Here is a 47,390-nt window from a genome sequence, read left to right on the forward strand (position 1 = left end):
CTTTCGAACAGCACGCGCAGCGGCAGCTCAATGCCCAGTTCCAGTTCCACGCGGGCACTGGCCTGGGCGGCGAGCAGCGAATGCCCGCCCAATTCGAAGAAGTTGTCGCGCCGGCCGATCCGGGCAACGCCCAATACCTCGGCCCAGATCGCCGCCAGTTGCTGTTCGAGCTCGCCTTCGGGGGGGGCGAACGGACGCTGCCAGGTTTCGGCATCCGGCACCGGCAAGGCCTTGCGGTCGAGCTTGCCGTTACTGGTCAGCGGTAAGGCATCGAGCAACGACCAGTGCCTTGGCACCATGTAATCCGGCAGATCGACGCTGAGTGCGGCGCGCAGGGTGTCGCGCCAGGCGATCGGATCATTCGGAGTGAGTTCGGCGACGACGTAGGCGCACAGCTGCGGACCGCCGTCGTCGACGTGCACGCTGATCACTGCCTGACGCACGCCCGGCTGCGCCAGCACGGCCGCTTCGATCTCGCCCAGTTCGATACGGAACCCGCGGATCTTCACTTGCTGGTCGATCCGCCCCAGGTAGTCGATGCTGCCGTCGACACGTTGGCGCGCCAGGTCGCCACTGCGATACAGGCGTTGCGCCGCATCGAAGGGACTTGGCACGAAACGCTCGGCGGTCAGGCCGCTACGCCCGTGATAACCGCGCGCCAGGCCGACGCCGGCGATGTACAGCTCCCCCGCCACGCCCACTGGCACCGGTTGCAACTGGCTGTCGAGCAAGTACCAGCGCAGGTCGCGAATCGGCAGGCCGATCGGGCTTTGCGCCTTGCCATCGAGGTCGGCCAGGCGGATCGCGCGGTAGGTCACGTGCACCGTGGTTTCGGTGATGCCGTACATATTCACCAGCGTTGGTTGCTGGTCGCCGAAGCGTTCGAACCAGGGACGCAAGCTGGCCACTTCCAGTGCTTCGCCACCGAAGATCACCTGACGCAACGCCAAGGGGCGTGGGCTGGCGCAGGCGATCGGCAACAACTGGCGGAACGCGGTCGGGGTCTGGTTCAGCACCGTCACCCCTTCATCGCAGAGCAAACGGTGAAACGCCTGCGGTTCGCGGCTGATGTAGTACGGCACGATCACCAGGCGCCCACCGGTGCACAACGCGCCGAATAACTCCCACACCGAGAAATCGAAGGCGTAGGAGTGGAACAGGGTCCAGACATCGTCGGCGCCGAAATTGAATTCGCCAGCAGTGGCCGAGAGCAGGCGACCGACGTTGCCATGGCTGAGTAAGGCGCCTTTTGGGCGGCCTGTGGAGCCGGAGGTGTAGATCACGTAGGCCAGATTGTCCGGGGTCGCCAACGGCGCCAGGTTGTCGGCGCTGTAGGGGGCCAACTGCAATGCCGCCAGGTCCAGGACCTGCACGCCTTCGCGGACCGGCAAGCCGTCGATCAGGTGAGATTGGGTCAACAGCAGTTCAATGCCGCTGTCATCGATCATGTAGCTCAGGCGCTCGGCCGGGTATTGCGGGTCCAGCGGCACGTAGGCGCCACCGGCCTTGAGAATCGCCAGCAAGCCGACCACCAGCGGCATTGCCCGCTCGGTGGCAATACCGACCCGCACTTCGGGGCCGACACCCTGCTCGCGCAGTTTGCGAGCCAGGCGATTGGCCTCGGCGTTGAGCGCGGCGTAGCTCAGCTGCTCGCCTTCGCTGGTCAGTGCGATGGCGTCCGGGCGTTGCGCGGCCTGGGCTTCGAACAGCTGATGCAAGGTGGACGATTGCGCTTGTGCCTCGAAGGTCGGGTTCCAGTGCTGGATCAATTCGCCGTATTGCGGTGCTTGCAGCAGCGGCAGTTCGGCGACGCGCTGCTGTGGGTTTTCGACCACTGCGCGCAACAGGTTCAACCACTGTTCGGCGAAGCGCTGCATCGAGGCCTCGTCGTAGAGGTCAGTGGCGTAGCTCAGGCTGGCGTCCAGTTCATCGCCCTGCTCCTGGGTATCGAGCACCAGATCAAATTGCGCGGTATGCTGCTGCCAGTGCAGACGCTCGACCTGCAAATCGGCCACCGCGCGCTCGACACTGGCGCCCAGTTTTTGCTGATGGTTGTAGAGCACCTGGAACAACGGACTGTGATTGAGGCTGCGGTCCGGTTGCAGGGCATCGACCAGTTGCTCGAACGGCAAGTCCTGATGAGCCTGGGCGTCCAATGCCGTTTGCTTGACCTGTTGCAGCAACTTGCTGAACGGTTGTTGCCCGTCGATCTCGGCGCGCAGCACCTGGGTATTGATGAAGAAGCCGATCAGGCCTTCGGTTTCCAGGCGCGAACGCCCTGCACTTGGCACCCCGACACTGATGCTCGACTGACCGCTCTGGCGGTGCAGTACGGCTTGGAAACTCGCCAGCAACAGCATGAACAGCGTCACTTGTTGTTCATGCGCACGCTCGCGCAAACCGGCCAGCAACTGGCGATCGATGTTCAACATCAGGCTGGCACCGCGCTCGCTACGCCGTGCCGGACGGGTCAGTTCACTCGGCAACTCCAGCGGCGCCTGGCTACCCGCCAGTTGCTCGCACCACCACGCCAGTTGCCGCGCGCCCTCGCCGGCCTCCAGCCAGTCGCGTTGCCAACGGGCGTAGTCGCTGTAAGCCACCGGCAGTGCCGACAGGTTGGCCGCACGCCCTTCAACGGCAGCTTGGTATAGCTCGCTGAATTCATCGACCATCACCTGCATCGACCAGCCATCGGCGGCGATGTGATGCACGGTAAGCACCAGCACATGGTCTTCGGCGCTGACGTGCAGCAGCATACAGCGCCACAGCGGGCCGTTGCGCAGATCGAACGGCCGGGCGATTTCTGCGGCCACCGCAGTGTTGATTGCCGACTCATTGATTAGCTGTTCGCTGAACTGCAACGGCAGCTCGACATGCACGACTGGACGGGCCCGCTGACCATCCTGATCGAAGGTGGTGCGCAGGGTTTCGTGGCGAACCTGCAACCGGGCGAAGGTGTTGCGCAGGGCCTGGCGGTTCAGCGGGCCTTTGAGGCGCAGCGCCGCCGGAATGTTGTAGGCCGCGCTGTGCGGGTCCAGTTGCCAGAGAATCCACTGGCGTTGCTGGGCGTAGGACAGCAGGCGCGGCTGATCGTCCGATGCGCGTTGCAGCGGCGGTTGGCCGCTGAGGTTCGCTTGCGCAACGCGCTCGGCGAACTGCGCCAGATTCGCCGCCGAGAACAGGCTGCTCACCGACAGCTCGAGTTGCAGTTGCTGGCGTACACGGGAGATCACTTGCAGCACCAGCAACGAGTGGCCGCCGAGCTCGAAAAAGTTGTCGTCGCGCCCCACCTGCTCGACCTGCAACACCTCCTGCCAAATGTGCGCCAGTTGCGTTTGCAGCCCTGCGGCGGGCGCTGCGTAGGCACGTTGTGCATCGCCCGCTTCAACCCGTGGCAAGGCCTTGCGGTCGAGTTTGCCGTTGTTGTTGAGCGGCAGGCTGTTCAGCAGGACCATCTTGTTGGGCACCATGTAATCCGGCAATGAGCGTTGCAGGACGGCTTTGAGCCCTTGCAGGTATTGAGCCTGCGAAACCACCGCGCGGCTGGCGACGACGTAGGCCACCAATCGGCTGCCGTCCTGGGCGATGACGGCGGCTTCGCGCACCTCGTCCCGGGCCTGCAGGCAGGCTTCGATCTCGCCCATCTCGATGCGAAAACCGCGAATCTTCACTTGGTGGTCGATACGCCCGACGTATTCCAGGTCGCCATTGGCGTTGTAGCGTGCCAGGTCGCCGCTGCGGTACAGCCGCGCGCCCGGTTCGCGGGCGAAGGGGTCCGGGAGGAAACGTTCGGCGGTCAGCGCCGGGTGGTCGAAATAGCTCTGCGCCAGGCAGGCCGGTGCGCCGATGCACAACTCGCCGACGCCATCGGCCGGCAGCAACTGACCGGCCGCATCCAGCACATACAGCGCCCGGCCGGCAATGGCGCGACCGATGGGGACGCCGACTGCATCGCTGGCATCCTCCAGGCGGCACTCATGCACGCTGGACACCACGGTCGCCTCGGTCGGCCCGTAGGTGTTGAGCAGGCGCACGTGGCTCAAACCCGCCTGATGCCACAGGCGCAGGCCTTCCACCGACATGGCTTCGCCACCGACGTGCACCTGGCGCAAGTCGCCAAGGCTTGGCACTGCACCGCTGGCGCATTCGCGGGCCAGCAGGAACCAGTAAGCGGCCGGCAAGTCGGCCACTGTCACGCCCTGCTCGACGATTTGGGTGGCCAGGCGGCCAGCATCCCACAGCTCTTCGCCGCGCATGATCAACGTTGCGCCGACGCACAACGCCGGGAAGCACTGCTCGACGAAGCCGTCGAAGCTGAAGGTGGCGAATTGCAAGACGCGATCGGTGGGTGACAGTCTTGAGTAGTCGGCGGCGGTCTGGCAGAACTCGCGCAGGGCGGCGTGGGTGATGGCTACGCCTTTGGGTTGGCCGGTGGAGCCGGAGGTGTAGATGATGTAGGCGAGATCTTCGGCGGCAGGGAGGGCCTCTTCGCGAGCAAGCTTCGCTCCTACAGGGGTTGTGCTGTCTTCGAGGGTTAGGCGTTGTACGTTTGGCACATCTTCGAGCAGGCCGGATTCGTGGAGCAGCACGTCGAGGCGGCTGTCGTTGATCATGTAGGCCAGGCGTTCGGTTGGGTATTTCGGGTCGAGGGGCACGTAGGCCGCGCCGCTTTTCAATGCCGCCAGCAGGCTGACGATCAGTTGCGGACCGCGACGCACGGCCAGGCCGACACGCTTGCCGGGGCCGGCGCCGTTGTCGATCAGGCGCTGGGCCAGGTGGTTGGCTTGTGCATTGAGTTGGCCGTAGCTCAGGGTGTGGCCGTCCACCTGCAATGCCAGTGCACCGGGCGTGGCAGCGGCTCGCGCGGCGATCTGTTCGTGGGCCAGTAGCGTTGTGGATAACTCGACCGCAGGTGGCTGGCTGATCGTGAGCGTCGCGTTCTTTCCATCGACGTCCAGCAGTTCCAGCGCGCCCAAAGCCGCCTGCGGCGATGCCACCAATTGCATCAGCAGGTGCTGCAAATTGGCTGACAACTGTGCGATCTGCGTCGCGCTGAAACGCGCCGCGTCATAACTGAATTGCAGCCCCAGGCCTTCGCCCAATTCAATGCCCAGGGTCAACGGATAGTGGGTGCGCTCATGGTTGTGCAGGTTGGCGAACGACAACCCGGCCGGCGCGCCCTGTTTCAGCGCTTGGGCGACGGGGAAGTTTTCGAACACCAGCAGGCTGTCGAACAACGCAGCCCCCTGCTGCCCCGCCCAGCCCTGAATGTCGTACAGCGGCACATGCTCGAACTCGCGCATGGCCAGGTTCAGGCCTTGCAGTTCGCCCAGCCATTGGCTGACGGTCTGGTCCGGTTTCATCGCGCACACCAGCGGCAAGGTGTTGATGAACAAGCCCAGCTGTTGTTCGATCCCCGGCAACGGCGCCGAACGTCCGGCCACGGTGGCGCCGAACACCACGCAATCCTGGCCGGTGTAGCGTTGCAGCAACAGGCTCCAGGCCGCTTGCAGCAGGGTGTTGAGGGTGACTTTGTGCTGGCGGGCGAAGTCGGCCAGATGCTGGGTGGCGCGGCAGTCGAGTGTGAGGCGATGCTCTTCGCTGCCCGTCGCGTCTACCGGTGGACGCAAGGCTTCAGCCAGCAAGGTCGGCGCTTGCAGCGGTGCCAATGCGGCTTTCCAGAACTGCTCGCCGGCAGTTGCCGATTGCTGTTGCAACCAGCCCAGGTAGTCGCGGTATTGACCGGCTGGCACTGGCAGCGGCTGGCCGGCGGCGTAGTGCTGGATCACTTCGGCCAGCAACTGTGCGTTGCTCCAGCCGTCCATCAAGATGTGGTGGCTGGTGTAGATCAGGTGCCAGGCGTCAGCGCCGGTGCGCACCAGTTTCAGGCGAAACAACGGCGCCCTGCCCAGCTCGAAACCTTGCGCGCGCTCGGCGTCGGCCAGTGCGTCGGTGTCAGTGGCTTCAAGCACTTGGAGCGGCAACGCGACCTGTCGGGCAATCGCCTGATGTGCGGTATCGAGGCCTTGCCAGTGGAAGCTGCTGCGCAGACTGTCATGACGCTCGACCGCGGCTTGCCAGGCGCGGGTAAATCGCTCGGTGTCCAACCCGCCGATGTCCAGGCGCAACTGACTGATGTAGGCGCCGACCTGTGGCTCGTACAGGGTGTGGAACAGCATGCCCTGCTGCATCGGCGACAGCGGGTACAGGTCTTCAAGATTGGCAATGGCGAGCGGCAGCCCATCCAGTTGCGCCTGATCGATGCGCGCCAGCGGGAAGTCCGATGGCGTGGCTTGCGCGGCTTCAAGGGTGCAGCAATGTTCGATCAGCGCGATCAGTTCCTGCGCGTAAACATCGGCCAGTCGCTGGACGGTCGCAGTGTCGAACATCTCACGGCTGAAGCCCCAGCTCAGGGACAACTCGCCGCCGTAGACCTGACCTTCAACCACCAGCCAGTTGCCCAGTGGAGCCGACGGGTCCTGCGCGATGCCGTTGCCTTCGGTAGACGGGGTGAACAACGCCCCTGCTTCGAACTGACGGTCGAACTGCCCAAGATAGTTGAAGGTGATGCGCGGTGGCGGCAGCGCCGCCAGTTCGGCGCGTGCCTGTGCGCTGCCAAGGTAGCGCAGCGCGCCGTAGCCCAGCCCCTTGTCCGGGACGCTGCGCAGTTGTTCCTTGATGGTTTTGATCGACGCGCCGAGATCGGCAGCGGGTTTCAGGTTGACCGGGAACAGGCTGGTGAACCAACCCACGGTGCGCGTCAGGTCGACGTCATCGAACAGGTCTTCGCGGCCATGGCCTTCGAGCTGGATCAGCGCGCTGCCTTGCCCGCTCCAAAGGCAAACGGCGCGGGCCAGTGCGGTCAGCAACAGATCGTTGACCTGGGTGCGGTAAGCCGCCGGGGCCTGTTGCAGCAGCTTGCGGGTTTGCTCGCTATCGAGCTTGAGTTCGAGTTTATGTTCGAAGCGGTTTTCCAGCGCGCCGTTCGGGCGTTCGCATGGCAGGTCATCTGGCGCGTCTTGCAGTTGGTTCTGCCAGTGGCCGAGGCTGCGTTCAAAAACTGGCAGATGCGACTGCAAGCGCGTGCCCCAGCGCTGATACGAGCTGGTTTTTGCCAATGCGGCGCCGCCGTTATAGAAGTGCTGAAGGTCCTCCAGCAGCACGCGCCAGGACACACCGTCCACCGCCAGGTGGTGAACCACCAGCAGCAAACGCTGGCTGCCGTCGGTCATTTCGACCAGCAGTGCGCGCAGCAACGGGCCGTTTTGCAGGTCGAGACTGCGCTGGGCTTGGTCGCACAAGGTGCTGAGCTGCTCGACCGATTGTGCCTGGCGTTGCCACAGCACCGAGTCGGTGGTCGGCGCGGCATAGGCCTGCTGCCAACCGCTGTCAGTCTGCTGATAACGCAGGCGCAGGCTGTCGTGATGGGTCAGCAAATGTTCCAGGGCACGATCCAGCGCTTCGACGTTCAACGCCTCGCGCGGTACCAGCAACAGCGACTGGTTCCAGTGCTGACGCACAGCGATAGCCTGCTCAAAGAACCAGTGTTGCACCGGCGCCAATGCCACCGCACCGCTGGCCGGGCCCTGGTCGAACAGTTGTTGCTCGCCACTGCGCGCTGCCTGGGCCAGGCAGCGGATGGTCTGGTGCTGGAACAGGTCCTTGGGGTTGAGCACGATCCCGGCCTGGCGTGCACGACTGACCACCTGCATCGAGACGATGGAGTCGCCGCCCAGTTCGAAGAAGTTGTCTTCCAGGCCGACGTTGTCAATGGCCAGCACGTCCTGCCAGATCGCCGCGAGCGAAATTTCCAGGGCACTGCGTGGCGCGACGTGTTCGCGTTGTTGCTGGCTGCCGTCCACCGCCGGCAGCGCCTTGCGGTCGAGCTTGCCGTTGGGGGTCAGCGGCAGTTGCTTGAGGAACAGCAGGAACGCCGGGACCATGTAGTCCGGCAGGTGCTGACGCAATGCCGCTTTCAGGGATTCGCGCAGTAGCCCTTGCGCGTCGAGGTCGTCCAGCAACGCCGAGTCGCTGGGCACGATATAGGCCACCATCTGCTGTCCGTTGATACTGTCCTGGGCCAACACCGCCAGTTCGCGCACCGCGTCCTGTTGCAACAGTCGCGCTTCGATTTCACCCAGCTCGATCCGAAAGCCTCGGACCTTGACCTGATGGTCGATCCGGCCAACGTACTGCAGGGTGCCGTCGGCCTGATAACGGGTCAGGTCACCGCTGCGGTACAGGCGTTCGCCGCTGCTGGAAAACGGATTGGGCACGTACTTTTCAGCGGTCAGGCCTGGCCGTGCCAGGTACCCACGGGTGATGCCCGCACCACTGAGGTACAGCTCGGCGGATACGCCTTGCGGCACCGGTTGCAGATCCGCATCCAGCAGATAGCTGGCGGTGTGTTTGAGCGGGCGGCCGATGTTGGCCTGGCCAGCGGCCTCGCGGCGGGTCCAGGTGGAATAGGTGGTGTCTTCCGACGGACCGTACAGGTCAAAGACGTGCTCGACGCTCGGCTGCCGGTACAGCGCGTCCACCAGGCTTTGTTTCAACGGTTCACCGGCGAGGTTGATGATGCGCACGCTCGGCGGGATCTGCCCGTCGTGCTGCAACGCATTGATCGCCGACGGCACAGTGTTGATCAAGCGCACCTGATCCCGGGCCGGCAGCTGCAGCAACTCCAGGGCGTTGCGGGCAATGATCAGCGATCCGCCGTTGGCCAGGGTGACGAACAGTTCCCACACCGACAGGTCGAAGCACACCGAGGTCGAAGCCAGCACGCCTTGAATGTCGTCGCGGCTGTACACCGATTGCGACCAGTCGATCAGCGCCAACACGTTGCGATGGGCAATCGCCACGCCCTTGGGCTTGCCGGTGGAACCGGAGGTGTAGATCACGTAGGCCAGATTGTCCGGCATGACGCCGGTGACGGGGGCGCTGATGGGGTAAGCCGCCAACGAGAGGCTGTCCATCAGCAGTACTTGGGTATCGCTCGCCATGCTCAGGGTTTTGGCCACTTGCGCTTCGGTCAGCAGCACCAAAGCACGGCTGTCTTCAAGCATATAGGCGACGCGTTCGACGGGGTAATCCGGGTCCAGCGGCACGTAGGCACCACCGGCCTTGAGCACCGCCAGCAAGGCCACCAGCAGTTGCTCGGAACGCTGCATGGCCACGCCGACCCGCACTTCCGGGCCGACGCCGAGCTCGATCAGCTTATGTGCCAGGCGATTGGCTTGCTGGTCGAGTTCGCCATAAGTCAGCTGGCGGGTGGCGAAGGTCACGGCAAGCGCATCCGGGGTCGTAGCCGCTTGCTGTCCAATCAACTCATGAATACAAAGGTCCTGGGCGAAACTGCCGTCGGCCCGGTTCCAGTCATGGACGATGAGTTGGTATTCGGCTTGTTCCAGCAGCGGCAGATCGCTGATGCGCTGCCGTGTATCGCTGACCATGCCCTGTAACAGGTGCGTCCAATGTTGTGCCATGCGCGCGATGGTCGCGGCGTCGAACAGGTCGTTGGCGTAGGTCAGCGCGGCGTGCAGCTTGCCGCCCTTCTCAAAGGTGTCGAGCGTGAGATCGAACTGGGTGGTGCGCCCTTGCCACTCGATCGTTCCCAGCACCAGGCCGGACGCCGTGGTCACAGTGGAAATGTCCGCGACCTGCGGCTGGTGGTTGTACATCACCTGGAACAGTGGTGTGTGGCTGAGGCTGCGGGTCAGGTTCAGCGCTTCGACCAGGCGCTCGAACGGCAGGTCCTGGTGGGCCTGGGCGCCGAGTGCGGTTTGCTTGATGCGGCGCAACAGTTCGTCGACCCGGGTCTGGCCGTCCAGCTGCGTGCGCAGCACCTGGGTATTGACGAAGAAACCGATCAGCCCTTCGATCTCGGCGCGGTTGCGGTTGGCGATCGGTACGCCGACGCGGATGTCGGTCTGTCCGGTGTAGCGGTGCAGCAGCACGTTGAAGGCGCCGAGCAGCAGCATAAACAGAGTGATGTTGTGTTTCTGCGCAGTGGCCCGCAGTTGCTCGGCCAGCTGTCCGTCGACGGCGAACTCATAACGGCTGCCGCAATAACTGGGCATCGCCGGACGCGGGTGATCGGTGGGCAGTTCCAGCACTGGGTGCTCGTCGCCCAGTTGCGTCTGCCAGTAGTCGAGCTGACGCGCCTGTTCGCCCGCTTCCAGCCAGCGGCGCTGCCACAGGGCGTAGTCGCTGTACTGGATGGGCAACGGCGGCAGTTGCGGTGGCGTCCCTGCATCGAAAGCGTCGTAGCAGCGGATGAATTCGTCGATCAGCACGTTCATCGACCAACCGTCGGACACGATGTGGTGCAAGGTCAGCAGCAGGACGTGTTCCTGTTCGGCGAGCTTGAGCAAGGTGACGCGCAGCAACGGGCCACTGCCCAGGTCGAACGGCAGCACCGATTGGCGCTCGGCGGTTTCGGCCACGGCCTGCTCGCGCTCGGCGGCCGGCAAGGCACTGAAATCCACCTCTTCGATCAGCAGCGGCGCCGCGGCCGGCACTTGCAGCAGGCTGTCGTCGGCCTGCACGGCGAACACCGTGCGCAAGGTTTCGTGGCGCGCCACCAGGTTGGCGAATGCCTGTTGCAGCGCCAGCGGGTTCAGACGGCCAGTCAGGCGTACCGCACCTGGCAAGTTGTAGGTGCCGCTTTGCGGGTCCAGCTGCCAGAGAAACCACATACGTTGCTGGGCGTACGACAGCGCCTGGCGATCCTCGGCCGCAACGCCCGCAGGAATCGGAAACCGGGTGAAATCCACGCCCTCCTTGTGCAAGGCCGCAAGGAACATCTGGCGCTTTTCCAGGGGCAACCCGATAAACCGGCGAGCAAGTTTCAAGGAGTCTTCAGCATTCATTTCTCAGCATCCGGATCAGTAGGCAGGAAGCACAAAGGCACGTCGTCCCTATGAAACGAATGCAAACCGGAAAAATTAGCGAATGAGAACAACGATCAGGAAGGAAAACCATTGTGGGAGCGAGCCTGCTCGCGAATGCGTTCGATCATTCAACGTTGATGTTGGCTGACCCATCGTTTTCGCGGGCAGGCTCGCTCCCACACTGAATAGGGTGAAGTTTGAGATGGGGTTAGCCCACAGCGGCCATGGCACGCCGCCGATGATGAACCTCGAGCTGATCCTTGATCACCTTGAGCACCTTGGCTTCATGCTCATGGATAAAGAAATGCCCACCCGCCAGCATGTCCACGGAAAAGCTGCCGAGGGTTTCCTTGCGCCAGCCGAGCAACTGCCCGCTGGTGGCGTGGTCGGCCCTACCACCGAGTACGTGCACCGGGCAGTTGAGCAACGGCCGTTGCAGCGGCTCGAAGCGCCCGCACAATTGGAAGTCGGCACGCAGGATCGGCAGTGTCAGGCTCATCAGCTCCTGGTTGGCCAGCACTTCTTCGCGGGTGCCGTTGAGTGTGCGCAGTTGCTCGATCAATTCGGCATCGGTCTTGGGCTCGGCAAAGCCACGGTCGTAATCGGCGCGCAGGGTCGGCGCAGCCGTGCCCGAGGCAAATAGCGCCACCGGTTCAGGGCAGCCGAGCGAGCGAAATGCATGGGCCATTTCACACGCAAGCAACGCGCCCAGGCTATGGCCGAACAAGGCATACGGCGCACTGAGCGTGTCTTTATGTTCCTGCGCCAATTGCAGCGCCAGACGGCGCATGTCGGTGTGCAAGGGCTCATCGAAGCGCGCACCCCGCCCCGGCAGCTCCACCGGTTGCAGCTTGATCCACTCCGGCAGCTTGCGCCGCCAGCGGCTATAGACCATGGCGCTCGCGCCCGAATAGGGCAGGCACAGCAATGTCAGCGGGGTCACCGGGCTTTCCTCGAAAGTTGTCTGCTAAGAGAACGGACGAGCGCCCCGGGGAATTAGTCGGATGCCCCCCCTGTAGGAGCGAGCATGTTCGCGATGGACGCATGGGCGACACGGGCTGTCTGATGCCCCGCGTTATCGTTGACGTTCATCGCGAGCATGCTCGCTCCTACAGGTATTGCTATAGCATTGCACTGCTGAACCGCGGACGAAACCCCCGCCGCAATCGCCAGTCCCCCCCAACAATGCGCCGCCTCCGATCAGCGCCGACATCGGCAAGACCCGGCGCCAGCCAAACCGATCCACAGCCGCGACACCTGCAGCACACAGAATGCCGTGGCCAAGGCAAAAGTCGCCGCCACCGCCCCGGCCAGCACGAAAACCCTGCTGCCTGGGGCTTTGAACAGTTCGCGATAGGGATTGGCCATAGGGTCCGGCCTCGATAAGGGACTGCAAATTGTTGGGTAAATGTGAAGCCCCCTCACTGCTCCAGACTAATGAACTCTCCACCGCTCAAACCAGTCAGCTATTAAGGTCCTCGATGTAACCCGGAGCCACGCGCCAATGCCCGACCATCACCCCGAACGCCAAAGCCCCATCGACGCCCACGGCATCATCGGCGACATGCGCAGCGCCGCGCTGGTCAATGACAAGGGCAGCGTGGATTTTTTCTGCTGGCCGGAATTCGACAGCCCGTCTATTTTCTGTTCGCTGCTGGACACGCCCGAGGCCGGTATTTTCCAGCTGTCCCCGGACTTGCCGGATGCCCGCCGCGAGCAAATCTACCTGCCCGACACCAACGTGCTGCAAACCCGCTGGCTCAGTGATCAAGCCGTGGTGGAAATCACCGACCTGTTGCCCATCGGCGACACCGAAGACAACCTGCCCCTGCTGATGCGTCGGGTCCGGGTGGTCAGCGGCCAAGCGACGTTTCACCTGCACTGCGCCGTGCGCCACGACTACGCGCGAGCCCACACCCTCGCCCGCCTGGATCAACAGGACGTAATCTTCGAAGCCACCGATCAGCCGTCCCTGCGCCTGGCGGCGGATCAGCCATTGCGCATTGACGGGCAGGCAGCCGTCGCCGATTTCACCCTCAAGCAGGACCAGACCGCGGAGTTCCTGCTGGGTGCCGTTGACGATCCGCGCTTCAAGGAAGGGGCGACAACGCTATGCCTGGAACGCACGCTGAAGTTCTGGCGCGACTGGATCGGCCTCTCCAACTACCGCGGCCGCTGGCGGGAAATGGTCAACCGCTCGGCCCTGGCGATGAAGCTTTTGACCTCGCGCAAACACGGCGCGATCCTCGCCGCGGCGACCTTTGGCCTGCCAGAAACCCTCGGCGGAGTACGCAACTGGGATTACCGCTACACCTGGATCCGCGACGCATCCTTCACCGTCTATGCCTTCATGCGCCTGGGCTTCACCGAAGAGGCCAACGCCTATATGCGCTGGTTGCGCGGGCGGGTCAGCGACTGTCGCGGCAAACCGATGAAACTCAATATCCTGTATGGCATCGACGGCCGACAGGAACTGCCGGAAATCGAACTCTCGCACCTGTCCGGCCACGGCGGCGCCACTCCCGTGCGCATCGGCAACCTGGCGTATGCGCAGGTCCAGCTGGATATCTTCGGCGAACTGCTGGACGCGGTGTACCTGGTCAACAAATACGGCGAAGCCATTTCCCACGAAGGCTGGAAGCACACCGTGGAAGTCGTCGATCAGGTGTGCGAAACCTGGCAGCAGGAGGACGTCGGCATCTGGGAAATGCGCGGCGAACAGCACCACTTCCTACATTCGCGACTGATGTGCTGGGTCGCCCTGGACCGGGCGATCCGTCTCGCCTCGAAACGCTCGTTGCCCGCGCCGTTCGCCCGCTGGGACCAGACACGCCAGGATATCTACACAGACATCTGGCAAAACTTCTGGAACGACGAACGCGGGCACTTCGTGCAGCACATCGGCGGCACCGGTCTCGACGGTGCGATGCTGCTGATGCCGCTGGTGCGTTTCGTCAGCGCCAAGGACCCGCGCTGGCTCGCGACCCTTGAGGCCATCGAGAAAAACCTGGTGCGCGATGGCATGGTCTACCGCTACCACAATGACGACAAACACATCGACGGCCTGACCGGCACCGAAGGCGCATTCGCCGCCTGCTCATTCTGGTACGTCGAATGCCTGGCCCGCGCTGGCCAGGTGGAAAAGGCCCATCTGGAGTTCGAGCAACTATTGCGCTACGCCAACCCGCTGGGGCTGTACGCCGAAGAATTCGACAGCCGGGCACGGCACATGGGCAACACGCCACAGGCGCTGACGCACCTGGCGTTGATCAGCGCGGCATGTTTTCTGGATCGCAAGCTCAGCGGCGAGAAGGGTTTTTGGCAGCCTTGAATACTACCGGTAGGCGCCAGGCTGCCGGCAAAGGCGTCCTTGAAATTGCTTTCGCCGGCAAGCCTGGCTCCTACAGATCTGACGTCCGGCAACGGTTTTGTGTAGGCCGGCGTCCGACATTTTTTAAACAAAACACCCGGAAATACCTTGTTGCCAGGCGCTACAACCCCACCTAACATCCCCAATCAACGGGCACAGCGGAGCTGTCCAACAAAACCCGTATTCAAGGAAAAAGAATGTCCCAACGCATCCACCGCAGCATCGACCTCCCCCTTCGAACCGGCCTGAACCGCAACGAACTGTGGGAAGCCCACGACAAGGGCCTGATCAAATGCTGGGAAGTCGGCCGCCAGCGCGCCGCCCGCTTCCCCGACCTCGCCCATCAATGCCGTGCCGGCGAATTGCCGGTGCTGGGCTGGAAAGGTGGCGTCAATCGCAGCCTGAAGAAGCTGGAGAAATACGGTTCCCTCAAATACCTCGCCCAATGGCAGGGCTTGCGCGGGGAAGATCTGGATGTGGATCTTGGCGAAGAGCGCGTGCTGACCTGTTCACGCACGAAAATGGTCGTGACGTTTACACCGGATCGGACCAAGTATTTCAACCAAATGGCGGAAACGAATGAGTGATCAAGCTGACACTCAAGGCATTATTGGATCTGCTGCGGCACTGACCGAAAACCGCTCGCGATAAGCCTGCGGAGTCACCCCGATGGCCCGCAGAAAACTGCGGCGCAGGGTTTCTTCGCTGCCGAATCCGCATTGCACGGCCACCCGCTTGATGGGCACGCCGGTATCGCTGAGCAGGCGTCGTGCGGTTTCGACGCGGATCTGTTCGATGGCCCGGGCCGGGGTTTGGCCGGTGTCGGCGCGGTAGTGGCGCACGAAGCTGCGTTCGCTCATGCCGGCCTGGTTGGCCAGGGTTGGAATGCCCAGGTCCTTGCTGAGGTTTTCGCTGATCCAGGCATGAAGTTCGTCGAAGCGGTTACCTTCTTTCTGCAAAGACAAGGTCACGCTGAATTGCGACTGGCCGCCAGGGCGCTTGAGGAACACCACCAATTGTCGGGCGACGTCCAGGGCCATGGTCCGGCCAAGGTCGGCTTCGACCATCGCCAACGCCAGGTCGATACCGGCGGTGACGCCGGCCGAGGTCCAGACCGGGCCGTCATTGATAAAGATCGGATTGGGCTCGACCTGCAGGCGTGGGTGTTGTTGCGCCAACTGTTCGCAACGGGTCCAGTGGGTGACCACCCGCCGGCCATCGAGCCAGCCGCTGGCCGCCAGCAAAAACGCCCCGGTGCACACCGATGCCACTCGCCGGCACTTTGCCGCGTGTTCGCGCACCCAACTGACCAGTGAAGGGTCTTGTGCCGCCGCATAGACGCCCCAGCCGCCGGCGATGATCAAGGTGTCGCTGCCCTGCTCGGGCAAAGGCTCGGCCAGCAACGCCAGGCCTGCCGACGACATCACCGCCCCGCCGCCGCCAGTGATCACCGACGGCGCATAAGGGGGCGGCGAGCCTTGCTGGCGGGCGATGTCATTGGCGGACGCAAACACCTGCAACGGCCCGGTGACATCAAGCACTTGCACATTGGCGAAGGCGAGCACGTGAACGGTTTTTAACATGTTGGCGTAATTCGTGGGATTATTGGCGGATACGCCAAATCCTAGACCCCTACAGTAAAGGCGTCCACCCACTTCGGAGAAATACACCATGACCTTGCAGATCGGTTTTCTGTTGTTTCCACAGGTGCAGCAACTCGACCTTACCGGCCCGTACGACGTTCTGGCGTCGCTACCGGATGTGAAGGTGCATCTGATCTGGAAGGACCTGATGCCCATCACCGCCAGCACCGGACTGATGCTCAAACCGACCGTTACCTTTGACGACTGCCCGGCGCTGGATGTTATTTGCGTACCCGGTGGCAGCGGGGTCGGGCCGTTGATGGAGGATGAGCCAACCCTGGCGTTCATCAAGGCCCAGGCCGCCAACGCACGGTATGTGACGTCGGTTTGCACCGGGGCGCTGGTGCTCGGTGCGGCGGGGCTGCTCAAGGGCAAGCGCGCCACCACCCACTGGGCGTATCACGAGTTGCTGGCGCCACTGGGAGCGATTGCGGTGGCGGATCGGGTGGTGCGCGACGGCAATCTGCTGACCGGTGGCGGAATTACCGCGGGCATTGATTTTGCCCTGACCCTGGCGGCAGAGCTGTTCGATGAGGACACCGCGCAGCTGGTGCAACTTCAACTGGAATACGCACCTGCGCCGCCATTTCAGGCCGGTAGCCCGCAAACGGCACCCGCCAGCGTGCTGGAGGAAGCTCGTCAACGTGCCGCCGGCTCATTGAAACTGCGAGCGCAAATCACCAAGCGGGCGGCGGCGAAACTCGGCTGACAAGGAAATCCTGGCTGCGAGAACTGCGGTTCGAGCAGCCAGATTTTTCTGACGCCCATAAAAAAACCCGCCGAAGCGGGTTCTTCCAAGACCATTACAACTCCCTGTCGTCAGCATTCCTTGCCAATGGCCGATCATCCATGATCCTGAGAGCACTCCCTGTACCTCAGTGGATGGGGCCAGAATACGCATCGGATCCAATATGTAACAGACGACATAGTTGTAACCGCGTGTAAGACATTCGCTATAGCTGCACTGCCATCACTCACTCCCACGCTCGCGGGCCTTGGCATTTTCGGCGAGGAATTGTTCAAGTCGGCTCAATTGCTCTTCCCAGCCACGGCTGTCCATGTAATACGCCTCCTTCTGGCGTACGTCGGGAATGTGAGCGAAACCTGATTCGGAAACCTTGAGCAAGGTGCCGTCTTCATAATCCTGAAGTTCGAATTTGACCAGCGTGGTGGGCTCCTGGGAGTAGTCGATCCTGGGATTGACCGCGTAGGGGTGCCAGCGAAAGGAAAACAATTGCTGGGGCTCGACCCGCTCGACCAGCACGTTCCACAACACATGTTCATAACCGGGATACGTAACCTGCCCCTGCGTCCACTCGCCGGCGATGAACCGCCTGCCTTCGAGTGCAACGCCAAACCATTGACCGAACGCCTCGGCATCGACCAAGGCACGCCATACATGGGCGCGGGGCGACTTGAGCATGATTTTGCGTTCAAAACTATTGGGTACTGGTTTCATACGTCACCTCCTGTAATGAACAACAGTAGGCCTCTAAGACCACAAGTCCAGCCCGAAAGTTGTATCCATCCGCTGTCAGTTGTCGAAATCGTCGTCTTTGCATCGCTACACTGGCGCAAATTCCCCCGTCACAGCGAGCCTCCTCCATGTACTCACGCTTTCTTCTGGCACTTACACCTTTGCTGCTCACTCCCCTGGCCCAGGCCCTGGACTGCGATAACGCCAGCGACCAGGCCACGATGAACCAGTGTGCAGCGCAGCAGCATGCCGCGGCGGACAAGGAGTTGAATGCGCTTTACCAGCAGATCACCACACGTTTGAAGGGGAACCCCGACAGCAAGAAGCTGCTGGTGGGTGCACAGCGCTCGTGGATTGCGTTTCGCGATGCCGAGTGCAAGTTTTCGGCTTCCGGGGTGGAGGGTGGGAGTGTTTATCCGCTGATCTACAGCAATTGCGTGACCGAATTGACCAAGGCGCGGGTGGAGACGTTCAAGACTTACCTGAAGTGCCAGGAGGGGGATTTGGGGTGTCCGGTGCCGGGGGTTTGAATTTGCGGCGTTTTTGAGGGCCTCTTCGCGGGCAAGCCCGCTCCCACAGAGGATTTGTGAACGACACAAATCAAATGTGGGAGCGGGCTTGCTCGCGAAGGCGTCAGTGCAGGCGCCGCAATTACCGCACAAAAATCTGCGCCGTGGTGATCGCCATATCCCCACCCGGCAACTTGATCTTGCCCACCTGCTTCAAGCTGTCGGCATCGAAGATCGCCACATCGTTGAAGGTGCCGGCCAGATAGATCTTGCTGCCCTCCTTGTTGAAGGAAATGCAGTAGTAAGAGTGATCAAGCGTCGCCGCCTGGAGCATCTTCTTTTCCTTGATGTCGTACTTGGCCAAGCGGTTGAGCACGCCAAACATCAGGTTCGGATCCTTCGGTGAACGCATGCCGCTGAAGTAGATTTCCGTCAGGGGCCCGAAGTCGGTGGTTTCGGTCTTGCCGGTCTTCAGGTCGACACTGAACAAGCCGTACAGGTATTCGGCAGTGGCCGGGTCCTGCTTCTTGTCCTTGAATTTCGCCGCGGTGTAGAGCAGCGAGAAATCATGCCGGTAGGTTTGCTGGTTCCACACGTAGAGCACGTCGGGCGCACTGTAGTTCGGGCGTTTCCAGTGACGGCTGGGGATCAGCACGTCGAACTTGCCGGTTTGCACATTGACCTTGTAGACATCCGCACCGGCCACGTACAGCGTGCCGTCGTCACCGCTCTGCATGATGGTCAACTGCCGTGGCGCCGGGAAACTGCGCACCGGCTTGGCGTCCATGCCGGCGTCAGTCTTGTACACGTCGAGCCGGGGCTGCTGCACTTCGTAGCGATCGTTCATCATCAGCGTCGGGTTGGCGATGGTGTACAGCTCCTTGCCGTCATGGCTGACGGTGAAGGCGAACATCGATTTGGCTTTCTCCCCCGGTTTCTGGGTGATGCTGGCGTGGAACACCTGCTTGCAGCTGTCCAGCTCGACGCCATAGACATCCGCATAGTGATTGTTCAGCACGTAGGCGGTCTTGCGATCCGGCGACAGCTGCACGGTGCCGGGACCGAAGGCGTCCGGCATCTTGCAGGTCTTGTACAAGGTGTCGGTGGCCAGGTCGATCACGTGCAGGTTGTTCGGATAATTGGTGGTCAACATGTACTCATGACCGTCTTGCAGTGCGGTGTTTTCATCGGCCAGGACACTGAGCGCGCAGGTGCTCAGGAGGGCGAAAGCGGCCAGGCCGCAGGCGTTGATGCTGTGCATGCTGGAATCCTTCTTATTATCTGATCACTTGTCTTTCGGGAAGACAGTGCCGAGGTTGCGCCAGTTTTCGTTGGACGCCTGGGCATCCTTGTTCCAGTCCGGGTAGGTGCTCATCATGTCCGGCACCTGGGCCGGCCACCAGCACGGGTCGGAGCAGCCATACAGGTCGGCTTCCATCGGCTGGCACAGCGACGACACACCGCCAAACGCATCGATTTCCCAGCCCGGGTCGGTGGTCGACGCACAGCCCGCCACGGAGCTCATCGCCACCACTTCTTCAATGCGGTTTTCATCCGCCGCCTGATCCAGCTTCAACGCTTTGTTATTGATTGCCTTGAGATGTTTCATATCAGTGAGCCTTGCGCGGAGTGATGTAGCTGCTGATGAACGCAGGGTTGTGAGCCATGATCCGGGTGTAGACCTCGATGCCGAAGTCGACCCAGTCACGCATCAGTTCGCAGTAGTGATAAGTCGGGTGCGTCGGATCGCCGTAGCGGGCGTAGCTTTCGTGGTAGCAGCCGCCAGAGCACAGGTTGCGGATCTGGCAGTCTTCGCAGCCGGTATTGGTGCGGTCCAGGCGCTGGGACAGGAAGTCGTTGAGTTCCACCTGTTTCACACCGCTGTGCACGTTGCCGAAGGTCGGCAGGCTCGATCCGGTAAAGCGGTGGCACAGGTTCAGTTCGCCCTTGTGATCCACCGCCAGCATCTTCAGGCCCGCGCCGCATGGCAGGGCTTTCTTGTGGCCTTCGTGGATGTCGGTGATCAGTTGGTGCAGGTTGGAGAAACCGATGTTGCGGTGCTCCAGTGCCGCTTCCAGATAACGTCGACCGAGGCGTTTCATGCTGGCGAAGACTTCGATCAGCTCGTCGCTGGTGAGGTTGAAGCTGCTGATATCGCCCGACGTCACCGGGGCAAACCCGACTTCGGCAAACCCCAGTTCATTGAACAGGTGATCCCAGATGGTTTCGACGTCGGTGACGCCGGTGGTCAGGGTCACCCGCGCGCCCACCGGACGGCTGTTGTAGCGCGACAGCAGCATCTCGGCCTTGCGCCGTACCACGTCGTAGGTGCCCTGCCCGCCCACGGTGATGCGGTTGCGGTCGTGCACGGTTTTCGGCCCGTCGATGCTCACTGACAAGCCAAAGCGGTGGGCATTGAGGTAGTCCACGGTCTCTTCGGTGAGCAGCGTGGCGTTGGTGGTCATGACGAACTCGACGAACTTGCCGGCTTCGCGAAAACGTTTCTCGCAATAGTCGACCATGTACTCGATCAGCTTGCGGTTGCTCAGCGGTTCGCCGCCGAAGAACACCACGGTGAAACGTTCTTCATCCGGCGATTCGCGCAACAGCATTTCCACCGACGCGATGGCGGTCTCGACGTCCATTTTCTTGCCGGCCGACGGCTTGTCGAGATCTTCCTTGTAGCAGTAGGTGCAGCTCAGGTTGCAGCCGGTGTTGACGTTGAGTACCACGGTATTGATCGCCGTGCGCTCGACACGCTTGGTGGCGATGTCCGGGGTCAGCGGCGAGCCGTCGCTGACCAGTTCCAGGGCCATCAGCTCGCGCAGGGTCTCGGTGATCTCCTCGCCGTTGAAGCGCCCGTCCAGACGCTGGATCAGGTCGTCCGAGGAACAGCCCGGGCCGCGCAGGGTATCGATGATGGTGCCCGTCAGTTCATCGCTGGCGAACAGCGAACTGCTGGGGATGTGAAACAGCATGCGGTCGGCATCGACCTGCACTTCGTGCAGGTTACGTTCGACCAGATTCAAGATAGCGCCCATTGCAAACCTCCTGTGCAGACCCCGCTTGGCGGGGCGTGCGGTCATTCCGAAAAGTGTCTGAATCGCTGTCGATCAGCACCACTCAAGGAATGGGTGGATTGTTCCAGCGTTGCACGGTCACGATCATGTGGCCTTCGCCGGTCAGGGATTTCCCTGCGTCGTCGACGGCGGCGATCACCTTGAGGTTGCCGGCATTGTTGGTGGACATCTTGCGGGCCGGGTTCGGCCCGGCGTCGCCCGGGGTGAACACACCGGTGTCGGCCTGCATGGTGCCGGCGAACTTGACGTCTTCGTCTTCCTTGGCGCGGTCGTCGAAGGCTTCGACCTTCCACTGCGCCGGGAACACGCCGATGCGATACGGCTTGCCATCGGCGCCCTTGCCCCAGGCTTCGGCGTCGAAACGACCCTGGACTTTCGGCGTCGAACCACCGCCCTCACCGATCCTTGCCACCGAGAATTCAGGCACGACTTTGACTTCGGCGATCTTGCTGTATACCGACAGGCTCGGCCCTTTGAGCGTCCCGACGGTGACTGCGCGCAAGCCCGGCTGGGCATTGGTGGCAGCCTTGAGCTTGACCTTGATTCGCTCCGGACTCTGCTCCACGACCTCGAGCACTTCCACGCCTTTGCCGAAGTTCGGCTTGCCGCTCAGGCCGCTGCCGATCAGGGTGACTTCGCTTTCGCTGCCGGCCTTCACATAGCCCGGCTGCACCGCCAGCAATCGCTGGGAACCCTGCTTGGCCGCGACGAAGTCCAGGCCGCGCTCGTCGTGCTCGGCCTCGAACATCCGGCCCTGCATGGCGTTGCCTTGGGCGGCGAACACCTGGCGCATGGTCACGCCATCGATGCTGACGTTGCCGCGCCATTCGTAGCCGGTATAGAGAATCGCGCTGCCGTCGCCGTTGAACGGCGTGCCGTCGGCGTATTGGCCTTTGACGCTGACCTTGAAGGTATCACTGCCATCGGCGGTCACGCTCATCACACCGGCCAGTTCGCCTTTGCCCGGCAAGTGACCGCTGAAGCTCCAGTCACCCACCAGTGCTTCGGCTTTTGGCGCGGCGCTTTGCCATTTTTTCCAGGCCGGGTTGTCCAGCGGATAACGCTTGGCCAGCAGCGGCACCATCTCTTTGCGCGCCAGGTCGAACCAGTCGCGGTCGCGCGACAGTGCCTGGTACTCCAGGGACGGCCATTGGCCAAGGTGGAAGTTCACCAGGCGTTCCCACTCCTGGGCCGGACGCCGTTGCAGGGCCACCCGCGCACCGGAGTGGCAACGGCCGCACATCTGGCTGGTCTGGTCGTCGAACTGCTCGACCGTGTTGAGCCGGCGCTCCAGGGCATAACGCACGCCGTCGGTCTCGCTCGGCGCCAGGCCCTGGGTATCGGCCAGGTACTTGACCAGGGTGCGGCGATCTTCATCGCTGATCTGCAAACCGTGCATGGTCTGCATGCGCGCAATGCTCATCAGCCAGCCTTCCGGCGTCTTGCGCTGGTGGCTGATGCGGCTCAGGGCGTTATCGGCTTCGGGGGTATGACAGCCCTGACAGGTTTCCTTGAGGATGGTCTGGGCGTCGCGGGCTGCCAGGCTGTGAGGCGAATGCAGGGCCACGCAAGCTGCGATGGCCAGCAGACTGGCGCTCATGCCTGAACGGAGTTTTCTCTTCATCAACGTCGAACCTCGCACGGTGCTTTCTTATTTTTGTGGCTTATCGTTTTTTGGGTTTCTGCCGCCGGCGGCAAGCCGCTGACGGTGGCAGGAGAAACGTCTGCGATGAGCAATACACGGAGCGTGCCAGCTTGTGAATCGTGTTTTTTATCAATTGCTTAGGTTAAATACAGGGTGATTGACGACTGCTAAACCTGACGTCCCGCGTCTAATATCGCGACATCTGTTGCACTCTGAGACAAGCATAGGATCAAGATCAAAAGATCGCAGCCTGCGGCAGCTCCTACACGGGAATCGGCATACACCTGTAGGAGCTGCCGCAGGCTGCGATCTTTTGATCTTCGCATGTCTCACTGCGTCGCAATTTGCGACGTCAGCTCACCTCCTTTTCATTGGTCAATAACCCGCAAGCCCCACCAAATCGATGTTTCACCCAAATAAACACATCTGGCACAGCCATTGCGAAAGACCTCGCCACACGAACAAGACGAGGTTTCATCATGTCGCTTCCCAACCTGCTTCCCGCCACTTCGGCATTTATCCAGCGCGCCCCGCGCATGCTCATCGGTGGCGACTGGGTCGAGTCCGCCGACGGCCAGACCATGGCGCTGCACAACCCCGCCACCGGCGAAGTGCTGTGTGTGGTGCCACGGGCCACACCGGAAGACGTCGACCGCGCGGTCCTCGCCGCCCGCCAGGCGTTCGATGATTCGGCCTGGACCCGCACCCGCCCTCGGGAGCGGCAGAATCTGTTGTGGAAACTCGCCGACCTGATGCAGCGCGATGCCGAGCTCCTGGCGCAGCTGGAATGCCTGAACAACGGCAAAAGCGCGGCGGTGGCGCAAGTGATGGACGTGCAGCTGGCCATCGATTTCCTGCGTTACATGGCCGGTTGGGCAACCAAGATCGAAGGCACCACGGTCGACGTGTCGGCACCGCTGATGCCCAACGACCAGTTCCACAGTTTCATCCGCCGCGAAGCGGTGGGCGTTGTCGGCGCCATCGTCGCCTGGAACTTCCCGCTGTTGCTGGCCTGCTGGAAACTCGGCCCGGCCCTGGCCACCGGCTGCACCGTGGTGCTCAAACCCGCCGACGAAACCCCGCTCACCGCGCTGAAGCTCGCCGAGCTTGTGCTCGAGGCGGGTTACCCCGAGGGCGTGTTCAACGTGGTCACCGGCACCGGCATCACCGCAGGCTCCGCGCTGACTCACAATCCGCTGGTGGACAAGCTGACCTTCACCGGCTCCACCGCCGTGGGCAAGCAGATCGGCAAGATCGCCATGGATTCCATGACCCGGGTGACCCTGGAGCTGGGCGGTAAGTCGCCAACGATCGTGATGGCCGATGCCGACCTGAAAAGCGCCGCAGCCGGTGCCGCCAGCGCGATCTTCTTCAACCAGGGCCAGGTCTGCTGCGCAGGCTCGCGCCTGTATGTGCAGCGCAAGCATTTCGACAATGTGGTGGCGGACATCAGCGATATCGCCAACGCCATGAAACTGGGTAACGGCCTGGACCCGAGCGTGGAAATGGGGCCGTTGATCTCGGCACGGCAGCAGGCGCGGGTCTACGGCTACATAGAACAGGGCCGTGAAAGCGGCGCGACCATCGCCTGCGGTGGCGAGCAGTTCGGGCCGGGCTTTTTCGTCAAGCCGACGGTGATCGTCGACGTCGATCAAAAGCATTCGCTGGTGCAGGAGGAAATCTTCGGCCCGGTACTGGTGGCGATTCCCTTCGATGACGAAGCCGATGCCCTGCGCATGGCCAATGACAGCCCTTATGGGTTGGGCGCGAGCATCTGGTCCAATGACCTGGCGGCGGTGCACCGGATGATCCCACGGATCAAGTCCGGTTCAGTGTGGGTCAACTGCCACAGCGCCCTGGACCCGGCGCTGCCCTTTGGTGGCTACAAGATGTCGGGGGTCGGCCGCGAGATGGGGTATGCGGCGATCGAGCATTACACCGAGTTGAAGTCGGTGTTGATCAAGCTGTAATTGGCGGCGTCCTTGCGGACGCCATCGCGGGCAAGCCCGCTCCCACAGTGATTTGTGTGATGTCGTAGATTGCAGCTTCACCAAAAAACCCTGTGGGAGCGGGCTTGCCCGCGATAGGGCCCGCCCGAACAACCAGAGATCTCAGGGTTTGAAACCCTGGGCCAACAACCAACTCCTGATCATCCTGCCCTGCTCGACAGTCAATCCAGCCAGCGCTTGTTCGGCAGGCTCGGTTCGCAATCGCCGCACCAACGGCGCCAATTCAACCCCCTGCACATGCCAGATCCCCAACGGTTGATCCGCCGTGATCACCACCTCGGCCTCATCGACAAACCCTTCACGCAGCACCGGCGCCCGCTCGATTTTCAGCGCATTGAAATCAGCCTCTGCATGGGCTACCTCGGCATCCGGCCATTGCCGCCGCGCCTTCCAGAATGGCTGATTGAGCCAGCGTTGTTCATCGGCATAAAAATCCCGACCTATCCGCGCAAACCGCAGAAACAGCTGCTCCACCCGCTGTTGATGAAAACGCCGGGCCAGCGCCGCTCGCTCGGGCTTGCGCAACAAGGTGTTGATCACCGTCGGCGCCTGCAACGCCGAGGACAGGGATTGGAAGATGCCGTTGCCCGACAACGGGTCGACCGCCATCGCCGCATCGCCAACCCGAATCCAATTGTCGCCGCACACCTGCGGGCTGAGAATCGCCGTGCTGCTGCGGGCATGCAACTGCAAATCAACCTCGGGGTCGGCAGCGAAAAACGCCTGGGCGAACGACGATGCCTGGCGCCGCTGTCGACAGTACTCGAGCAACTGGGCCTTGCCCGGCAGAGCGGCGCTGGCCACATCCACCGTCCATTGCCAATAACACTGGCCGTCGGCCCGTCGCGCCATCCATGCCCAGCCATCCTCAAGGCTTTCCACGGCGCTGGCGGTGTTGCCCGGCGTGCCCTGCCAGCGATTGAGCAGGCTGACTGTCTCCGGCCCGCGCAAGCCTTTACCCAGGGCGGGCGCCTGGCGGCCACGGGCTTCCACCAGAAAGTCCGCAATCACTGCCTGTCCACCGTCAATCTCGATTCGATGACCGCTGGCGAGTGCCTGGACCACCAACACCCGACCCTCGATCAACTCAACACCGGCCAGGCGCAAGGCTTCGCGCAGGCCGCAGTCAAAGGTCGGACGGTCGAGCAGGAACTCGATGTTCTGCGAATGCTGCTGGCCGTTCCAGTTCACCTGCCGTTGAGAGGGCAACGTCGCCTGCGCCAGCGCCTGTTGCAGTCCGGCGCCGCGCAACGCCTCCAGCACCCGCTGGGAAACACCTTCGAGGGCGGCAAAACGCCGCCATTCGCTGACCAGCGTAACCGCATACCCCAGTCGTCGCAGCCCCAGTGCTACCGCCGCGCCCGCGGGCCCGGCGCCCAGGATGACGATCGCGGTCATGGCCCGAAACGCCGTTCAGGGCCGCGGTAACGGGCGTTGTGGCGCAGATAATCGATCACCTGTTCATTGCTGGCGTCGGGATTCTCCACCAGGAATGCCGCAATGTGCCCGCTCAACGCCGCGCAACCGAGACTGGCGCCGGACTGCCCCGGATAAGTGCCGTGCACGCACGCACCGAAATCCGCCTGGGCACTGTCGAGCCATGACCATTCGAGTTCGGCGCAGCGCGCATCCCCGGTCACCCGCAGCACCTGTGGATAATTCGCCGGAAACACCCCCTCCCCCTGGGCCGGGCTGGACGCGCACAGCAATACACCCTGGCCCACCGCCAATGCGCAAGCAGCCCGCAACAGGTTGCGATCCTGGCGCAAACCCAGGCTCAGATTGATCAAGCGCACGTCCTGCGCCACAAGCCAATCGATGGCCGTGGCGATCTGCAAGGCGCTGGTCACCCCGCGCCGGTCGAATACTTGCGCCACGCAAAACAGTGCCGAGGGTGCACGCCGGCCGATAGCTTCGATCACAGCGCTGCCATGGCCCAACGGATCGTCACGCAAGTCGCTTTCGCTCAGCCCGTCTTCCACCAGGGAAAAACGCCGCCCAGCGACGACCTGCACCCGTTGCGCGGTCGAGTGACCGCTGTCCACCACACCAATGCGCAGCTCAAGTTTCATAAGGCTCAGGTTTCATAAGGCTCAGGCTTCATGCAACAGCGTTTTCGACACCAGTACGCCGTCGAGCAATTCAAAGCGCAAATCGGCATCGGCCAGGGTCGAGGGACGATGGCTGATCAGGATGCGCGTGCGCCCGGCAAACAGGCGGTCGATGGCTTCGATCACTTCGCGCTCGGTGGCTTCGTCCACCGCCGAAGTGGCCTCGTCGAGCACCAGGATCAGTGGGTCCTGCAACAGGGCGCGGGCAATGGCAATGCGTTGTTTCTGCCCACCGGACAACTGCTGGCCGCGCTCCCCCAACGGACTGTCGAGTCCTTCGGGCAAGGTCGCAATCAGGCTGTCGAGTTGCGCCAGCCGCGCGACGTCGGCGATCGCTTCGCGGCTGGCGTCGGGCACGGCGTAGGCCAGGTTGTCGGCCAGGCTGCCGCGAAACAGCACGATGTCCTGGCTGACCACGGCAATGCGCCGGCGCAACTCGAACAGGTCGAGTTCGCGCACATCCACGTCCCCCAACAGCACCCGCCCGGACTGCGGGTCGTGGTGGCGTTGCAGCAGATCGATCAGGGTCGATTTGCCGACCCCGGAGCCGCCGCTCAGGGCGACTTTCAAACCGTAGGGAATCCGCGCCTCGATGCCACGCAGGGTGGTCGGGCGACCGGGATGACTGAAGTGCACGTCATCGAAGCGCAGCTCGCCAGAACCCGGCATCGGTTTCGGTGTTTCGGGGGTGAGTACGGTGGCTTCCTCGCCGCGCAACTCCATCACCCGCCCGAGGCTGACGGTCATGCGCTGAATCGCCACATAAAGCCCCAGCAGACTCTGCACCGGCCCGACGGCCATGCCCAGGTAAGTGGAAAACGCGATCAATGCGCCCAATTGCCAAGTGCCCTGCACCACCCAATACCCACCAATCAGGAACGCACAAGCCCGGGACAGCGAAGTCAGTGTGCCCGGCACGGCCTGGGTGAAAAACTCGGTGACCTGCAGGCGCAGCAACTGGCTCATATAGCCTTGCCCCAGCGTTTCCAGGCGCCGCGCCTCGCGCTGTTGCTGGCCGGCAGACTGGATGAACTTCATCACCGGCAGCGTCTCGACCATGAATGACGACATGTCCGCCGAGCGTTCACGCAACTGGCGCACATCGCGCTCGACCTTGCGCCGCATCCAGCGCAGCCACAGCACGTCGAGGGGAATCAGCACCAGCGCCAGCAGCGACAGTTTCCACGACAGCGTCAGCAGCATGGCCACGGCCACCACCAGGCCGATCACGCTGGACACCGCCGAAAATAATGAATCCACGGCAAAGCGCTGGATCTCCGCCACGTCGCCATCGAGACGCGACATCAGGTCACCGATGCGCCGCTGGCCGTAGAAGCTCGGTGACAAGGTCTGCAAATGCCGATACAGGTCATCGCGCAGGGCGAACAGCATGCGCCCGGACAAGCGCGTGTGCAGGTAACGATTGATCCCGGACAACGCCGTGCCCAGCAATCCCGCGACGATCATCAGCCCGGCGATCAACACCAGCATCGGGAAATTGCGCGCCAGCAGGCCGTCATCGATCAGCAACTTGGTCAGCCACGGCTGCACCAGCACCAACGCCGAGGCGCAGACCGACAGGCCCAGCAGCCCGGCAATCGCCAGGCGGTGCGGGCGTACAAAGCTGTATAGCCAGCGTAACGCAGCCTGCAGGGCCTCGGGGTTCTGGCTGTCGATCAGCCGCACGATCAGGCGCTGCATCACGGGCGCAACTGCTTGAGCTTGCGATACAAAGTCGCGCGGCTGATGCCCAGGGCGTCGGCAGCGGCCGAGACGTTGCCCTGGTGGCTGTCCAGGGACTGGCGGATCATCTCCAGTTGGTTTTCCCGGATACTGCCGGCCTGGGGTCGTTCGCCGGCATTGAGGTCATCGAGCATGCTGTCGGGCAAGTGATCGAGGTTGAGCACGGTCTCCCCGGGTTCGCGCATGGCCAGCGCGGTACGCAGGACCATTTCCAGCTGGCGGATGTTGCCCGGCCAGTGATAACCCTCGAGCAAGCGGTTCAAGTCGTCGTGCAGGACTACGTTTGGCGCATCGAGCCTGGCCAGCAGTCGGCCGACCAGCGCACTGAAATCCTCACGTTCGCGCAGCGCCGGGAGCATCACGCTGATGCCGTTGACCCGGTAGAACAGGTCCTCGCGAAAGTGCTTGTCCTGCACCAGGCGTTTGAGGTCGCGGTGGGTCGCGCAGATCAGCGCGACGTCGATGTCCTGCTCTTCGCCGGCGCCCAGTGGCGCGACCTTGCGGTCCTGCAGTACGCGCAGCAGGCGGGCCTGCAAGGCCAGCGGCATGTCACCGATTTCATCGAGAAACAAGGTGCCGCCGTGAGCCTGTTGCAGGCGTCCGACCATGCCGCCGCGGCGCGATCCGGTGAACGCGCCCTCGCGGTAGCCGAACAGTTCCGACTCGATCAGGCCCTCGGGGATCGCCGCGCAGTTGACCGCGACGAAGGGTTTGTCGCAGCGGCTACCGGCCATGTGCAGGGCGCGGGCAATGACTTCCTTGCCGGTGCCGGTTTCCCCCAACAGCAACACCGGCAACTGGTTGGCCAGGCCTTGTCGGGCCATGCGCAAGGCACGGGCATAACGGGCATTGCTGCCGGCCAGGGCCTCCAGGTCTGGTTGCGCCTTGGCGGTTTTTGCGACGCTGCGTGGCGGGCTGCCGACGTTGATCGAACGTTGCGGCGCGCGCAGGGTTTTGTAGAAGTATTCGCCTTTGGCGGTCTGCAGGCTGCCGACGCCGCCCTGGTGCAGACGTGCCAGCAATTGCAGGCCATCGACGCCAAGAAATTCTTCGCACCGCCGACCGACCAGCGCTGAACGTTCGGCATGCAACAGCTGACAGGCCTGGGCGCTGACCGCGAGGATTTTCCCGCCCAGGCTTACCGCCAGCAGGCCCTGCCATGGCGACTCGAGGTACTGCCGGCGACTGTGGAACGCCAGGACGATTTCGTCCGGATAGCTTGCGTTGAAGACACGGCTCTCGATCTGGCTGACGGCCATGGCCAGCAGCGCGGTGCTGTCATGGGCGCGGCCCAGCGGGCCTTCGCGGGTCAGGTCGAGGACGCCGAGGATGTCGCCTTGGGGGCAATGGATCGGCACCGAGGTGCAGGAAAAGTCACTGAGGCGGTCCAGGTAATGCTCACCGCAATCGATCAGGGTTGGCCGGGCTTCGACCAGTGCCGTGCCCAGGGCGTTGGTGCCACGCGCGGCTTCGCTCCAGCAGGCGCCGAGGGTGATGTCTTGCAGGCCACTGCCCTTGAGGCGGTCGGCGCGACCTTCGACGGCAAGGATGGTGGCGTCGGAGTTGGCGAGGATGATCAGCCCCTCCTTGCCTTGGCGTTCGGCCAGGTAATCGATCGCCGGCAACGCTGCATCGATCAACAGGCGATTGCTCGCCAGCAATACGTCGACGCTGGCACTCGATTCCAGCGCCAGCTCATGCTTGGCATTGTAATGCACGCCATGGCTGAGGCTGCGCCGCCAGGAAGCATCGATTTCCGCGCGCAGGACGCCGTCCGGGACTTCGCCTTCCAGATGCAGTTTTTCCCGGGCCAGCCGGGCTTCGCGGTGCAATTTGGGGGAGTTTGTTTTTATTAGCGTCATCAAGCGCTCCGGGTCGTCCACCCTTGCGCCTTCATACGTCGGCGCCCTGGAGCAATCTTTACGTTAACGTAAGGGCGATGGCAAGTGCCGTAGGGCACTTGTGTTCCGGCAGGTGGACCGGGTTATCGTTCTTCGCGAGCAGGCTCGCTCCCACAGTTGACCGAGGTACCCCCATATTTGTGTTCCACTGCGCCCCCCCCTGTGGGAGCGAGCCTGCTCGCGATAGCGATAAACCAAACACCAAAGATCCCAGATCTGCCAACCCTCAGGACTGACAAAAACGCCCACGCATTATGTTGCGCCAACTCAACTGGCCCGCACGAACAACTGCTCCAGCACCCGCAACAAACGATCATCCTCTCCCGCGGCGCCAATCACCTGCAGCCCCACCGGCATCCCCCTCACCTGCCCCACCGGCAAGCTGATCGCCGGCAAGCCGGTGAGGTTCCAGGCACTGGTATGGCTAAGCACCGCGGCGCGTACGTCGATGTCCTGCTCACCGACCCGGACTTCGCGCGCATCGACCGCTGTCGCGGTAATTGGCACGCTGGGCGAGACCAGCAAGTCGTAGCGCTCGAACAAGCGCGCCATTGCTGCCTTGAACCGTGCCTGGCCAGCCTGCGCACGGATGTATTGCCAGCCCCTGACTTCACGCGACAACTCGAGGCGCTCGCGCACCTCCTGCTCGAATGTGTGCGGCGCTTCCTGCATGCGCTCGGCATGCACCTCGAACGCTTCGGCGCGTTGCAATACCAGCAAGGTGTCTTTCATGGCGGCGGCCAGCGGCGCAAGTTCGGTCGTCTCCTGCAGCGCCTCGCCAAACAGCTGCTGCGCCGCCTGGTACACCTGTCGATCCAGCTCGGCGTCGACCGGGCCGAAGCTGCCGGTGGTGATCCAGCCAACCCGCAAAGGTCGAGAGTCGGCATCAGGCGCACAGGCTCGCCCCGCCACCACCTCGAACAGCAGCCGCGCATCCTCGACGTGGTTGGCGATCGGGCCCACATGATCGAGGCTCGACGCCAGCGGGAACACGCCCTGCAGCGGCACGCTGGCAAACGATGGCTTGAAACCGACCGTCCCGCATAACGCCGCCGGAATACGGATCGAGCCGCCTGTGTCGGTGCCCAGTGCCAGCGGCACCATGCCGCTGGCCACTGCCGCAGCGCTGCCGGCGCTGGAGCCACCCGTGATACAGCGAGCATCCCATGGGTTGCGTGCCGCGCCCTGCAGCGAGCGATCACCAGTCGGGCCGTAGGCGAACTCGTGGGTCAGGGTCTTGCCGACAATTACCGCACCTGCCTCGCGCAGGCGCTGTACGCACAGTGCGTCGACGCTCGGCTTGAAGCCTGCGAAATGGGCCGAACCGTAGGTGGTGACGTAGTCGAAAGTGTCGATGTTGTCTTTGACCGCCACCGGTATGCCGTGCAGTGGGCCCAAGTCCTCGCCTTGTGCGAACAACGCGTCAGCCATGCGCGCCTGGGCCAGCGCCACCGGTGCATCGACCTGAACGAAGGCGTTCAGGGTCGGGTTCAACCGCTCGATGCTGTCCAAGGCCGCTTGGGTCAGCTCGACACAGGTCAAGCTACCCGTGCGCAGACCTTCAGCCAGCGTGATAACCGAGTGACCAAAAAAATATCCAACGTGATCAGGCTTCGCCAGGCTCATACGAACAACTCCATCAAACGGCTGCGGGTATTGGGGAAGGAGCAACTTGCCGACCGCCGGGACGCACCATCAGCATCGCGCTCATGCCGACGGCAGTGGCGACCGCCGCCGCCACGAACATTGACGAGTAGCCGTAGCGCAAGGTCAGGTAGCCGGTCAGCATTGGCGCGATGAACGAGGCGCTGTTGGCGATGAAATGGGTCATGCCGCTGTAGGCACCGACCCGGTTGGAAGGCGCGGTGTCGATTACCACGGCCCAGTAGACCGAGTTGGGCAATGCGTTGAGGGCGTTGGCCAGGGTCATCAGGGCAATCACGCCCCACACGGTCTGGGCCTGCGATACCAGAATGAAGCACAGCGTGGTCAACAACAGGCTGGTCGCGGCCAGCCAACTGCGTGCCACTTTCAGATTGCCGGTGCGGCGCAGCAACAGGTCGGAGATCTTGCCGCCCAACAGCACGGTAAAGCAGGCGCCAGTCCATGGAATCATGCCCATGTACCACAGCGACGACAGGTTGTAGTGGAACTCGTCCTGCAGGTATTTGGGGGTCCAGGTCAGCAGCAGGAACGTCACGTAGACGAACGAGAAGTAACCGACCGCGTTGAGCAGCAGGTCCTTGTTCTTGAAGAAATGCCAGACCGGCGCAACGCTGGTGGTGGGCGTCGAGGCATTGGCGGCAGCAGCGCGCTCTTGCCGCAGGAAATCGCGCTCGGCCTGGGACACCCGCGGGTTCTCGTCGGGAGTGTTGGTGAAGCGGGTCATGAAGAAGATCAGCAGCGCCAGGCTGACCACGCCCAGCACCACGAACATGCTGCGCCAGTCGCCGGTCAGGGTTTGCAAGCCCACCGCCACCGGGGCGGTCAGCAGCGCGCCCAGCGGTGTGCTGAGCAGGCCCACCGAGACCACGAAGCCGCGCTCCTTGGGTGTGGCCCAGTTCGCCACGCTCTTGTTGATCACCGAGTAGGCCGGGCCTTCGGCAAAGCCGAACAGCACGCGGATCGTGGCGAAGCCGGCCATGGCCGAACCTCCCATGAAGGCCAGCCCCAGGTCACCGGCAAACGCGGTGGCAATCTCGAAGATCGACCAGGTGGCTCCGGCAATCAACCAGATGCGCTTGGCGCCAAAGTGGTCGGCCAGGATGCCGCCGACCAACGCCCCAAGGATGTAGCCATAACCGAAGTAACCCAGGACCTTGCCCCAGTCGGCCTTGTCGAAGCCGTACTCGGGAAGAATGCTCGCCGAGGCATAGGCGATCGCGCCGCGGTCAATGTAATTGAGCAGTGCCATCAGCATGATCAAAAAGAAAATCTGGTAGCGAAAAGACGGAATAGCTGCGCTGTTCATAGGGATCTGACTCGTCAAAATGATGGCAGAAGTCAAAAAGTCGGCCGCGTCCGGCGTATTTTTATTGTGTTACCCAAACGTTTGGGTTGACGAAATGTAGTCAGGGGGAAAGTTTTAGTCAATCGTTTGGGTCAAGCTTTTTTTCCCGGGGTGACGCAACGATTGAGGTAGAATCGCGCGCCTGAATAATGAATGGTTGGAAGCCTCACAGACATGCCGAATCAATCTCGCCCCGCCACCCTGAAGTCCATGGCGACTGCACTCGGGTTGCACGTTTCCACGGTGTCACGGGTGCTCAATGGCGACCCGACCGGGGTTGAGCGAGCGGCGTCTGCCGAGGTCATTGAGCGCATCCGCGCGTTGGCCAAAGAGCTGGATTATCGGCCGAACACGCAGGCATCCAACCTGAAGTTGCGTAAAAGCCAGGAGATCTGCGTGCTCATGCCACGCCTCACCGACCTGGTAATGGCGACCATTTACGACAGCATCGACAGCGCCGCCGAACAGGCCGGCTACCTCACCTTCGTCTCCAATACCGACGACCAGCAGCCGCGCCAGATGGCCCGCGCCGAGCACGCCTTGCGCCGCTCGGTGGCCGGGCTGATCGTGGGTGATTCGCACGTGGGTGAAACCCAGCCGCTGCTCGACCTGCTTTCGCGCAAGCAGATCCCCTACGTGCTGGTCAGCCGGCAGATTGCCGGGCACCTGTCGTCTGCCAGTGATGATGAACTGGGTGGCTGGCTGGCGGCCGAACACTTGTATCGGCTAGGTTGTCGCGACGTGGCGATCCTGGCGGGCGAACGGCATGCGTCCACCGGCGCTGACCGTACCCGCGGGTTCATCCGCTACTACCGCGAGCAAGGCCTGACCCTGCGCCCCGAGTGGATCTTAAATGGTCCTTTTGACAGCCATACCGGACACCAACAGGGCGAATATCTGTTGGGGCTCACTCCCCGTCCGCAGGCGTTTTTTGCGGTCAACGACTTCCTCGCCATCGGCCTGATGGGCGCCGCGCGCGACAAGGGGCTGCAGGTGGGCAAGGATATTGCCGTGGTCGGCTACAACGACATCCCGCTGTCCAACGAACTGATCGTACCGCTGACCAGCGTGCGCCTGCCGCTGGCACAGATGGGCCGCCATGCGGTGGAGTTGCTGCTCAAGCGCATCAACGGCGAGAGCGCCGAGTCGATCATTCTGACGCCGCAGTTGCAGGTGCGGGCGAGTTCATCCTTAATGCGAAGCGGTAACTAACCGCAAAAGATCGCAGCCTGCGGCAGCTCACAGGAAATACGCAATCCCCCTGTAGGAGCTGCCGCAGGCTGCGATCTTTTGATCTTCTATTCAATCCGACTAGCGCCCGATTCACCGCCAGCTCCCCCAGCATGATGACTTGCGCAATCCCCAGCAAGCTATTCCGACTCGTCCCCTCCGTACGATCCGCCAGATCCAGGGTCATGACATTGGCCGAAGCCAGCGACTCACAGGCGTGGGCCAGCAGGGTTTCAACATCGAGTTCCGGGTTGACGATGAACATGCTGCAGAGTTTGCGTGGCGTAGCCTTGATATCGGCCGTCGAGGGGCAGTGGAAATCGAGGGCGCGTTCAGCGGCTTCGTTGAGTTTGTTTGAGTCGGATTCGTACGGGGATGCCGGATCGGTGTCTGGCGGATTGGGTGAAGGCTTCTTCATCCGCTGAGTTTTCCTGATGATGTGCCAACTCCTCTTGCGACTAAACGAAAGGGGAGGCAACTGCACGCAGGTTAGTCGACCGGCAAACTCAGAAAACCGGCGCGCCCGAGAGCGCCCTGCGTACAGCTACCATCAAATACAGGCAATGAAAGACCTGCATGACAGATGCACGCACAACTGAGTTAACACGGGCGACTAAACCCGATCACTGATGGGCAGTGACGCAAATCAAGTTACCGATGGGCTCCGAGGCGCACAAGCCGGCGGATTCTGGAGTAACCGTAGGCAACGGCGCAAGAAATTGTGGCTTTCGGGAAGTAACCTGGCTGGCGTTTAAACACGCTGCAAATTGCCCACGAAAACGCTGCCAATAGAGGCGGAACAACCCTCGCTCCAAACCCTGGATGTTGCCCCGCCCTCCCCTTAGTCATACCCGCAAACATTCCTACAGATCTGCCGCACCGCCATCTCGGACGCATCCTACGCATGAATCGGAAGCGTCCTATCTCAACCTTTGTCAGATTCTTGAAAGCTGTTGGGCAACTTGAACGAGGGCCTGGTTCAGTTGTGGTTTCTTCTATTTCAATAAATCAACTACTCAAGGACTGATATGAACGACACCCTGCACCGTACGGACACACTCAACCCTTTCAAGAATGTTACTTGCGGCAAGCAAAAAGATTACTGGGTGGAATTCCAATTACTGGACGAACTGGGTGAGCCCGTTGCGAACATGCCCTATCGGGCGATTAATGAGGCCACCCGTACCGGTTATGTTTCTGAATACGCTGGTCAAAGCGATGCTCAAGGCGTGATCCGCCTTGACGGCCTGCACCCGCTGGCCATCACGCTCAAGATCGAGGCCGCGCCTCTGCTCGAGCAGATGCAGAGTCGCCGCCTGCGTGCCGTACGGCCCGAGCCACCTCGTCCTGGCCCGGGTGACCACACTCCGCTATATGGGCCACAGCGTTCGGGCTTTTCGCCGGTCGAGGAACAGGCGACTGCGGCCGGTCATGGTTACCACTACCTGCGCATCGGCCAATTGTGCGATGAAGAACCTACTTTCGACCCGCCCTTGGCTGATGCGAAGCTGCTTCCGGCTTTCCATTTTCCGGACCGGTCATTCGGCGGCTTTACCTTGGGTGATGATCAACTGGATCGTCGTCATATCTTGGAGGTCTGCCCATTTCGCGCCTGGTCGCTGACGTTGCACCACCAGGCTGACTACAGCCTGGCCAATGCTTACAACCTGGGGCTGATGAGCATTCTGGCTTACAGCAATCGGCCAGAAAACGAACGGGGTTCGGTCAAGGAGTTGTTCGAGCAGCAATGCCTGGATTTGTCGCGCACACCTCGGGTTTGGGACAACGGCCAGGCGTGGCCTTGTCTGGTGACCGACGTTCCCTTTCGCGAGCGCTACATAACGGTCGAGTCCTTGGACACTGCCAAGGCAAAGCCACCGGAAGGCCATACCCAGCTGATTTATGCCATCAGTGCTTCCCAGGTGTTGGTGGCTTGGCGCGGCACCGAGATGAATGGTCTGGCCGACTTGAGCACCGATTTGACTTTTCGCCCGGTGAAACCGGAGGTCGCGGCCAATTGCGAGCCGAAGGTGCCCTGTGCTGATCTGGTTCCGGAGGGCAGCGTGCATTTGGGGTTTCGCGATGCATTCGAAATAGCCAGGAGGAGTTATGCCACGGATCTGGGTAAAACGATTCCTGAGGCAATTGATGGTAAGGAGCTTTTCATTTGCGGCCACAGTCTGGGAGGTGCCCTCGGTCTAGTTCATGCGGCCTCACTGAAAGACCGCAATCCGCTGCTGTACACCTACGGCATGCCACGCACCTTTACCCTCAAGGCCATTCAGTCCTTGAGCGAGCTATGGCATTTCCGCCATGTCAACGACACCGACCTCGTCCCCCGTGTGCCACCCGAAGCGGCCCTGGACAATCATTTTTACGACGTCTACGGCTCAATGGGGACAGTCATGGGTTTCAGCTGGTCTTCAGGCCGGGCACTGGCCACTACGTTGTTCAAACACGGCGATCCGTTCAGCCATCACGGCGAACTCGCCATGTTTCTTAGAGCCGAGCAGCACCGGGAACAGGCAATCACCCCATACCCCGCTTACCGCAAACCGGACGGCGCACCCTATCGCAGCAACATCACGGTGAAGTTGCAGGAAATGGCCAAGTTGTATCTGGTTCCCAGCCTGAGCGAGGCCGAAGACAAACAGGCCGAGCAGGCCCAGGAACGTCTGATCACGTCCCTGAGCGCCGAGAGCCGTGCCCGATTCTTTCCGCGCCACAGTCACCCGGATATAGGCCGCATGCTGAGTATTGGCGATCACTTCATGTCGCAGTACCAACCCTATATCCACAATCAGTTGATGGAATCGCTCGACCCGGAGCGCAGTCCGTTACTGGAGCGCCAGGTCCAGCGGAACAAGTTCAAACGGCAGATGAAGGACAACTACGCCACCATTCCTGCGGATGAGTACGAGCGCAACAGCGTATTCCTGGAATTACAGAAGCTGGTTGACCAAGCGCTGGGGGTAACGCAACAGGCCGAGGGCGGTACAGAAGCGCTACAGCGTTTCAATGCCATCGCTGACCCGCGCGCCTATTACGAGAAAACCTTCGGTTAAGCCGATGACCGCGACAAAGGACAAACCCATGCGCCACAGGCTGCCCGTCGTTTTATTCGCCCTGTTTTTCAGCCTCAGTGGTTGCAGTCAGGATTACAGCCTGGCGCCGCCCGCGGACAGCGAAAAAATAACCGTGACCGTGAAACTGCCAAAGGAACTGAAAACCGAAACCATGTGGATGATGTATCGCTCCGCCACTTGCAAAAGTATCAGTCATGGGGCCAGCGGCCAGCGCCTTGAGCAGGACGGTCATCATTCGGTTTACAAGGAATTTCAACGTCAGGGGCAGAGCGATCTCTATCAAGTCGAACTACCCAAAGACGGCGGTGGCGCGTGCAAATGGCATCTGGCCAATGTGACCTTTGGCGTTGTCTATGCCGATCCGGCTCGCTTTGGCGAGAACGTAATCGCAGGAGGGGGAGGCGGTGTGGTTGTGATATTCGACCATAACAACTCACCACGAGGCGGAGCGGACATCAAGGTCGATGGAGACTTGACGATCAAGAAGGACTATTACCCTTGGGTAAGTGAGGCTTTTCTTGGAGGTTATAGAAAACACATCAGCCTGGCTGGTGAGGGCGGTATTTATCTCAAGTATCAGGCATTAGAGGCACGGCAAGTGTATTTCGAACCTGTCCTGCATTCCGATTACGTGATTTATTCAGAGGGCACGAAGGTACAAAAAAAAGGCAGCTTTATTAAATTCATCTATCCCGACGGTAGCGTCATAGCCGATGGAAGGTCGAAACCGAACTTTTTGAAACTACAAACCATCCGCACCGGACGCGCCGCCGATTGTTTCACCGTCGGACGTTACGCCAACTGCCCAGACCGCCGCCCACAGTTACTGCCCGATTGGCTGCCCGAGCCTGGCGAACCTGGTTATGGACGCTACGTCGTTATGGACGAATGGGGCAATACACTGCCGTCGTACTTCTATCGACTGATCGGCGAGAACGGTCAGGTATTCCAGGGTTTGACCGAACTCAATGGGCGTACCGAACCATTGCCGAATAGCGCGCATCCGCTGCGCAAAGCCGATTTTCCGGAGCGGGCATGGTGATGTCTTGCGCGGTAAACCGTTCGTCATGAGCGGCGAGCAACACCAGTCCATCAGGCCTTGGGGGCCATGCGTAAAGCACGCCGTCGTTCTTGCATGGATGGACCCTGTCATCGATTGCTAAATCACTGACGCTCAATGAGAAGCAAACAAGTTGCGTGTGGCGATACTGGTTTGCCCATCGAACCATGACGCGACACGTCTAACCCATACTTATCCATCCTGACGGGGGTTGTCGGTTGCATCTCAGAAAAACAATCAAAGAGAGCGCAGAATGAAATTCAGTTTTCTCGATAACAGCAAGCTCACCCGCCGACGCGTTCTACGCGATGCTGTCACCCTGGCTTTGGCCGCCTCGCCCTTGGCCAGCTTCGCCAGGACAACCGACGAAACCGCCGAAGAAGTGACTTTCGCGGCGGGTCCACGGCCGCTGGTGCAATACCCGCAAAAACGGCCGTTGACCTTGGTGACCACTCGCCCACCGCACCTGGAGACGCCTTTCGCAGTCTTCAACGAAGGGCCGATCACGCCCAATGACGCGTTTTTCGTGCGTTATCACATGGCCAATTTCCCCACCAGCATCGATCCGGATACGTACCGTCTGACGGTCAAGGGTGCGGTCGACACTCCGCTGTTACTGTCCCTTGCAGAACTCAAGACGCTGGCGCAGCCGGTAGAAGTGGTGGCCGTCAATCAGTGCTCGGGGAACAGCAGAGGTTTCTCGATGCCGCGCGTCTTTGGTGCTCAGTTGGGCAATGGTTCGATGGGCAATGCACGCTGGATAGGGGTGCCGCTCAAGGCCGTATTGGAAAAGGCCGGGGTGAAAGCCGACGCCAGGCAAGTGACGTTCCGCGGCCTCGACAAGCCCGTGCTGCCAAGTACCCCGGAGTTCATCAAGGCACTGGACTTCAGCCATGCCATGGACGGTGAACCCATGATCGCCTGGTCGATGAACGGCACCGACCTGCCCTTCCTCAACGGTTACCCGATACGCCTGGTAGTACCCGGCTATTTCGGCACGTACTGGGTCAAGCACCTGAGCGAGATCGAAGTGCTCGACCATGTATACGACGGCTTCTTCATGGCTAAAGGTTATCGAGTCCCGGACAACGATTGTTTCTGCATCGCCCCCGGCACCACGCCGGCGCAAACCCGGCCGATCTCCAAGCTACCGGTACGCAGCTTCATCACCAGCGTTAAGCAGGGCGATGTGTTGCCGTTGAATAAAAGCGTGGTGCTCAAGGGCATTGCGTTCGATGACGGTGCCGGGGTCAACAAGGTGGAAATATCCATCGACGGCGGAAATGTCTGGCGTGAAGCCACCCTCGGGCAGGACCTTGGCCGTTTTTCTTTCCGCGAGTGGACCCTGGCAATCACCTTCACCAGCAAGGGCGCCACGCAGTTGATGGTGCGCGCCAGCAACAGCGCGGGCGAGACGCAACCGCTGCAAGCCGACTGGAACCCTGCCGGTTACCGCCGCCACGTCATCGAAACCAGCCACGTGACCGTCGCCTGAGGAGAGCTGCATGAAATCCATGAAATTCATGACCCGCTGGCTGTGCGCGGCGCAAATTTGCCTGGCTGGCATGACCAGCGCAGCACCACTGTCGATCACCTTGCCGCCCGAAACTGCTGCGTTCAAACCCAGTGCGCTGCCTGGCTATCCATTGGCCCAGCAGAAATGTTCCATCTGCCATTCAGCCGACTACATCAGCTTCCAGCCTCCGGGCATGAGCCTGGCGCAGTGGACGGCAGAAGCGGGCAAGATGCAGCACGTGTACGGTGCGCCGATCAGCGATCAGGACGTGACCATTATTGGCGCCTACCTGGCGGCCACGTACGGCAGTGCAAAGGCGAGCGATGCCGATGTGCAAGCCGCCTCGAATCCGTCGGCGGGCCAACCCACGCCAGCCCCTGTGGCAAAAGTCGACGCCACGACCTTGCTGCAGAACAACGCGTGCCTGTCCTGCCATGCGATCGATCACAAGGTCGTCGGCCCGGCTTATAAAGAGGTGGCTGCCAAATACGCCAACGACCCGCAGGCACTGGCCAAGGTTACGTCCAGCATTGCACACGGCGGTAGCGGCAAATGGGGGGATATCCCGATGCCGCCTTTCGCGCAGTTAAGCCCGAAGGATCTGCACAGCCTGGCGACGTTCATCCTGCAACAGTGAGTCGGCCTCGATCCCATTGTGGGAGCGAGCCTGCTCGCGAAGGACTTCAACGATAATGCGTGGCATCAGGCAGCCCGTGTTGTCCATACGTTTTTCGCGAGCATGCTCGCTCCTACAAGGAATTGGGGGATATCTGCAAAAGTCAGGTCGCCTCCCATCAGAACGTATCGTCGCTCTCATCCAGAGGCGATGACTGACGCGCGCATTCCCGAAGCCAGTTCATGAACACCTGCAGGCGCTTGGGCACCGTCCCCAGCGGCGGGTGGACAAGGTAATAATCGTAGTGGCCTGAACGGCTGAATCCGGCGAATGGCAGCACCAGCTCTGCGCTGTCCACGCGCTTTTGCACCAGCTGCTGACGGCCAATCGCAATGCCGACGTGGTTCATGGCGGCCGTCACGCTCAAATCAGAACGATCGAACGTCAGGCTTCGCTCGGGAAGTGCCGCGAGCATGTTGTGTTGCTCTGCCCAGAGCGTCCACTCTGCATCGTAGGCTGCGTGATCCCAGGCCAGGGAGTCATGCAGGATCGTGCAATGCTTCAAGTTTTGCGGGTTCTCATCCAGTCGATGACGCCGGGCATAGTCAGGACTGCACACTGGCGCCATCCGTTCGCGCATCAGGCGCTGGCTCACCAGCCCGGGAAATTCGCCATTGGCGTAGTACAGGGCCAGGTCGATCTTGCGGGTGCGAAAGTCGACATTGTCATTGCCGACGCGCAGGTCCAACGCCACCAAGGGGTATCGTTCGACAAAGTCCGCCAACCGGGGAACCAGCCAGCATTGGGCGATGGAGGGCCTCACATAGACCGCGAGGGAACCGGCCACTTCAGCTTGCGACGATTGCTCGAGTGCTTCGGACAACTCGCCCATCGCATTCTGAAGGATCTCGAAGATCCGCTCGCCTTCATCGGTGAGGGTGACCTGCCGGGTCAAGCGCTGGAACAGCTTCATGTCCAACGCCGTTTCCAGACGACTAATGCGGTGGCTCACGGCGCTGGCGGTCAGGCACAATTCATGCGCCGCACGGGCGAAGCTCAGGTGCCGGGCGGCCACCAGAAAGGTGTGAAGGTTCGCGAACTGGCTGCTGTTGAGCCTGGAACTGATACGCGGAGGAAGATTGAGCACGACGGTTTTCCTTCAGGCGTCCAGGGTGTAGCAGGACGGTTATCTTGCCACATCCGGTTTTGCGCTTGAATCGGCGACAACCTGCCGCGCTCAAGCCCCGGGCGATATCAACCCTTGGCCAGCAATTGACGCCCCTTGGCCAGGTAAGCGTCCATCTCGTCACCAGGCACCATGTTGCCGCCTGTCGCCCAGACCAGATGGGTCGCTTGCGCCATGGCCTGACCGTCCAGGCCTGCACGGACCAGATAGCCTTGTTGATCGGCAAGGACTCGGGCAATGCCGGGCACACCGGCGAGCGCGGAGGGCTCCAGGCGCACGCCTTCGCTGCGTTCCATCAGGGCCAGCAAGCTGTACATTTCCTCGTCGCTGACGGTATAGAAACCATCGAGCAAGCGCTGCATGGCCTTGCCGACAAAACCGGAAGCGCGACCGACCGCCAGGCCGTCCGCAGCCGTCACGTTATCGATGCCGAAGTCTTGCACGCTCACTGCGTCGTGGAGCCCGGTATAAACCCCCAGCATCATGCAGGGCGAGTGAGTGGGCTCGGCGAAGATGCAGTGCACCGCATCACCGAAAGCCAGCTTCAAGCCGAACGCCACGCCGCCAGGCGCGCCACCCACGCCACAGGGCAGATAAACAAACAAAGGGTGCTGCGCATCCACGCTGATGTTGGCTGCGGCCAATTGCGCTTTAAGCCGCTCGGCGGCTACCGAGTAACCGAGGAACAGGTTGACCGAGTTTTCATCGTCGACAAAATGACAGGCCGGATCGGACTCCGCTTGTTGGCGCCCTTGGGCAACGGCCACGCTGTAGTCGGAGGCGTACTCGATCACGGTCACGCCGTGTGAGCGCAACTTGTCTTTCTTCCATTGCCGCGCATCCGCCGACATATGCACGGTCACCTGGAAGCCCAGCGCAGCGCCCATGATGCCGATGGACATGCCCAGGTTGCCGGTCGAGCCAACGGCGATTTTATACTGGCCAAAAAAGGCCCGCGCCTTATCGCTGTCGAGCACCGCGTAGTCGTCATCAAGCGTCAGCAGATTTGCAGCCAAGGCCAGGTCTTCGGCGTGCTTGAGCACTTCATAGATACCGCCGCGGGCCTTGATGGAGCCGGAAATCGGCAGATGGCTATCGCGCTTGAGCCACAGCTCCCCCGGCAACGCCTGGCCGTAGCGCTCACCGAGCAATTGCTGCAGGTTCGGCATGGGCAAAATGTCCGACTCGATAATGCCGCCACTGCATTGCGTTTCTGGAAACGCACGCCGCAGATAAGAAGCGAAGCGCGTCAGTCGCGCGCTGGCATCGGCTACATCGGCAGCCGTCAATCCCACATCGCCAAGCGCTTGCGCAACCGGCGCCACGCCAGGGTTGAACCAGGTGGTTTGTTGCAGCGCGACCAGATCGCGAATCAAAGGATGACTGGCATACCAGTTCTCAAGTGTCTTGCCCAAAATCATGGCGAGTTCCTTTAAACAATCAGGCGGAAAATACGGGTTGGATCAAACAAACTGCGCCAGCAGCAGGGTCAGCCCCAGCGCGACCAAAGAAGCCAGTACCGTAGCCGAGGTAAACTTCTTCAAGGCTTCGGCGAGCGAGACACCCAGGTACTCCTTGACGACCCAGAAGGCGGAGTCCGTGACATGGGTCCAGCCAATGGCGCCAGCACCGATGGCAATGCAGATGATTTCCTTGCTGACCGTTGGATGAGCACCCAGCATCGGCATCACCATGCCCGCAGCACTGATCATGGCTACCGTTGCCGAACCCACGGCGAAGTGCATCAGGCCCGCCACCAACCACGCCAGGACGATGGGGTTCATGTTCAACTGCGTCAAGGAAGCGGACAGTGCGTTACCGACGCCGCTGTCGACCAGGATGCCGTTGAAGGCCCCACCGGCACCAATAATCAGCAGAATGCCGGCCAGTGGCGGAAAGCTCTTCTGAGTGTGCACGAGCAGCTCCGGCATGCTTAGGCCGCGGCGCAAACCCAGCGCCCAGTAAGCGAACAGCACGGCAATGGACAGTGCTATCAGCGGCGTGCCCAGGAACGCAACGATGCTCGCGAGCCCGGAGTCTTGGGGCAGTCCGGTGGCAAGACTTTTCCCGACCATCAACACCAGAGGCAACAGGATGGTCAGCAGTGTCACGCCAAGGCCCGGCAGGTCACGGGTCGCGCTGTCGACGCAGTGTTCTTCCAAAAACGCTTGTTGAGTGTCAGCCGCTTCACTCTTGCAGACCAGCTTGATCCACAGCGGCCCGGCAATGATCGCCGTCGGCAGCGCGACAATCAGGCCATACATGATTACCTTGCCGACATCGGCACCGAGCATTCCAGTGATCGCCATGGCGGCAGGGTGCGGCGGCAACATGCAATGCACGGCCATCAGCGACACCGCCAAGGGCACGCCCAGGTACAGGAGATTGATCCGGGTCTCTTTGGCCACCACATAGATCAGTGGAATCAGCAGGACGAAGCCCACCTCGAAAAACACCGGTATGCCCGCGATAAACCCTACGAGCATCATCGCCCATGACGCGCGCTCCTTACCCAGGGCGCTCAATAGGGTCTGGGCGATGCGTTCCGCGCCACCGGACTCTTCCAGCATTTTGCCGAGTATGCCGCCCAGGCCAATGATGGTTGCCAGGAACCCGAGTGTTCCACCGACACCTTTTTCATAGGCCGCGGCCATTTGTGCCAACGGCATGCCAGAACCGATGCCCACCACGAAGCTCGCGGCGGTCAGGGCCAGGAATGCGTGGACACGCACTTTGACGATCAGAAAAACGATCAGAATGATGGCGCAAAACAACACCAGCAATAGCGTGGGACCACTGTGCATACAAACTCCAGAAAGCGCTTTTATTGTTGAAATCAGTGATCGTGATCACTCAGCTTTCCGGGCATTAAAGAGCGCAACACAGGGGCCTGACAAAGGATGGTTCTTCAGGGGATGGATGACATGGGATCATCTATAGCGAACGCAAGACGCCGGATTACATCCGGCTATTGAGCAATCGAGAGAGTAAAAGTTGAGCCACGCGGGTTCAGACGTGAGGATCGCCTGGTGCCTTGCTCGGCACTGCGTATTGCGGCTTGAGATGACCGTCCTGATCAAGTAGCCAGGCGTCCATGATCTGCCGCACAACAGGGCCGGCGACACGACCACCGGCCTCGCCGTTTTCGATCATCACCGAAATCACGATTTGCGGATGTTCGGCCGGGGCGAAACCGACGAACAAGGCATTGTCACGGTTGCGCTCGCGGGTTTTCTCGCGGTTATAACGCTCGCCCTGCTTGATCGCCACCACTTGCGCGGTACCGCTCTTGCCGGCAATACGGTATTGCGCCCCCGCTGCCGCCGCGCGGGCGATCCCGCGGGCATCGTGCATGACCATCTGCATGCCGTGGTTGACCTGCTCCCAGTCGCGTGGGTCCTTGAGCAGGATGTTCGGCATCGGATGCTCGTCTACGGGCGCGACACCGTCCACGGTCCTGGCCAGGTGCGGACGGTTCCACACGCCTTTGTTGGCGATCAGCGCCGTGGCCTGGGCCAGTTGCAGCGGCGTGACCTGCATGTAGCCCTGGCCGATGCCAAGGATCACGGTTTCACCGGGGAACCATGGCTGACGACGCGTGGCGCGCTTCCAGGCCTGGGACGGCATCAAGCCGGGAGACTCTTCGAACATGTCCAGCGAGACCTTTTCCCCGAGGCCGAACATGGCCATGTAGTCATGCAGCCGATCGATGCCCAGCTTGTGCGCGAGGTCGTAGAAGTAGGTGTCGTTGGAACGCATGATCGCCGCATCCATGTCCACCCAACCGTCGCCGCTGTGGTTCCAGTTGCGGTACTTGTGATCGAAGTCCGGGAGTTGGTAATACCCCGGATCGAAGACCCGGGTCTGCGGCGTGACGATGCCGGCATCGAGCCCGGCAATCGCGACTTCCGGCTTGATGGTCGAGCCCGGCGCGTAGAGCCCGCGCAGCACGCGGTTGAACAGCGGTCGGTCAATGGAATCGCGTAGCGTCGAATATTCCCTGGAGCTGATACCGGTGACGAACAGGTTCGGATCGAAGCTTGGGTTGCTGACCATGGCCAGCACTTCACCGGTCGACGGATCAAGCGCGACCACCGAGCCACGACGATCGCCCAAGGCGTGCTCGGCGGCCTCCTGCAGCTTGACGTCCAGGCTCAGGACGATGTTTTCACCGGGCACCGGATCCGTGTGCTTGAGTACGCGCAACACGCGGCCCTGGGCATTGGTTTCGACTTCCTCGTAACCGACATGACCGTGCAGTTGCGACTCGTAGAATTTTTCGATCCCGGTCTTTCCGATGGATTGGGTGCCTCGATACTCGACCGTATCCAGAACCTTGGACTCTTTCTCGTTGATCCGTCCGACATAGCCGACCGAATGCGCGAAGTGTTCGCCCAACGGGTAATGGCGCACGAACTGCGGCTCGACATCGATGCCCGGCAAGCGGAACTCGTTGACCGCCAGCACCGCGATCTGCTCCTCGCTCAGCTCATAGAACAAGGTCACCGGCACGAACGGGTGCCGCGCCTGTTTCATCGCCTTGTCGAACAGCGTGCGGTCTTCAGCCGGCAGGTGCAGCAGGTTGACGACTTCGTCCAGCTCTTGGTTGACATCGGACGCACGTTCGCGAGTGATGGTCAGGTTGTAGCTGGGTCGGTTGTCCGCCAGGACCACGCCATTGCGGTCATAGATCAAGCCACGGGTAGGCGTGATCGGCAGCACATGCACACGGTTGTTTTCGGAAATCGTGGAGTGATACTCGAATTCCACCACCTGCAGGACGTACAGGCGCACCACCAGAGCACAGGTAATGGCGCCGACGAACAAGGCGCAGGCCATCAGTCGCTTGTTGACCAGTCGCGTCTCTTTTTCATGGTCTTTGATCGGAATCGGCTGAGGCATTTCTGTGGCAACTCTTTGGAAAGAAACACCGATCCCTGGGTTTGAAAACGGGCCGCTAAAAAAACGAGCTGCACCATACCAAAACGGAGTGATCACTTTCGTGTCATTTTCTTTAAGTTGTGTAGGCGCGAGCATGCTCCGGGCGGCGTTTCGACGGTGGGCGTTAACGATAAGGCTGGGGCCTGATATTCCGTGGCGCTCTCCGGTTCTTCGCGAGCATGCTCGCTCCTACAAGAGGGTTATCGATGGCCACAAAGACAAAACCCCTACCTGCATGCGCAGATAGGGGTTTTGGAATTTAATCTTGACGATGACCTACTCTCACATGGGGAAACCCCACACTACCATCGGCGATGCATCGTTTCACTTCTGAGTTCGGGATGGGATCAGGTGGTTCCAACGCT

28 protein-coding genes, 1 rRNA gene and 2 pseudogenes (1 of these 31 only partly in view) are annotated in these 47,390 nt (G+C 61.6%); 10 read left to right on the forward strand and 21 right to left on the reverse strand.

Annotated elements, in window-relative coordinates; translation table 11 throughout:
• The 3 genes and pseudogenes from CGA21_RS16685 to CGA21_RS16695 form a co-directional block, all read right to left on the reverse strand.
• Window positions 1-10,871, reverse strand: partial view of a non-ribosomal peptide synthetase gene (locus tag CGA21_RS16685; RefSeq protein ID WP_188264637.1) — the 5' portion only. Its footprint begins 109 nt before the window's first position; 10,871 of the gene's 10,980 nt are visible here — the first part of the coding sequence; it begins with the start codon at window positions 10,869-10,871; the stop codon falls past the left edge of the window.
• Window positions 10,872-11,100: 229 nt separating this feature from the next.
• Entirely contained in the window at window positions 11,101-11,835 is a 735-nt protein-coding gene (locus CGA21_RS16690; protein WP_110749359.1) for a thioesterase II family protein, read from the reverse strand.
• A 237-nt stretch (window positions 11,836-12,072) separates the two neighbouring features.
• Window positions 12,073-12,260, reverse strand: a pseudogene (locus CGA21_RS16695) (MFS transporter); the annotation flags it as partial.
• A 136-nt stretch (window positions 12,261-12,396) separates the two neighbouring features.
• Here CGA21_RS16695 and CGA21_RS16700 point away from each other — a divergent pair.
• Window positions 12,397-14,223 (forward strand): glycoside hydrolase family 15 protein, encoded by a 1,827-nt coding sequence (locus tag CGA21_RS16700; protein ID WP_110749361.1) that lies wholly within the window; start codon window positions 12,397-12,399, stop codon window positions 14,221-14,223.
• 236 nt (window positions 14,224-14,459) lie between these two features.
• Entirely contained in the window at window positions 14,460-14,849 is a 390-nt protein-coding gene (locus tag CGA21_RS16705) for a hypothetical protein (protein ID WP_188264638.1), read from the forward strand.
• A 12-nt stretch (window positions 14,850-14,861) separates the two neighbouring features.
• Here the strand turns inward: CGA21_RS16705 and CGA21_RS16710 are convergent, their stop codons facing one another.
• Entirely contained in the window at window positions 14,862-15,845 is a 984-nt protein-coding gene (locus tag CGA21_RS16710; protein WP_110749364.1) for a GlxA family transcriptional regulator, read from the reverse strand.
• Window positions 15,846-15,933: 88 nt separating this feature from the next.
• On the opposite strand from CGA21_RS16710, the gene inhA reads away from it, so the two are divergent.
• On the forward strand, window positions 15,934-16,614 hold the full coding sequence (inhA, locus tag CGA21_RS16715; protein ID WP_188264639.1) for an isonitrile hydratase: 681 nt from the start codon (window positions 15,934-15,936) through the stop codon (window positions 16,612-16,614).
• A 261-nt stretch (window positions 16,615-16,875) separates the two neighbouring features.
• Here the strand turns inward: inhA and CGA21_RS16720 are convergent, their stop codons facing one another.
• The gene (locus tag CGA21_RS16720) at window positions 16,876-17,364 is read right to left on the reverse strand and encodes an SRPBCC family protein (RefSeq protein WP_033042975.1); all 489 of its coding nucleotides are present in this window, start codon (window positions 17,362-17,364) and stop codon (window positions 16,876-16,878) included.
• A 146-nt stretch (window positions 17,365-17,510) separates the two neighbouring features.
• Here CGA21_RS16720 and CGA21_RS16725 point away from each other — a divergent pair, with 146 nt between their 5' ends.
• Window positions 17,511-17,912 (forward strand): lysozyme inhibitor LprI family protein, encoded by a 402-nt coding sequence (locus tag CGA21_RS16725; RefSeq protein ID WP_110749370.1) that lies wholly within the window; start codon window positions 17,511-17,513, stop codon window positions 17,910-17,912.
• Between the two features lie 121 nt (window positions 17,913-18,033).
• Here CGA21_RS16725 and peaD read toward each other — a convergent pair whose 3' ends face one another.
• From peaD to peaA, 4 genes are all read right to left on the reverse strand, one after another.
• Window positions 18,034-19,152 (reverse strand): quinohemoprotein amine dehydrogenase subunit beta, encoded by a 1,119-nt coding sequence (peaD, locus tag CGA21_RS16730; protein ID WP_188264640.1) that lies wholly within the window; start codon window positions 19,150-19,152, stop codon window positions 18,034-18,036.
• Window positions 19,153-19,176: 24 nt separating this feature from the next.
• Window positions 19,177-19,500 (reverse strand): quinohemoprotein amine dehydrogenase subunit gamma, encoded by a 324-nt coding sequence (qhpC, locus tag CGA21_RS16735; RefSeq protein ID WP_007971075.1) that lies wholly within the window; start codon window positions 19,498-19,500, stop codon window positions 19,177-19,179.
• A 1-nt stretch (window position 19,501) separates the two neighbouring features.
• A complete protein-coding gene (gene peaB, locus CGA21_RS16740; RefSeq protein ID WP_110749374.1) occupies window positions 19,502-20,932 on the reverse strand; it encodes a quinohemoprotein amine dehydrogenase maturation protein in 1,431 nt (476 codons plus the stop codon).
• Between the two features lie 82 nt (window positions 20,933-21,014).
• The gene (gene peaA / locus CGA21_RS16745; RefSeq protein ID WP_188264641.1) at window positions 21,015-22,595 is read right to left on the reverse strand and encodes a quinohemoprotein amine dehydrogenase subunit alpha; all 1,581 of its coding nucleotides are present in this window, start codon (window positions 22,593-22,595) and stop codon (window positions 21,015-21,017) included.
• Window positions 22,596-23,095: 500 nt separating this feature from the next.
• Between peaA and CGA21_RS16750 the strand changes: the two genes are divergently transcribed.
• Complete coding sequence (locus tag CGA21_RS16750; protein WP_188264642.1) at window positions 23,096-24,586, forward strand: aldehyde dehydrogenase family protein; 1,491 nt, start codon at window positions 23,096-23,098, stop codon at window positions 24,584-24,586.
• A 141-nt stretch (window positions 24,587-24,727) separates the two neighbouring features.
• On the opposite strand, the gene CGA21_RS16755 is transcribed toward CGA21_RS16750, so the two are convergent.
• From CGA21_RS16755 to CGA21_RS16780, 6 genes are all read right to left on the reverse strand, one after another.
• Complete coding sequence (locus CGA21_RS16755; protein ID WP_110749381.1) at window positions 24,728-26,023, reverse strand: FAD-dependent monooxygenase; 1,296 nt, start codon at window positions 26,021-26,023, stop codon at window positions 24,728-24,730.
• Window positions 26,020-26,697 (reverse strand): S8 family serine peptidase, encoded by a 678-nt coding sequence (locus CGA21_RS16760; RefSeq protein WP_188264643.1) that lies wholly within the window; start codon window positions 26,695-26,697, stop codon window positions 26,020-26,022. The genes CGA21_RS16755 and CGA21_RS16760 overlap by 4 nt, the downstream gene beginning before the upstream one ends.
• A gap of 21 nt (window positions 26,698-26,718) precedes the next feature.
• Entirely contained in the window at window positions 26,719-28,437 is a 1,719-nt protein-coding gene (locus CGA21_RS16765; protein ID WP_188264644.1) for an ABC transporter ATP-binding protein, read from the reverse strand.
• On the reverse strand, window positions 28,437-30,341 hold the full coding sequence (locus CGA21_RS16770) for a sigma-54-dependent Fis family transcriptional regulator (RefSeq protein WP_188264645.1): 1,905 nt from the start codon (window positions 30,339-30,341) through the stop codon (window positions 28,437-28,439). The genes CGA21_RS16765 and CGA21_RS16770 overlap by 1 nt, the downstream gene beginning before the upstream one ends.
• A gap of 306 nt (window positions 30,342-30,647) precedes the next feature.
• A complete protein-coding gene (locus CGA21_RS16775; RefSeq protein WP_188264646.1) occupies window positions 30,648-32,006 on the reverse strand; it encodes an amidase in 1,359 nt (452 codons plus the stop codon).
• Between the two features lie 13 nt (window positions 32,007-32,019).
• Window positions 32,020-33,351 carry an MFS transporter gene (locus CGA21_RS16780; RefSeq protein WP_110749391.1) on the reverse strand — a complete coding sequence of 444 codons (1,332 nt, stop codon included), beginning with the start codon at window positions 33,349-33,351 and terminating at the stop codon, window positions 32,020-32,022.
• A 213-nt stretch (window positions 33,352-33,564) separates the two neighbouring features.
• Between CGA21_RS16780 and CGA21_RS16785 the strand changes: the two genes are divergently transcribed.
• On the forward strand, window positions 33,565-34,602 hold the full coding sequence (locus CGA21_RS16785; protein ID WP_179055894.1) for a LacI family DNA-binding transcriptional regulator: 1,038 nt from the start codon (window positions 33,565-33,567) through the stop codon (window positions 34,600-34,602).
• Between the two features lie 100 nt (window positions 34,603-34,702).
• On the opposite strand, the pseudogene CGA21_RS16790 reads toward CGA21_RS16785, so the two are convergent.
• A pseudogene (locus CGA21_RS16790) lies at window positions 34,703-35,038 on the reverse strand (DUF6124 family protein); the annotation flags it as partial.
• Between the two features lie 610 nt (window positions 35,039-35,648).
• On the opposite strand from CGA21_RS16790, the gene CGA21_RS16795 reads away from it, so the two are divergent.
• The 4 genes from CGA21_RS16795 to CGA21_RS16810 all read left to right on the forward strand — a co-directional run bounded on the left by CGA21_RS16795 (window position 35,649) and on the right by CGA21_RS16810 (window position 40,919).
• Window positions 35,649-37,685 carry a lipase family protein gene (locus CGA21_RS16795; RefSeq protein WP_188264647.1) on the forward strand — a complete coding sequence of 679 codons (2,037 nt, stop codon included), beginning with the start codon at window positions 35,649-35,651 and terminating at the stop codon, window positions 37,683-37,685.
• Window positions 37,686-37,713: 28 nt separating this feature from the next.
• On the forward strand, window positions 37,714-38,748 hold the full coding sequence (locus CGA21_RS16800) for a hypothetical protein (protein WP_188264648.1): 1,035 nt from the start codon (window positions 37,714-37,716) through the stop codon (window positions 38,746-38,748).
• A gap of 271 nt (window positions 38,749-39,019) precedes the next feature.
• Window positions 39,020-40,261 (forward strand): molybdopterin-dependent oxidoreductase, encoded by a 1,242-nt coding sequence (locus CGA21_RS16805; RefSeq protein ID WP_188264649.1) that lies wholly within the window; start codon window positions 39,020-39,022, stop codon window positions 40,259-40,261.
• 10 nt (window positions 40,262-40,271) lie between these two features.
• On the forward strand, window positions 40,272-40,919 hold the full coding sequence (locus CGA21_RS16810; protein ID WP_188264650.1) for a c-type cytochrome: 648 nt from the start codon (window positions 40,272-40,274) through the stop codon (window positions 40,917-40,919).
• 157 nt (window positions 40,920-41,076) lie between these two features.
• Here CGA21_RS16810 and dsdC read toward each other — a convergent pair whose 3' ends face one another.
• The 5 genes from dsdC to rrf form a co-directional block, all read right to left on the reverse strand.
• Entirely contained in the window at window positions 41,077-42,045 is a 969-nt protein-coding gene (gene dsdC / locus CGA21_RS16815) for a DNA-binding transcriptional regulator DsdC (RefSeq protein WP_188264651.1), read from the reverse strand.
• Window positions 42,046-42,152: 107 nt separating this feature from the next.
• Entirely contained in the window at window positions 42,153-43,505 is a 1,353-nt protein-coding gene (gene dsdA, locus CGA21_RS16820) for a D-serine ammonia-lyase (RefSeq protein WP_188264652.1), read from the reverse strand.
• 42 nt (window positions 43,506-43,547) lie between these two features.
• Window positions 43,548-44,888, reverse strand: a complete 1,341-nt coding sequence (locus tag CGA21_RS16825) for a gluconate:H+ symporter (RefSeq protein WP_188264653.1) — start codon at window positions 44,886-44,888, stop codon at window positions 43,548-43,550.
• A 205-nt stretch (window positions 44,889-45,093) separates the two neighbouring features.
• Window positions 45,094-46,986 carry a penicillin-binding protein 2 gene (mrdA, locus tag CGA21_RS16830; RefSeq protein WP_110755331.1) on the reverse strand — a complete coding sequence of 631 codons (1,893 nt, stop codon included), beginning with the start codon at window positions 46,984-46,986 and terminating at the stop codon, window positions 45,094-45,096.
• A gap of 302 nt (window positions 46,987-47,288) precedes the next feature.
• A 5S ribosomal RNA gene (gene rrf, locus CGA21_RS16835) occupies window positions 47,289-47,390 on the reverse strand; the annotation flags it as partial.

The sequence above is a fragment of the Pseudomonas sp. PSB11 genome (assembly GCF_014596605.1).
Classification (GTDB): Bacteria; Pseudomonadota; Gammaproteobacteria; order Pseudomonadales; family Pseudomonadaceae; genus Aquipseudomonas; species Aquipseudomonas umsongensis.

Coding starts and splice junctions, on each gene's coding strand:
- CGA21_RS16700 (WP_110749361.1), top strand. CDS start 12,397: ATGCCCGACCATCACCCCGAACGCCAAAGCCCCATCGACGCCCACGGC.
- CGA21_RS16705 (WP_188264638.1), top strand. CDS start 14,460: ATGTCCCAACGCATCCACCGCAGCATCGACCTCCCCCTTCGAACCGGC.
- CGA21_RS16710 (WP_110749364.1), bottom strand. CDS start 15,845: ATGTTAAAAACCGTTCACGTGCTCGCCTTCGCCAATGTGCAAGTGCTT.
- inhA (WP_188264639.1), top strand. CDS start 15,934: ATGACCTTGCAGATCGGTTTTCTGTTGTTTCCACAGGTGCAGCAACTC.
- CGA21_RS16720 (WP_033042975.1), bottom strand. CDS start 17,364: ATGAAACCAGTACCCAATAGTTTTGAACGCAAAATCATGCTCAAGTCG.
- CGA21_RS16725 (WP_110749370.1), top strand. CDS start 17,511: ATGTACTCACGCTTTCTTCTGGCACTTACACCTTTGCTGCTCACTCCC.
- peaD (WP_188264640.1), bottom strand. CDS start 19,152: ATGCACAGCATCAACGCCTGCGGCCTGGCCGCTTTCGCCCTCCTGAGC.
- qhpC (WP_007971075.1), bottom strand. CDS start 19,500: ATGAAACATCTCAAGGCAATCAATAACAAAGCGTTGAAGCTGGATCAG.
- peaB (WP_110749374.1), bottom strand. CDS start 20,932: ATGGGCGCTATCTTGAATCTGGTCGAACGTAACCTGCACGAAGTGCAG.
- peaA (WP_188264641.1), bottom strand. CDS start 22,595: ATGAAGAGAAAACTCCGTTCAGGCATGAGCGCCAGTCTGCTGGCCATC.
- CGA21_RS16750 (WP_188264642.1), top strand. CDS start 23,096: ATGTCGCTTCCCAACCTGCTTCCCGCCACTTCGGCATTTATCCAGCGC.
- CGA21_RS16755 (WP_110749381.1), bottom strand. CDS start 26,023: ATGACCGCGATCGTCATCCTGGGCGCCGGGCCCGCGGGCGCGGCGGTA.
- CGA21_RS16760 (WP_188264643.1), bottom strand. CDS start 26,697: ATGAAACTTGAGCTGCGCATTGGTGTGGTGGACAGCGGTCACTCGACC.
- CGA21_RS16765 (WP_188264644.1), bottom strand. CDS start 28,437: ATGCAGCGCCTGATCGTGCGGCTGATCGACAGCCAGAACCCCGAGGCC.
- CGA21_RS16770 (WP_188264645.1), bottom strand. CDS start 30,341: ATGACGCTAATAAAAACAAACTCCCCCAAATTGCACCGCGAAGCCCGG.
- CGA21_RS16775 (WP_188264646.1), bottom strand. CDS start 32,006: ATGAGCCTGGCGAAGCCTGATCACGTTGGATATTTTTTTGGTCACTCG.
- CGA21_RS16780 (WP_110749391.1), bottom strand. CDS start 33,351: ATGAACAGCGCAGCTATTCCGTCTTTTCGCTACCAGATTTTCTTTTTG.
- CGA21_RS16785 (WP_179055894.1), top strand. CDS start 33,565: ATGCCGAATCAATCTCGCCCCGCCACCCTGAAGTCCATGGCGACTGCA.
- CGA21_RS16795 (WP_188264647.1), top strand. CDS start 35,649: ATGAACGACACCCTGCACCGTACGGACACACTCAACCCTTTCAAGAAT.
- CGA21_RS16800 (WP_188264648.1), top strand. CDS start 37,714: ATGCGCCACAGGCTGCCCGTCGTTTTATTCGCCCTGTTTTTCAGCCTC.
- CGA21_RS16805 (WP_188264649.1), top strand. CDS start 39,020: ATGAAATTCAGTTTTCTCGATAACAGCAAGCTCACCCGCCGACGCGTT.
- CGA21_RS16810 (WP_188264650.1), top strand. CDS start 40,272: ATGAAATCCATGAAATTCATGACCCGCTGGCTGTGCGCGGCGCAAATT.
- dsdA (WP_188264652.1), bottom strand. CDS start 43,505: ATGATTTTGGGCAAGACACTTGAGAACTGGTATGCCAGTCATCCTTTG.
- CGA21_RS16825 (WP_188264653.1), bottom strand. CDS start 44,888: ATGCACAGTGGTCCCACGCTATTGCTGGTGTTGTTTTGCGCCATCATT.
- mrdA (WP_110755331.1), bottom strand. CDS start 46,986: ATGCCTCAGCCGATTCCGATCAAAGACCATGAAAAAGAGACGCGACTG.